The 44,298-nt window shown below is 39.7% G+C and carries 41 protein-coding genes, 2 tRNA genes, 2 rRNA genes, 1 pseudogene and 2 riboswitches; of the genes and pseudogenes, 42 read left to right on the top strand and 4 right to left on the bottom strand.

The genetic code is table 11. From position 1 onward, the window contains the following. The 10 genes from rrf to tsaD all read left to right on the top strand — a co-directional run. A 5S ribosomal RNA gene (rrf, locus tag KUV80_RS18345) occupies positions 1-82 on the top strand; the annotation flags it as partial. Positions 83-463: 381 nt separating this feature from the next. Then, positions 464-1,612, top strand: a complete 1,149-nt coding sequence (locus KUV80_RS18340; RefSeq protein WP_222464165.1) for a trans-sulfuration enzyme family protein — start codon at positions 464-466, stop codon at positions 1,610-1,612. A gap of 95 nt (positions 1,613-1,707) precedes the next feature. Next, a complete protein-coding gene (locus tag KUV80_RS18335) occupies positions 1,708-3,087 on the top strand; it encodes an amino acid permease (RefSeq protein WP_222464164.1) in 1,380 nt (459 codons plus the stop codon). Positions 3,088-3,377: 290 nt separating this feature from the next. Continuing rightward, positions 3,378-3,454 (top strand) — tRNA-Met (locus KUV80_RS18330). A gap of 42 nt (positions 3,455-3,496) precedes the next feature. Further along, a tRNA-Asp gene (locus tag KUV80_RS18325) sits at positions 3,497-3,572 on the top strand. A 140-nt stretch (positions 3,573-3,712) separates the two neighbouring features. After that, a complete protein-coding gene (thiL, locus tag KUV80_RS18320) occupies positions 3,713-4,714 on the top strand; it encodes a thiamine-phosphate kinase (protein ID WP_246625297.1) in 1,002 nt (333 codons plus the stop codon). A gap of 9 nt (positions 4,715-4,723) precedes the next feature. Further along, positions 4,724-5,179: a tRNA (adenosine(37)-N6)-threonylcarbamoyltransferase complex ATPase subunit type 1 TsaE gene (gene tsaE / locus KUV80_RS18315; protein ID WP_222464163.1), complete on the top strand. Its 456-nt coding sequence runs from the start codon at positions 4,724-4,726 to the stop codon at positions 5,177-5,179. Continuing rightward, complete coding sequence (gene tsaB, locus KUV80_RS18310) at positions 5,176-5,871, top strand: tRNA (adenosine(37)-N6)-threonylcarbamoyltransferase complex dimerization subunit type 1 TsaB (RefSeq protein WP_222464162.1); 696 nt, start codon at positions 5,176-5,178, stop codon at positions 5,869-5,871. Before tsaE ends, tsaB begins: the two co-directional genes overlap by 4 nt. 9 nt (positions 5,872-5,880) lie before the next feature. Continuing rightward, the gene (gene rimI / locus KUV80_RS18305; protein WP_222464161.1) at positions 5,881-6,330 is read left to right on the top strand and encodes a ribosomal protein S18-alanine N-acetyltransferase; all 450 of its coding nucleotides are present in this window, start codon (positions 5,881-5,883) and stop codon (positions 6,328-6,330) included. After that, entirely contained in the window at positions 6,327-7,343 is a 1,017-nt protein-coding gene (gene tsaD, locus KUV80_RS18300; protein WP_222464160.1) for a tRNA (adenosine(37)-N6)-threonylcarbamoyltransferase complex transferase subunit TsaD, read from the top strand. The genes rimI and tsaD overlap by 4 nt, the downstream gene beginning before the upstream one ends. A gap of 303 nt (positions 7,344-7,646) precedes the next feature. On the opposite strand, the gene KUV80_RS18295 is transcribed toward tsaD, so the two are convergent. Then, positions 7,647-9,587, bottom strand: a complete 1,941-nt coding sequence (locus KUV80_RS18295; RefSeq protein ID WP_222464159.1) for an ABC-F family ATP-binding cassette domain-containing protein — start codon at positions 9,585-9,587, stop codon at positions 7,647-7,649. 188 nt (positions 9,588-9,775) lie between these two features. On the opposite strand from KUV80_RS18295, the gene moaC reads away from it, so the two are divergent. Genes moaC through tatC form a run of 4 tightly spaced genes read left to right on the top strand, consistent with a single transcriptional unit; the run spans position 9,776 to position 11,972 of the window. Then, positions 9,776-10,279, top strand: a complete 504-nt coding sequence (gene moaC, locus KUV80_RS18290) for a cyclic pyranopterin monophosphate synthase MoaC (protein ID WP_222464158.1) — start codon at positions 9,776-9,778, stop codon at positions 10,277-10,279. 45 nt (positions 10,280-10,324) lie between these two features. Then, positions 10,325-10,960, top strand: a complete 636-nt coding sequence (locus tag KUV80_RS18285; RefSeq protein ID WP_222464157.1) for a redox-sensing transcriptional repressor Rex — start codon at positions 10,325-10,327, stop codon at positions 10,958-10,960. Between the two features lie 34 nt (positions 10,961-10,994). Continuing rightward, positions 10,995-11,177 carry a twin-arginine translocase TatA/TatE family subunit gene (locus KUV80_RS18280; protein ID WP_222464156.1) on the top strand — a complete coding sequence of 61 codons (183 nt, stop codon included), beginning with the start codon at positions 10,995-10,997 and terminating at the stop codon, positions 11,175-11,177. 12 nt (positions 11,178-11,189) lie between these two features. Next, positions 11,190-11,972: a twin-arginine translocase subunit TatC gene (tatC, locus tag KUV80_RS18275; protein WP_222464155.1), complete on the top strand. Its 783-nt coding sequence runs from the start codon at positions 11,190-11,192 to the stop codon at positions 11,970-11,972. Positions 11,973-12,062: 90 nt separating this feature from the next. Here the strand turns inward: tatC and KUV80_RS18270 are convergent, their stop codons facing one another. After that, complete coding sequence (locus tag KUV80_RS18270; protein WP_222464154.1) at positions 12,063-12,266, bottom strand: YdiK family protein; 204 nt, start codon at positions 12,264-12,266, stop codon at positions 12,063-12,065. Next, positions 12,263-12,976 (bottom strand): CPBP family intramembrane glutamic endopeptidase, encoded by a 714-nt coding sequence (locus tag KUV80_RS18265; protein ID WP_222464153.1) that lies wholly within the window; start codon positions 12,974-12,976, stop codon positions 12,263-12,265. Before KUV80_RS18265 ends, KUV80_RS18270 begins: the two co-directional genes overlap by 4 nt. Before the next feature lie 240 nt (positions 12,977-13,216). On the opposite strand from KUV80_RS18265, the gene groES reads away from it, so the two are divergent. Beyond that, on the top strand, positions 13,217-13,501 hold the full coding sequence (gene groES, locus KUV80_RS18260) for a co-chaperone GroES (RefSeq protein WP_222464152.1): 285 nt from the start codon (positions 13,217-13,219) through the stop codon (positions 13,499-13,501). Positions 13,502-13,597: 96 nt separating this feature from the next. Then, entirely contained in the window at positions 13,598-15,235 is a 1,638-nt protein-coding gene (gene groL / locus KUV80_RS18255; RefSeq protein ID WP_222464151.1) for a chaperonin GroEL, read from the top strand. 89 nt (positions 15,236-15,324) lie between these two features. On the opposite strand, the gene KUV80_RS18250 is transcribed toward groL, so the two are convergent. Continuing rightward, a complete protein-coding gene (locus KUV80_RS18250; RefSeq protein WP_222464150.1) occupies positions 15,325-16,506 on the bottom strand; it encodes a DUF4317 domain-containing protein in 1,182 nt (393 codons plus the stop codon). Between the two features lie 268 nt (positions 16,507-16,774). Between KUV80_RS18250 and KUV80_RS18245 the strand changes: the two genes are divergently transcribed. The 26 genes and pseudogenes from KUV80_RS18245 to KUV80_RS18120 form a co-directional block, all read left to right on the top strand. Then, positions 16,775-17,419 (top strand): hypothetical protein, encoded by a 645-nt coding sequence (locus KUV80_RS18245; RefSeq protein WP_246625296.1) that lies wholly within the window; start codon positions 16,775-16,777, stop codon positions 17,417-17,419. A 573-nt stretch (positions 17,420-17,992) separates the two neighbouring features. Then, positions 17,993-18,967: an AAA family ATPase gene (locus tag KUV80_RS18240; RefSeq protein WP_222464149.1), complete on the top strand. Its 975-nt coding sequence runs from the start codon at positions 17,993-17,995 to the stop codon at positions 18,965-18,967. Further along, positions 18,967-20,238: a DUF58 domain-containing protein gene (locus tag KUV80_RS18235; protein ID WP_222464148.1), complete on the top strand. Its 1,272-nt coding sequence runs from the start codon at positions 18,967-18,969 to the stop codon at positions 20,236-20,238. The genes KUV80_RS18240 and KUV80_RS18235 overlap by 1 nt, the downstream gene beginning before the upstream one ends. Further along, positions 20,225-22,420, top strand: coding sequence for a DUF4129 domain-containing transglutaminase family protein (locus KUV80_RS18230; protein WP_222464147.1), 2,196 nt, complete (start codon positions 20,225-20,227; stop codon positions 22,418-22,420). The genes KUV80_RS18235 and KUV80_RS18230 overlap by 14 nt, the downstream gene beginning before the upstream one ends. 39 nt (positions 22,421-22,459) lie before the next feature. Beyond that, positions 22,460-22,561, top strand: a riboswitch (purine riboswitch). A gap of 122 nt (positions 22,562-22,683) precedes the next feature. Continuing rightward, positions 22,684-24,240 carry a glutamine-hydrolyzing GMP synthase gene (guaA, locus tag KUV80_RS18225; RefSeq protein ID WP_222464146.1) on the top strand — a complete coding sequence of 519 codons (1,557 nt, stop codon included), beginning with the start codon at positions 22,684-22,686 and terminating at the stop codon, positions 24,238-24,240. Between the two features lie 99 nt (positions 24,241-24,339). Beyond that, positions 24,340-24,441: riboswitch (purine riboswitch) on the top strand. Between the two features lie 124 nt (positions 24,442-24,565). Then, on the top strand, positions 24,566-25,864 hold the full coding sequence (locus tag KUV80_RS18220; RefSeq protein WP_222464145.1) for an NCS2 family permease: 1,299 nt from the start codon (positions 24,566-24,568) through the stop codon (positions 25,862-25,864). Positions 25,865-26,024: 160 nt separating this feature from the next. Beyond that, entirely contained in the window at positions 26,025-26,771 is a 747-nt protein-coding gene (locus KUV80_RS18215) for a prepilin peptidase (protein ID WP_222464144.1), read from the top strand. A 209-nt stretch (positions 26,772-26,980) separates the two neighbouring features. Next, positions 26,981-27,520 (top strand): hypothetical protein, encoded by a 540-nt coding sequence (locus KUV80_RS18210; RefSeq protein ID WP_222464143.1) that lies wholly within the window; start codon positions 26,981-26,983, stop codon positions 27,518-27,520. Between the two features lie 412 nt (positions 27,521-27,932). Continuing rightward, positions 27,933-28,694 carry a Flp pilus assembly protein CpaB gene (gene cpaB, locus KUV80_RS18205; protein ID WP_222464142.1) on the top strand — a complete coding sequence of 254 codons (762 nt, stop codon included), beginning with the start codon at positions 27,933-27,935 and terminating at the stop codon, positions 28,692-28,694. A gap of 49 nt (positions 28,695-28,743) precedes the next feature. Further along, complete coding sequence (locus tag KUV80_RS18200; RefSeq protein WP_222464141.1) at positions 28,744-29,892, top strand: AAA family ATPase; 1,149 nt, start codon at positions 28,744-28,746, stop codon at positions 29,890-29,892. A gap of 16 nt (positions 29,893-29,908) precedes the next feature. After that, complete coding sequence (locus KUV80_RS18195; RefSeq protein ID WP_222464140.1) at positions 29,909-31,282, top strand: CpaF family protein; 1,374 nt, start codon at positions 29,909-29,911, stop codon at positions 31,280-31,282. Continuing rightward, on the top strand, positions 31,260-32,186 hold the full coding sequence (locus KUV80_RS18190) for a type II secretion system F family protein (RefSeq protein WP_222464139.1): 927 nt from the start codon (positions 31,260-31,262) through the stop codon (positions 32,184-32,186). Before KUV80_RS18195 ends, KUV80_RS18190 begins: the two co-directional genes overlap by 23 nt. A gap of 4 nt (positions 32,187-32,190) precedes the next feature. Continuing rightward, positions 32,191-33,123 carry a type II secretion system F family protein gene (locus tag KUV80_RS18185; protein ID WP_222464138.1) on the top strand — a complete coding sequence of 311 codons (933 nt, stop codon included), beginning with the start codon at positions 32,191-32,193 and terminating at the stop codon, positions 33,121-33,123. A 97-nt stretch (positions 33,124-33,220) separates the two neighbouring features. Then, the gene (locus KUV80_RS18180) at positions 33,221-33,409 is read left to right on the top strand and encodes a hypothetical protein (RefSeq protein ID WP_222464137.1); all 189 of its coding nucleotides are present in this window, start codon (positions 33,221-33,223) and stop codon (positions 33,407-33,409) included. An 89-nt stretch (positions 33,410-33,498) separates the two neighbouring features. Further along, positions 33,499-34,896: a vWA domain-containing protein gene (locus KUV80_RS18175; protein ID WP_222464136.1), complete on the top strand. Its 1,398-nt coding sequence runs from the start codon at positions 33,499-33,501 to the stop codon at positions 34,894-34,896. A gap of 26 nt (positions 34,897-34,922) precedes the next feature. Continuing rightward, positions 34,923-36,125, top strand: coding sequence for a hypothetical protein (locus tag KUV80_RS18805; RefSeq protein ID WP_222464135.1), 1,203 nt, complete (start codon positions 34,923-34,925; stop codon positions 36,123-36,125). 11 nt (positions 36,126-36,136) lie between these two features. After that, positions 36,137-36,955: a hypothetical protein gene (locus tag KUV80_RS18165; RefSeq protein ID WP_222464134.1), complete on the top strand. Its 819-nt coding sequence runs from the start codon at positions 36,137-36,139 to the stop codon at positions 36,953-36,955. Positions 36,956-37,013: 58 nt separating this feature from the next. Continuing rightward, a complete protein-coding gene (locus KUV80_RS18160) occupies positions 37,014-37,724 on the top strand; it encodes a hypothetical protein (RefSeq protein WP_222464133.1) in 711 nt (236 codons plus the stop codon). 31 nt (positions 37,725-37,755) lie between these two features. Continuing rightward, positions 37,756-38,160, top strand: a complete 405-nt coding sequence (locus KUV80_RS18155) for a TadE/TadG family type IV pilus assembly protein (protein ID WP_222464132.1) — start codon at positions 37,756-37,758, stop codon at positions 38,158-38,160. Further along, a complete protein-coding gene (locus KUV80_RS18150) occupies positions 38,157-38,867 on the top strand; it encodes a Tad domain-containing protein (protein ID WP_222464131.1) in 711 nt (236 codons plus the stop codon). The genes KUV80_RS18155 and KUV80_RS18150 overlap by 4 nt, the downstream gene beginning before the upstream one ends. Positions 38,868-38,881: 14 nt before the next feature. After that, positions 38,882-39,085 (top strand): hypothetical protein, encoded by a 204-nt coding sequence (locus tag KUV80_RS18145; protein ID WP_222464130.1) that lies wholly within the window; start codon positions 38,882-38,884, stop codon positions 39,083-39,085. 167 nt (positions 39,086-39,252) lie between these two features. Beyond that, a complete protein-coding gene (locus KUV80_RS18140) occupies positions 39,253-39,483 on the top strand; it encodes a hypothetical protein (protein WP_222464129.1) in 231 nt (76 codons plus the stop codon). A 171-nt stretch (positions 39,484-39,654) separates the two neighbouring features. Then, positions 39,655-40,554: pseudogene (locus KUV80_RS18135) on the top strand (vWA domain-containing protein); the annotation flags it as partial. Positions 40,555-40,620: 66 nt separating this feature from the next. After that, positions 40,621-42,294: a transglutaminase domain-containing protein gene (locus KUV80_RS18130; protein WP_222464127.1), complete on the top strand. Its 1,674-nt coding sequence runs from the start codon at positions 40,621-40,623 to the stop codon at positions 42,292-42,294. A gap of 169 nt (positions 42,295-42,463) precedes the next feature. After that, complete coding sequence (locus KUV80_RS18125) at positions 42,464-43,897, top strand: nicotinate phosphoribosyltransferase (RefSeq protein ID WP_222464126.1); 1,434 nt, start codon at positions 42,464-42,466, stop codon at positions 43,895-43,897. A 304-nt stretch (positions 43,898-44,201) separates the two neighbouring features. Then, positions 44,202-44,298 (top strand): 16S ribosomal RNA (locus KUV80_RS18120); the annotation flags it as partial.

The following is a 44,298-nucleotide window of genomic DNA, read 5'->3' as shown; positions in this document are numbered from 1 at the left end:
CCATACCGAACACGGAAGTTAAGCTCTTCAGCGCCGATGGTAGTTGGGGGTCTCCCCCTGTTAGAGTAGGACGTCGCTGAGCAATGAGGAAGATGGATGAATATCCATCTTCTTTTTTTGTGTTTAAAAAGGAGTCCACTGGGGTGAAGACTCATAAATGAAAAATGAGGAAGAAGATGGCCAAACCCATCTTCTTCTTTTCATTTAAAAGGTGTAAGTACGGATTTTAGGTTTTATAAGCTTTTCGACAAATCGGCATCTAAAACCAGCCCCAATAATAAGATATTCTGCAAACCAATCACTTAAATCACCTCCCCACAGCTTTCTCAAAAAAGTCACCCTTAAAGTGGAAGATGGGCAAATCGATCTTCCTTTTTTTTATAAATGACAAGCCGCGATGTCATATGCTCCTCGTTTTTTTATGCTACACTAGGAGATAAAAACCAATGGGGAGGATATAGAAATGAAAAATGTTCACTTTGATACTTCCGCTGTTCATGCTGGTGGTCATGCAAGCGTAAAATCAGTTAGTAAAGTAAAGCCGCTCTATCAGACATCTGCCTTTTCTTTTTCAGATTTAGATGACTTAGAGGATTATTTTCGTGGTAAGAATGACTTTTTATACACGAGGATGAACAATCCTAATCAAGACGACTTCGCTAAAGGGGTTGCCGAACTGGAACAAGCTCCTGCTGGTGTAGTTACTTCATCAGGCATGTCGGCTATTTTAGTTGGAATTCTGGCTGTTGTTCAAAGTGGCGACCACATCATAGCATGCGAGGATTTGTACGGAGGTACATATAAGCTTCTATCAGATGAATTAAAAAGCTTTGGCGTTGAAACTTCATTTGTATCGTTTAGTGACGCACATGATATCGAAAAAAATATCAAACCCAACACGAAACTTATCTATTCCGAGTCTGTAACAAACCCTCTTCTTAGAGTTGAGGATCTTTCAGGGCTCGTTACTTTAGCAAAAAAGCATGGAATAACCACAATGATCGACAATACATTCGCAACTCCATATGTTTTGCAGCCATACACTCAAGGGATTGACCTTATCGTTCATAGTGCTACGAAATACTTGAATGGCCATAGTGATGTAACTGCGGGAGTCGTTGTTGGGAGAGAAGATCTCATTGCAAATGCTAAATCTAAAATGATTCATCTTGGATGTAATCTAGGACCGTTTGATGCATGGCTTGCGTCTAGAGGATTAAAGACGTTAAGTGTTCGAATGGAGCGTCATTTAACAAATGCTCGTGAATTAGCCAGACAGCTTAAAGACACAAAAGGCATTAAAACGGTTTATTATCCCGAGTTTGTAAGTGAAAAAGGCAATGGCGCGATCGTAACCATTGAGTTAGATGATAAAAGTGATGTTCACACGTTTTTCAAATCACTAGACTGGGTGCATATTGTTCCTACACTTGCTGGCGTTGAAACGACTGTATCTTATCCATTAGGTACATCTCACCGTGCATTACCGATAGAAGTGAGTGAGAAATTAGGAATCCATAAAAATGTTATTCGAATCTCTGTAGGCATCGAGGATAAAGAAGACATTTGTTCAGTCTTTAAAACAGCTGCAGGAAAAGCTTTAGGACTTTAAACTGTAACAAAAAAACAAATTGTTATCCCTTGTCGAATCGTGTTAAGATACCTTAGCGAAAGCGCTTCATCAAACACAACGAGGGAGGCATAAAAATGAAGCCGAAAGAAGAATTACACCGCGGGCTAGAGGAAAGACATATCACACTTATGTCACTTGGGGCCGCCATTGGAGTGGGCTTATTTTTAGGTTCAGCTTCAGCCATTAAAATGGCAGGACCAGCGATTTTATTCGCATATGCTCTAGGCGGAGCCGTTATGTTTATGATTATGAGAGCACTTGGAGAAATGGCGGTACATCAGCCGGTTGCTGGATCCTTTAGCCGATATGCTCGAAATTATCTTGGACCATTGGCCGGTTATTTAACAGGGTGGAATTATTGGTTCTTATGGATTGTGACGTGTATGGCGGAAATCACAGCTGTCGGGATTTATATGAAGATGTGGTATCCAGATGTAGCAACATGGATATGGGCATTAGCGGCACTTGTCATTATGGCTAGTGTGAACCTGATCGCCATTAAAGCTTACGGAGAATTTGAATTTTGGTTTGCATTGATCAAGATTGTTGCGATTGTTTTAATGATCATCGTTGGATTCGGAATGATCATATTTGGTTTTGGAAATGGCGGAGTAGCTACTGGTATTAGCAACCTGTGGGAAAATGGCGGGTTTGCTCCAAACGGCATTAAAGGTGTTTTAATGTCGATGCAGATGGTCATGTTCGCATATTTAGGTATAGAGATGATCGGTGTAACAGCAGGGGAAGTGAAGAACCCTGGAAAAGCGATATCGAAAGCCGTGAATACAGTGTTCTGGCGTATACTGTTGTTTTATGTAGGGGCATTGTTCGTCATCATGTCCATTTATCCGTGGGATCAGATTGGAACACAAGGAAGTCCTTTCGTTCTTACATTTGAGAAAATTGGGGTCGGACAAGCTGCAGGTATTATCAACTTTGTTGTGCTCACAGCTGCCCTTTCAAGCTGTAACAGCGGGATTTTCAGCACAGGACGTATGCTATTTAACCTAGCTGAGCAAAAACAGGCACCTTCTAAGCTAAAAAAGATCGGAAGAACAGGAGTTCCATCTGTAGCGATCTTAGTATCAGCAGCAGCATTGCTTATAGGGGTTGTCCTAAATTACCTTGTACCAGAAAAAGTATTTATTTGGGTAACGAGTATCTCAACTTTTGGGGCGATATGGACGTGGGGCATCATTCTATTGTCACAGTTGAAATTCCGTCGAAACTTAAGTGAAGAAGAAAAGAAGGACTTGAAGTTTAAAGCGCCGTTTTGGCCGTATGGATCCTATATAGCATTAGCTATTCTTATCTTTGTTATTGGGTTAATGGCGTACTTCCCAGATACAAGGATTGCGCTGATCGTTGGCCCGTGCTGGCTTGTCTTATTAACGGTCATTTACTATGCAAAAGGCTTTCATAAGACTTCTGAAGATCATAAAAAGGCAGCATAAACAGGAAAAAAAGAAGGCACTGGAAAAAAAAAAGTTTCCGGTGCCTAATAATTAATTAACACTTGCATCATACTAACAAACGTGTTATATTAATAAATGTCCGAAACAAGTTGTTATCTAAAACAGACTTTTAGAGAAAAAAACAACCTTTTATAACGTCGCGGGGTGGAGCATGGAGCAAGTGCTTCAGAGAAATTACGACGACATGTCTCGACGGATACACATCATGAGATGCTTGTAGAGGAAGAGACGACAAACTTGGACACATCGTCCATATACTTTTATAACGTCGCGGGGTGGAGCAGTCTGGTAGCTCGTCGGGCTCATAACCCGAAGGTCGCAGGTTCAAATCCTGTCCCCGCAACCAATTTTTATTCTTAAATCATTACCACTAAATTACATACTAGCTGGACCCGTGGTGTAGTGGTTAACATGCCTGCCTGTCACGCAGGAGATCGCCGGTTCGACCCCGGTCGGGTCCGCCACTAAAATAACGAAACAAAGGTTTCGTGTTTTTTTATGTCTACAGATAAGTTACACTTAAATAGATTACCGTTACCTTAGGAGCTCGATATGACCCTAAGGCTTTTTTATAATGATTTCGCTTAAAATGAGGTGAGTCCGGATGATTCATGATGAATTTGAATGGATTAAAAGCATTACCCCTTCTTCTTCCTTTCAAAAAGAGTTGATTGTCGGTATAGGTGATGATGCAGCTCTTTGGTCTGTGGACGAAAAGATGGAGCAAGTGGTTTGTGTCGATACGATGGTTGAAGGTGTTCATTTTACAAAGGATACGTTAAGTCCTTATCAAATTGGCCATAAAGCACTTGCTGTTAACTTAAGTGATTTAGGAGCTATGGGTGCGATTCCTCAATTTTTCTTAGTATCGATCGCGATACCAAATGAGTGGAGTGAACAAGACCTTCAAGAGGTTTATGAGGGGATGAAGGACCTCGCAAAGAAATACAGGACCGATTTAATCGGCGGTGATACAGTAAGCACGAAAGGGCCGCTTGTATTAACTGTCACGATTATTGGAAAAGTAGAGAAAGGGACTCATTTGCTTCGAAGTCATGCGAAACCAGATGACATTGTCTTTTTAACAGGGGTAACAGGAGAATCCGCAGCAGGACTCCATCTTTTATTAGAAAAAACGCGTCATCATTCATTTAGTGAATCAGAAAAAAGGCTCGTTGCACAGCACCAAATGCCTTTACCGCATATTGAACAAGGGCGCATTCTTTCAAAAAGCGGTTTTCGTATCAGTTTAAATGATGTGAGTGATGGGATTGCTAGTGAACTAAACGAGATTGCGGAGTCAAGTCATGTTACGATACATATTGATGAAGATAAGATACCTGTAAGTCCATTTCTAGAAGCTTTTTCAATAGAAGAACGGCGAAACTGCCAATTGTATGGCGGAGAAGATTATGTGCTGACGGGAACAGTCTCCCAACAGGATTATCAGGCACTTGCAAGCCTGTTTAAACAGCAATCACTTTCACTTTTTGTAATTGGGAAAGTGGGAGAAAAGGAAAATGCATCCGTCTATTTGTATCATACTAACGGACGAGCATCTAATCCGCTCACAAAAAAAGGATTTAATCATTTTAGGGAAAGGTAAGGGGAAGTCATGAGTCTATATCATATTCAATCAAAGTCAGCCGAAGAAACGATGACTTTTGCCGAAAAAATGGGGTTAACCTTAAAAAAAGGAGATGTTCTTACCCTGGCTGGCGATCTTGGTGCCGGTAAGACGACCTTTACGAAAGGGTTGGCAAAAGGATTGGGCATCACCCGGACTGTAAACTCCCCTACGTTTACCATTATTAAAGAGTACAAGGGCCGTTTGCCTCTTTACCATATGGATGTGTATCGCTTGGAAGACTCTTATGAGGATTTAGGCTTTGAAGAGTATTTTTCAGGAGACGGAGTATGTGTGGTGGAATGGGCGACATTTATAGAAGAGTATCTCCCTGATGAAAGACTGGAACTCGTGATCTCACATAAGGGAGAGGACGAGCGTGAAATTCAGTTAAAACCATTAGGCGAGCGATATGAAGAACGTGTTAAGGAGATTATGAAATGAAAGTACTGGCAATAGACACATCCAACCTCGTTATGGGGATTGCCGTATTGGATGAAGGAAAAGTGCTCGGCGAGTATATTACAAATTTAAAGAAAAATCATTCGATCCGCGTGATGCCAGCAATTGAACAACTATTGAAAGAAACGGGTGTTAAACCTGCTGAGCTGAATCGGATTGTAGTAGCGAGAGGTCCAGGATCCTACACAGGGGTCCGTATTGGCGTAACGATTGCGAAGACACTCGCGTGGACGTTAAAAATAGACTTAGTAGGGGTATCTAGCTTAGAAGTCCTTGCTCAATGCGGAAAATACTTCAATGGCTTTACCGTTCCTTTGTTTGATGCAAGACGCACACAGTTGTTTACGGGCCTTTACGGACAGCATGAGAATGGTGTATTTCAGAACCTTTGGGAAGACCAGATTATTTTATTAGATAGTTGGCTCACAAAGCTTCAAGAAACGAATGAAAAGCTATTATTTATAGGTAATGATCTTCCTATCCACCAAGAAACCATATCAGAAGTTCTTGGAAGTCAGGCCGTGTTTGGACAAGTATCTGATCATAACCCGAGACCGAGCGAATTGGGCCGTATTGGGATGGATAGAGATCCTGAGGACATCCATACGTTTACACCAAGCTATCTTCAGTTGGCAGAAGCAGAAGTGAACTGGCTGAAGTCGCAGGGGAAGTAGGTGTATCGAATGGGAGAGGCCTATACGTTTAGACTCGCTACCGTAAGTGATATTGAAGATATTCTGGGGATTGAACAATCTTCTTTTGCCGTTCCTTGGTCAAAAGAAGCGTTTTACAGAGAAATTGAACAAAATCAATTTGCGTACTATTTGATTGTGGAAGATTCCTTTCAACCCATTGGCTATTGCGGCATTTGGCTTGTTATGGATGAGGCTCATGTAACGAATATTGCGATACTTCCTTCTTACAGGGGAAGAAAATTAGGAGAACAGCTTATGAGAGAGGCCATTAAGCTCGCAAAAAGACAAGGTGCTTTGACGATGACCTTAGAAGCTCGAGTAAGCAATCATGTTGCGCAGAATTTATATAAAAAACTTGGCTTCCAAGCCGGTGGAATCAGAAAAAACTATTACAGTGATAACGGTGAAGATGCTTTAGTAATGTGGGTGGAACTATGATAAAAGATGAGATCATATTAGCAATCGAAACAAGCTGCGACGAAACGGCAGTAGCGATCGTTAAGAACGGTACTGAACTGTTAGCGAACGTTGTGGCATCACAGATCGAGAGTCATAAACGTTTTGGCGGTGTAGTTCCAGAAGTGGCGTCTCGTCATCATGTCGAACAAATCACGATCGTGATAGAAGAGGCCCTTAACAAAGCCGAGCTTGAACCAGCTGACTTAACGGCAGTAGCTGTAACAGAAGGACCAGGATTGGTCGGTGCGCTCTTAATCGGTGTAAATGCCGCAAAAGCCTTTGCGTTTGCACACGGTCTTCCGCTCGTTCCCGTGCACCATATTGCGGGTCATATATACGCAAACCGACTTGTAAAAGAAATGACGTTTCCGTTGTTGTCACTGATCGTTTCAGGTGGACATACGGAGCTTGTTTTGATGGAGGAGCACGGTTCGTTTAAAGTGATCGGCGAAACAAGAGATGATGCAGCGGGTGAAGCGTATGATAAAGTGGCTAGAACGCTGAATATGCCGTACCCAGGTGGCCCGCATATCGACAAGCTCGCACAAGAGGGTGAAGCGACTATTGACCTTCCGAGAGCCTGGCTGGAACCGGAATCTCTTGATTTTAGCTTTAGCGGGTTAAAATCAGCGGTTATCAATACGGTGCATAATGCGACACAGCGCGGAGAAGTGATTAAACCAGAAGACTTAGCAGCAAGCTTTCAAGCAAGTGTTGTGGATGTCCTTGTGGAAAAAACCTATCGCGCTGCAAACCGATTTGACGTTAAACAAGTGCTTTTAGCTGGTGGGGTGGCTGCAAACAAAGGTCTGCGAGAGAAGCTTGTGGTACGCTTTAAAGAAACGGATTTCGATTTGGTAATTCCGCCTCTGCATTTATGTACAGACAATGCTGCAATGATTGCTGCAGCAGGCAGTGTTGCTTACCAAAAGGGAACACGTGCAGATATGGCCTTAAACGGTGTGCCAGGTTTAGATTTAGAAGCGCAATAAGTGAGTGAAGTCCTTTTCCCCATTTGGAAAAGGGCTTTTTTGTAATCGACTTATGACGACTTAATCCGACAAATGGGTTAAATAAGACTGTGGAAAAGTTATACACAGTTTTGTGGATAATGTGGAAAAGCTTTTCAATACTTCTCTATTAAAGGTTTCATGTTATGCACAATTAACAAGATGTATACACAGAGAATTGTGGATAAGGTGGATAAGTTAACAAAAACCATATAAAACCTTAACAAATCCTGTGGATAAATAAAAAGCTGACAATCCTTCTCTTTTAAGGATGTCAGCTTAGTTTTAAGCGTTCTGGAGTTCTTCCCATTCTTCCATTAACGTTTCCATTTCTGCATTCAATGCATCTAACTGTGATTGAAACTCTTGGGTCTTTTCATAATTCTGAAAAACTTCTGGTTTGCACAGTTCGCCTTCTGCATAAACGATCTTACTCTCAAGTCCTTCGAGCAGTTCTTCGATTTCCTCAATGCGTCGCTGGCGTTTACGATCCTGCTTTTTCGCTTCTTTATCAATCGAGATCTTTGAACCGTTTGACGTAGTGCTTGACGGGCTGGCAGCTAGACTTTCTGCCTTCTGACGTTCCGCAATTTCTTCACGAGCTTTCATCTCGTTCTTTTTTTCTGTGTAATAATCGTAATCTCCCAGATACTCGGTTATGCCGGACGGAGCGAGTTCAACTACTTTTGTTGCGATTCGATTAATGAAATACCGGTCATGGGAAACGAAAAGAATCGTACCCGGATAATGAATCAAAGCCTGCTCCAGCACCTCTTTGCTATCCAGATCAAGGTGGTTCGTTGGCTCATCCAGCAATAAGAGATTGCCTTTTTCCATCATGAGTTTAGCAAGGGCAAGACGGGCTTTCTGACCGCCGCTCAATTCAGTTACGAGCTTCAGTACATCATCACCGCTAAACAGAAATTGGCCAAGAATGGATCGAATCTCTTTTTCGGTTTTTTCCGGATAATCATCCCAAAGCTCATTGAGTAACGTTTTTCGGGAGTGAAGATCGGCTTGTTCCTGATCATAATGCGATATCTTTAATTGGCTTCCATAGCGAATATCACCTGTTAACAAAGGCAGATCTTTTCGAATTACTTTTAAAAGAGTTGATTTTCCGATGCCGTTCGGTCCAACGATTGCCACGCTGTCTTGACGATTTACGGCTAATTGAACGTTCCGAAACAGCGGGGAGTCACTTTCGTAGCCTGTACTGACGTGTTCAAGTTTCAATACATCGTTGCCGCTCTGCTTTTCAATTTCAAAGGAAAAGGAAGCCGCCTTTTCAGAACCGGCAGGTCTTTCTTTCAATTCCATTTTTTCAAGCTGTTTACGCCTGCTTTGTGCGCGTTTTGTAGTGGATGCCCGTACGATATTTCGCTGAATAAAGTCTTCGAGCTTTGCCACTTGATCCTGCTGCTTCTCAAACTCTTTCATTTCTTGGGCATAACGCTCTGCTTTTTGCTCCAGGTAGTTGGAGTAGTTCCCGGTAAATCGGTAGCATCGCTTTCTGGACACTTCATAAACAGTCGTTACGATTTTATCAAGGAAGTAGCGGTCGTGAGAGACGATCAAAATACCCCCTGGATAACTCTGCAAGTATTGCTCTAACCACGTTAACGTTTTGATATCTAAGTGGTTTGTAGGTTCATCAAGGATAAGCAGATCAGGCTTCGTTAATAGGAGCTTGGCAAGAGCAAGTCTCGTTTTTTGCCCCCCGCTTAGCGTGTTGATCCGCGTATCTCGATCAAAATCGGCAAATTGAAAGCCATGAAGCACGGTACGAATTTCGGCTTCATATTGATAACCGCCTTCATCTTTAAACTGAATCTGCAATTCATCGTAGTCTTTTAACAGACGCTCGTATTCTGTGGCATTTTCCAGTACAGAAGGATCTCCCATTCGTGTCTCCATCTCACGCAGCTTTTTCTCTTTTTTTCGAAGGTGTTCAAAGACAGAGAGCATCTCATTCCAAATCGTCTCTTCTGAATCAAGACCGGCATCTTGTGCAAGGTATCCTGTCTTTACGTCCTTAGGAATCATGACATGACCGGAATCATACGAATACTCGCCTGTTATTACGCGAAGAAGTGTGGACTTGCCTGCGCCGTTCCTTCCCACTAATGCGATTCGTTCTCCTGTTTGAACTTCTAATTTTATATTTGATAAAATAACGTCAGCACCAAAGGACTTAGTGACGTCTTGAACTTGTAAGATAATCATTTGCCTTCACCTCTATAAAAAAGGGGGTGATAGTATTGAGCGATCTACCCCATGTCTACTAGTAGTTTAGCGCAGTTTGACGTTTATCGCCAACTAATGGGAAAGTTCAACATTTTGCAATAAATACAAGTAAAATCATAACGACAATAAAAGCGGTTTCGTGTATATTCATCATGAGGAGGGGTTGTATGAACGGGTTAACCCATTTTAACGGAGAAGGCCGTGCCAAGATGGTAGATATTTCGGAAAAAGAAACGTCTCACCGGACAGCGGTTGCGGTCAGCGGGATAACAGTATGTGAAGAAGTCTTCCTTAAGATCAAAGACAATGGATTCAAAAAAGGGGACGTTCTGGCGGTTGCTCAGGTAGCGGGTATTATGGCTGCGAAGAAAACCGCTGATTGGATACCGATGTGTCATCCACTAGCACTAACAGGTGTTGATCTATCTTTTCACTGGGAAAAACAGAGTGAGGATGGATACAAACTTAATATACAGGCAGAGGTAAAGACAAAAGGAAGCACCGGGGTAGAAATGGAAGCACTCACTGCTGCATCTGCTGCAGCACTGACTGTTTATGACATGTGTAAAGCTGCCGATAAAGGAATGATTATCGGACAAACGTATCTTCTATCAAAAACGGGAGGTAAGAATGGGGATTTTGTACGTTCTTCAAGCCCTGATAAAGTATGATACAATAGGGAAGAATCCGCTTTCTACACATGGAGGGCTCTATCTATGAACCAAGATCAGTTAAAGATACCACATGCTACAGCGAAACGGCTGCCATTGTATTACCGGTTTTTAAAAAATCTATCCTCTTCCGGAAAGCAAAGGGTGTCCTCTGCTGAATTAAGTGAAGCGGTAAAAGTAGATTCTGCCACGATACGCAGAGATTTTTCGTATTTTGGCGCATTAGGAAAAAAGGGTTATGGCTACAATGTTAACTACCTGTTATCTTTTTTCCGAAAAACACTTAATCAGGATGAAACGACCACAGTTGCTTTAATCGGAGTAGGAAATTTAGGCACTGCCTTTTTGCATTACAACTTCACAAAAAATAATAACACGAAGATAGAAGTGGCATTCGATGTCGATCCTTCTAAGATTGGCACAGAGATCGCAGGAGTATCTGTTTTTCACACGAATGACATTGAGAGCGAGCTGAAGAAACGAGGCATAGACGTAGCGATCCTTACTGTACCAGTGGGTGCTGCACAGCCGATCGCAGATCAGCTGGAAAGAGCGGGCGTAAAAGGGATTCTAAACTTTACACCGGCACGTCTAACCTTAGCTCCTGATATCCGCGTCCATCATATTGATCTCGCGGTAGAGCTGCAATCACTTGTTTATTTTATGAAGAATTACTCTTAAAAAAATCAAATTAAAAACCAAAGGAGGCAAACCCATGTTAGGTGCAGGAAGTATCGCATTAATCGCAGGAGCAGCATTGATTTTATTCGGACCAAAAAAGCTGCCTGAGCTAGGAAAAGCAGCAGGAAAGACATTGCGTGAGTTCAAAAATGCAACAAAAGGAATTATGGATGACGATGATGATGTAAAGAAGGAAAAAGACGAACCGAAGAAGTAAGGATGTTTTTCAATGAGCTATGAAAAAAAGATGACGATGTATGATCATTTAGGTGAATTACGAAAACGAATCATTTTGACGGCACTAGCTTTCTTCGCGTTTCTAATCGCGGGTTTTTTCTTTGCTAGGCCGGTGATCGTATATTTGCAAAGTGATCCGATAGCAAAAGATATTCAAATGAACGCCTTTCACTTAACAGATCCGCTGAATGTATATATGTCATTTGCCTTTATTATCGGGCTTGTGTTGACAGCGCCGTTCGCGTTGTATCAGCTATGGGCATTTATCAGTCCAGGACTGTTTGAAAATGAACGCAGAGTTACACTGATGTACATCCCGGTCTCTTTTCTCTTATTTTTAACGGGACTTGCCTTTTCCTATTTTATTCTGTTTCCGTTTGTCGTTGGATTTATGGGGAATGTCGCTACCGCTTTAAGTGTTGAAGGGGAGTACGGAATTCAGGAATACTTTTCATTTTTATTTAACATTACGCTTCCGTTCGGATTGCTGTTTCAATTCCCAGTCCTTGTTATGTTCTTAACACGGCTTGGAATTGTTTCACCTCAATTCTTAAAAAGCATTAGAAAAGTAGCGTATTTTGTTATATTGGTGATTGCCGGATTGATCACGCCGCCAGAACTCATTTCTCACTTGATGGTCACCTTCCCTCTCATTATTCTTTATGAGGTGAGTATCGTTATTTCAAAAACCGCCTATAAAAAAAGAATGAAAGCGGAAATGGAAGCTCTTGTGAAGGAAAGAGAAGAAGCAGCTGAATCGGCTTATAACGAATAAAGGTGAAGAGGGTGCCATAGCTTTGGGCATTCTCTTTTTTAAGTGCAAAAAAACTGCCTCCTTCTGGGGGCAGTTTCGTTTTGCATGTATCTATTTTTTTTGTTTTCTTTTCAAGTGGTTGTTCAAAGCGAAATAGCGGATGCTGTTTGCGAAATCAAATGTGGCAACGACCATCGTAATGATTGTCCAGATGCTCGTCATTCCGTATTCATTCGCATAATGGACAGCCAGATACGTAAAAACAAAGCCGATCGCTAAATACAAAAAGGCCATAAACAAAGGTGATGTCTTCATAGTAGTCCTCCAATAATCAATTGCGCTGTTTCTAGCTGTTTCTCCATTTCCTTAATTTTATCAGCAAGGAAAATCTGGACGATTAAAACGAGTGTATTCATCGCAACGTGTGCCGCAATCGGAACAAGCAGACGTTTTGTTCGAACATAAAGATACGCAAAGGTAAAGCCCATTGCCGTGTAGATTAATAGATGTGTAAAGTCCGCATGAACAGCAGCAAAAATAAGAGAACTGATCAAAGCAGATACAAAGAAATTGAATCGTTTATGAAGGGATCCGAAAATAATTTTACGGAAGATGATCTCTTCAAGTATCGGTCCAACAATTGCCGTGACAATCATAAAGTATTTAACATCTTTTACAATCTCGACTAACATTTCCGTGTTTTCTGAACCTGGCTGGATACCGAATACATTCATTTCGATAAGGCTTGCTATAATCTGTGCAGCATAAGCCATGAAAATACCGATAATGGACCAAAGAACAGCAGAACCTTTTGAAACACGTTCAGAATCGCGATGACGGCTTCTCATTTCAGGGATGAGCATGTATAGGATGATAACAAGAGCAGCGATAAAGCTGATCGTTCCCCACATACCAAACAACTGCTTTTCCGGAACACCTAGTTCGTTTAAAAGAGGTATTCCAAGGAAACCTGAGAATTGCATAGCGATGTATATAAAAATGATCCACCAGTATTTTTTCTTCAAATTAAGTTCTCCTTTAATTCCTTACCCATAATACAATCTTCTTGTTATTACTCTCTATATGCTAACCCATTTTAACATAGAATAGGCATGGCTCGCGAGGATATCGTTTTTGAGAATTTTTTTCTCATTTCCCGCTTGCAAAGTTTTAAAGTTTTATTTATTATTAGAAATGGAGTTAGCACTCACTAACAAAGAGTGCTAATAAGAAAACTTTTTAACTATTTAAGGAGGGTGTTTCACTTGTTAAAGCCATTAGGTGACCGTATTATTATTGAGCTTGTAGAAGGTGAAGAAAAAACTGCAAGCGGCATTGTATTGCCAGATTCAGCAAAAGAAAAGCCTCAAGAAGGAAAAGTTGTTGCTGTAGGTACAGGTCGTGTGACGGATAACGGCGAGCGTATCTCTTTAGAAGTTTCTGAAGGAAGCACGATTATTTTCTCAAAATACGCAGGTACAGAAGTGAAGTACCAAGGCAAAGAATATTTGATTCTTCGTGAATCTGACGTTTTAGCGATCGTAGGCTAACGTTCTAGAGAATGGGAGCTTCAATGATTTGAAGCTACATAAATTAAGAGCATATGTAAGTCACTAACTTTTAACAATTAATGGGAGGGTTTTTACATGGCTAAAGATATTAAATTTAGTGAAGACGCACGCCGCTCAATGCTTCGTGGTGTTGATGCATTAGCGAACGCTGTAAAAGTAACGCTTGGACCAAAAGGACGTAACGTCGTTCTTGAAAAGAAATTCGGTTCTCCGCTAATTACGAATGACGGTGTAACGATTGCAAAAGAGATCGAACTTGAAGATGCATTTGAAAACATGGGTGCTAAACTTGTTGCAGAAGTAGCTAGCAAAACAAACGACGTTGCAGGGGACGGAACAACAACAGCAACGGTTCTTGCACAAGCGATGATCCGTGAAGGATTAAAGAACGTAACAAGCGGTGCAAACCCAATGGTACTTCGTAAAGGGATCGAAAAAGCAACAGCTGCTGCAGTTAAAGAGCTTAAAGCGATCTCTAAGCCAATCGAAGGAAAAGAATCTATCGCACAAGTTGCAGCGATCTCTGCTGCTGACGATGAAGTAGGTCAATTGATTGCTGAAGCGATGGAGCGCGTTGGAAACGACGGCGTTATCACGATTGAAGAATCAAAAGGATTCACAACTGAGCTTGAAGTGGTTGAAGGTATGCAGTTTGACCGCGGATATGCATCTCCATACATGGTTACAAACTCTGACAAGATGGAAGCAGAGCTTGAGAACCCGTACATCCTTATCACAGATAAGAAGATTACAAACATTCAAGAAATCCTTCCAGTTCTTGAGCAAGTGGTACAACAAGGGAAATCTCTATTGTTGATTGCTGAAGACGTTGAAGGGGAAGCACTTGCTACATTAGTAGTTAACAAGCTTCGTGGAACATTCAATGCAGTAGCTGTTAAAGCTCCTGGATTCGGTGACCGTCGTAAAGCAATGCTTGAAGACATCGCAGTACTAACTGGCGGTGAAGTGATTACTGAAGAGCTAGGTCTTGATCTTAAGACGGCGAACATCACGCAGCTAGGTACAGCTTCTAAAGTTGTGGTAACGAAAGAAAACACAACAATCGTTGAAGGTGCTGGCGAATCTTCTAAAATTGCAGCTCGTGTTAACCAAATCAAAGCTCAATTAGAAGAAACGACTTCTGAATTTGATAAAGAAAAATTACAAGAGCGCCTTGCTAAATTAGCAGGTGGTGTAGCGGTAATCAAAGTTGGTGCAGCTACTGAAACTGAGCTAAAAGAGCGTAAACTTCGTATCGAAGACGCTTTGAACTCTACGCGTGCTGCGGTTGAAGAGGGTATTGTATCCGGTGGGGGTACAGCTCTAGTTAACGTATTAAGCGCGATCTCTAAAGTAGAAGCGACTGGCGATGAGCTAACAGGTATCAAACTTGTTCTTCGTGCATTAGAAGAGCCAGTTCGTCAAATCGCACACAACGCAGGTCTTGAAGGATCTGTAGTGGTTGAGCGTCTGAAGAACGAAGAAATCGGAATCGGCTTCAACGCAGCAACGGGCGAATGGGTAAACATGTTCGAATCCGGAATCGTTGACCCAACTAAAGTTACACGTTCAGCTCTTCAAAACGCAGCATCCGTATCAGCAATGTTCCTAACAACAGAAGCAGTAATCGCGGATAAGCCAGAAGAAAACGCTGGCGGCGGAATGCCTGACATGGGCGGAATGGGCATGGGCGGAATGGGCGGCATGATGTAATATCTGCCTCTCTTCCCCCTTAATAGATAAGGGTTTTTGAGAGTGAACTAAAAAGCTCCTCACGAGTCAATTTCGTGAGGAGCTTTTTTCTATTTTTCCACCTTCTCCCCAAAAGCCTCCGGAATCATCGTAAACCCTTCAATAACTGTATCTTCTTCTACTTCTATCATAAGGTAGCGTTTACCGCTAAGTTGAACTTGTTTCACGTACCTTAAATCTTGCGGGCTAATTGCAATTTTAGCTACCTTTGTATCGATTTTAATCGACTTCGAGTTGTATTTCGGTACAACACTGCTCGCTTTTATCTCATATTTATCATCATCAATCACTTTTTGGAAAGCTGATTCTACTTTTTCCACGCTGATATCTTCAACACCGCTTGCTTTCAAAACTCGCTCAACGTCTTTGGAATCTAATCGTGGATGTTCCTCTTCTTCGTTCTCTTCAATCATACGGTTAATCTCTTCATACACGTTGGAGAGGGTAGACGTGTTCAACTGATCCTGTGTTACGTCTTTAATAATCTCTTCAAACACGATCTTATCGTCTTTGGCCGTCATGATTTCTTCGCCATTTAAGACGTCTACAATGAATTCATAATCAGGCTCATGGACTTTTCCGGCTGAGTACAGAATATGGTTAACGTCTGCTGCATTATCGCTGAAACAAGGGAAGAGAAATCCTCCAATCGGTGCGTTCAGATTGATGATAGGATCGACCACGAAATTGTACTTGAACTCTTTTTCCACATAATCAAAAAGCAGTTCTTTTTTCGGTTCTTGTGTATTGTTTATGCTGCACAAAATAAAGGGGAAAGAGTAGACGGCATCTCGTTCACTAATTTCAGCCTCATCATTTTTGCGCTTTGTGGGCTTATAGTATTCTCCCTTAATGAAGGTAATCACGATATCCTTTTCGTACTGACGGTTTAAGAGCATTTTTCCTACCATTTGAAGCATTCGCTCTTTCCAATCTTCTGTATCACTTGCAAGTAGCCCTTGATGCAAAATAAGCTGACTGTTGTTTTCAGCATTTCTATTAAACTTTAATTCAAAAAGCTTTTCGTCGAGATTTCCACCAAGCAATTTTTTGAAGTTATTAAAAAAGAGTTCTTGTTGCTCGGTATCAAGCATTTCGAAAGGCTGGCTCACGTGATGATAGATGTCACTTGATTCTTTCGTTATATACACATTAAAGATGCTGGAGATTTTCAGTAGATCATTCTCTTTTTTGAACTGTTTTCGTATTTGAGCGATATCTTTTTTGTTCATGCTTATCTAACACTCCTATATGGACTGATATGTTTGAAACACCATTCATTTTAACATACATGGTATTGTATACTTAGAGGTGTAAAAGAGAATTTTTGGAACAAAGCTCATAAACGAACATTTTGTCATCGAATCTTTTAGGGATCGTATCGCTGGGCGATACAACTTATGTAGATACGTTACAATCAAAAATATAAGGAGGTCCGATATGTGACGCGATATACAACCGAATGAACAAGCATTCTCCACAAAGGAAGTGGCAGAAGAAGTGGGGATTGCCACACCAACGGTTCGAAAGTACGGTCAAATCCTGGAGCGAAACGGATATGAGTTTTTAAAAGACGGCGACCGACGTATATTTGTTCAATCTGATATCAGTGCGCTTATAGCGCTCCGCGATACGGACAAGCCATTAGACAATACAGCAAAAAATCTTGTGGAAGAGCAGAAAGAAAGACTTGAAACCCCTCCATATACAGATGTAGCGCTACCCGATACATATGAAAACCTGCCACAAGACCCTAATCAACTTAAAGAGGTCTTAATGGTGTTGGCTAATGAGCTTGCTGCGGCACGTGAGATGAACGTCCAACTAACAAACGATATGTCACACCTTAAACTGACGGTATCTCGTCTCCAGCAGGATCATCATGCCATCGGAGCTGCGGTAGGGAACGCAGCGCAGAAAACCAACGCCAAAATTGAAAAATTAACAGAACAACAAAGAAAGCATTATGAAAACTTGTTGGAGCAAGAAAAACAAAAAAGCGATATTCTGCAAAAAGAGATACAAGATTTAAAGGATGAACAGAAAAAAGAATGGCGATTGCAGAGTGATTTTAATCAACGTTTGGAAAAAGTGATACAACGGACAGAAAAAAGAAGCTGGCTTTCCTCATTATTCCGAAAATAAACGGGCATATCGCTGGGCGATATGCTCTAATAAAGACAGGGTGTATTTTAGAGTCATATATCGCCACCCGATATGATGCAACATCCGCATACCAAAACCACCATATCGCTACCCAATACATATTAAGCTAAAAGTATACCTACACATTTCTTAATTTCCCGAGAAATATCTACATAATCCGAGTTTTGCTCTGGACTACTTCTAACACTCAATCATCAGACAGACGAAATTTAAACTGCGTTTGTCGAAAATCGGATAAATGGAAAATAACGTGGAATTATTTCATCTAACGTAGGAGAAAACCAATTTAACGTGGAATTATCTGAAATAACGTGGGAATAAGCTGCTCCAGTCCTTGTTTTACCGTCATTACACTCCTCTCACAAACTCTCAATCCCTTTCCTCCCTTTGTTCCTACCAATTTAACCTCTTCCGTACTTGTTTTCATCAAAATATACCGAATTTTCTCTTTTTTTGTAAAAAAACAAGGATTATAGATTCTCCGATGCGAAATTAATAGGAAGAAATAAAATTATAGAATATAGAGACAGAAATGTTAGAGGGGAGTCTATCATGAATGCTAGAAATGAAAGGTCATATGAATATCACCCGCAGCTTAGAGAGGTTATCGCCAATGTTGAAAAAGTAATGGTAGGTAAAAAACAGGTAACAGAATTAACGCTTGTTTCTTTATTAGCGGGAGGGCATGTACTGCTTGAGGATGTACCTGGAGTAGGGAAAACGATGATGGTCCGATCTATCGCGAAATCTCTTGGTCTAACCTTTAACCGTATACAGTTTACACCTGATTTATTGCCGTCTGATATGACGGGAGTTTCGATATATAACCAGAAAGACATGCTTTTTGAATTTAGACCGGGTCCTTTGGTGGGGAACGTCATTTTAGCCGATGAGATCAACCGTACCTCTCCAAAGACACAGTCGGCATTACTGGAATCGATGGAAGAGATGAGCATGACCGTTGATGGCCAAACACACATTTTACCTGATCCGTTTTTAGTTATGGCCACGCAAAATCCGATTGAATATGAGGGGACATATCCGCTTCCTGAAGCTCAGCTTGACCGTTTCTTAATGAAACTGACGATGGGTTACCCGACGCCAGAAGAAGAGTTTAACGTGTTAAACGTAATTGGAAGTGAACACCCGATCCATCAGTTAAGACCTGCGATTTCAGGAGAAGAAATTGCTGAACTGAAAACGGCTGTAAAGCAGATCTTTGTTACGGATTCTGTAAAACGATACATTGTGGATCTCGTCAACCGCACGCGAAACCATAAGTCCATTGCTTTAGGAGTAAGTCCCCGCGGCTCGCTGGCTTTATTAAAAGCAGCACAAGCTTATGCGTTATTAATGAACCGTGATTTTGTAATCCCTGATGATATAAAATATTTAGCCCCGTTTGTACTTGTGCATCGTGTGCTATTAAAACCCGAAGCCCGTTTCGAAGGTGTAACCGCTCAAGAAGTGATTAAAGATCTTCTGGCTCGTGTTCCTGCGCCTATTCATAAGGAACAACATGCGTGATGAAGGCATTGCTCAAGAAATTTTGGGAGCGTTTTAAAACACCAATAGGGTTTTCAGGGATCATTTTTTTATTAGTTGTTACGTTTTCTTTTGCCATGTTTCAAGGCGGATTCGTAAGCTGGTTTTTATTCTACAGTGTTCTTCCGATTGTTCTTTACTCGTTAGCGATGGCTTTCTATCCGATTCACCGGCTTAAGATCGAACGTTTTATCTCAAAGGATAAATTAATGGCTGGAGAAGAAGTGGAGATTACGATCCTCGTTACGCGCCGCAGTCATTTTCCGTTGTTTTACGTTGTATTGGAAGACGTGCTGCCAGAAGCATTGCTTCGGGAAACCCGCTATGACGGGAACACTCATCAAATTCAATCCCGCATCCTGATGTTTCCGCTGTTTCGAAAAAAACTCGAGTATACGTATACGATCAATCCTGCACCGCGCGGTTTGTTTAAGTTTGATCAGATCAGGGTGAAGACCGGTGATATTTTTGGTTTCGTCTTAAAGAGTACGAGTGTATCCGTTCACGATCAGATTTTTGTTTATCCGCAATATCAAGAGATTGAACGGTGGGAAACCGGGAAAATGCTTCAGACTGGTATGAAAAAAGTAGGAAAGCGTTCCTTTACCGATTACACGTCTACGGTTAGCGTTCGGGATTATGTGGCAGGAGACAGAATGAACTGGCTGCACTGGAAAGCAAGTGCTCGATCGAACAAGCTCTTGACGAAAGTGTTTGAACAGCAGAGGAATGACGATTTTGTAATCGTTCTGGACCATTGTGAAAAAAGCTATGAAACGAATGATTGGCTGTTTGAACGCGGCGTTTCCCTTGCAGCATCACTTGTTCACTTCTCGATATTAAAAGGGGGATCCATTGGCTACCATCCTTTTAAAGGAAAAGAAATACCGATGAACATCGGCATTGAACAAGAGTGGCGTATCTTTCATGAACTTGCAAAAGTAAAAGCGGACGTGTCCGACTTTTTTGAAGAGCGGCTTAAGCAGGAATACATGGTAGGTCATATGGAAGGGAAAACGGCGCTCATTGTTTCACCTAATTTAACGGAATATACGATGAAGACGCTCGAGCTTTTGGCTTCCCGTCAGCAAACGAATGTGATCTTCTTCTATCTCGCATTGGATACGAAGCTCAAGAGCCAGGAGCTTAACTATATTAATCGAATCAGGCAGTTTGGTGTTCCGGTAACACCGATCATCGGTTCTGACTTTAATGAATCATTGAAGGCAGGTGGCATGTATGCCTCAATCTAACCAGCAGCAAGCTTCAACGTTGCACACCCTAATCCTTTACGGTCTTGGATTCCTTTTATTATGGGAATGGTTAAGACCGCTGAAAGACATAACAACAACGGATGACATTCAAATCTTTGTGATGTACACCTTGTTTTTGTTCATTGTGACTTATTTTCAGCTTCCATTCTGGATTTCGTTTCCAGTAAAGCTTGGTGCACTGCTTTATGCGCTGCATTCTCTTTATTTTTACGAGGTGTTCCTATCCTTTAAGTGGGTTCCCTTTCTTAAAGAGGATATTACGTATAACGTGAACCTTATTATGGATCGCAATTGGGATGACATGACGTCTTTAAGCCGATCTTTATTGTTCTTTGTTCTATTATGGCTCGTTAGCTATCTGATGCATTATTGGCTGATCCAGACGAGGCGCATCTTCTTGTTTTTCTTGATCACCATCATTTATATATCCATTCTTGATACGTTTACTGTTTATGATGCGAAGTTCGCCATCATAAGAACTGTGTTTATCGGTCTATTGCTGATCGGAATTTTACGAATGATGAAGATCATCGAACAAGAAGGATTTTCTTTGTTAAAAGGGAGGTTCCCGGTATTATGGGTCGCACCGTTATCCGGGGTAATCGCACTATCCTCTGTATTAGGATATGTCGCACCTAAAGCCTCTCCTATTTGGCCTGATCCTGTGCCTTTCATTCAAAATATGTCTGGTAAGGGTGATGGAGAAGCACTTGGAGAGGGTACGGGTGGTATCGCGAAGATCGGATACGGTGAGAACGACAGCCAGTTGGGTGGTCCTTTTCAATTCGACTATACACCCATCTTTACATCCTATGACAGTGGAAGACACTATTGGAGGATTGAAACGAAAGAGTTCTATTCCGGCAAAGGGTGGGAGAACAAAATACCGACTCAGGCTGTAGCTGTTGAACCACAGTTTCCTGATGCAACTACGAATTATACACGTGTTTGGGAAGACGGTCTTCAGATGGAGAACCATCAAGCTCGAATCGAAGCAAAGAATGGAAAAGAGTACTCTTTCCTCATGATTCCTGGAAAGCTTACAAACATTAAGGGTGATCCAGAAACAAGCTTCCAGTTGGATGGTGTGAGTGGAAAGATCTCTGCTTTCCAAGGGGGAAGAGAAGAGAAACTCTTTGCTTACGAGATGGATTATCAGCTGCCGGTCTTAAAGGAAGAACAGCTGAAAGCTTCAACGAATCAGTACCCGCAATATATCACGGATACGTATCTGCAGTTGCCTGAAACCTTGCCAGAGCGTGTGAAAGATCTCGCTCAAAAAGAAACCGCCAGTCAACCGACCATCTACGATAAAGTAAAAACAATTGAAGGGTACTTTGCAAAAAATGCATACGGGTACAACACGATCGAAGTAGCCGTACCAAAAGGCGACGAAGATTATGTGGACCAGTTTCTTTTTGATACGAAAAAAGGCTATTGTGATAATTTTTCAACCTCCATGGTGGTAATGCTCAGGTCAATTGGAATTCCCGCACGCTGGGTAAAAGGATTTACACCAGGAACATTTGAACGGACAGGTGAAGATGGTCTTCGTGAACATACCGTTACAAATGCGAACGCCCACTCCTGGGTGGAAGTTTATTTTTCAGGAATCGGTTGGGTGCCGTTTGAGCCGACACGCGGATTCGACAATCCTTTTCAGCCAGAAGAAGATAAAGAAGACTCCACTTCAGTAGATGCAGTTCCTGAACAGCCTGACAAGCAAGAAAAAAATCTTGAAGAAGGATCATCCTCTTCAGAAAATAAAATCGGCTTCTCTGCACTGAAACTTGCAGGATATACGATTGGGGGACTCTTTATTTTCCTTGCTGCAGCTGCACTTTTAGCGTTTATATTCCGAAAAAAGTGGCTGCGTCAATACACGATCTGGCGTTATAAACGCAAGCAAGGATCTGAAACCTTTGAAGAAGCTTTTGAAAGGCTGCTCTGGCTGTTAAACGTATATGGCATTAGAAGACAGCCCGCTTTAACACTAAGAGAATATGCGTTATATGTGGATCGTGCGCTCGATTCCAAAGATATGAAGATATTAGCAAAAGTGTATGAGGGCGTTCAATTCAGCCCGAAAAAGAAAAGTGATCTATGGAACGATTTCCATCGTGAATTGTGGGAAAATTTAATTAAAAGAATCCGCTCTTGACCGCTATAACAGGCATTGTTAGAATGTCTTTAAGATTATAGCGTCAGAAATATTCTCCTTCGTATATCCTCGATAATAAGGTTCGAGAGTCTCTACCGGGTCGCCGAAAATGACCTGACTATGAAGGCAGGGTTCTTTATAGCTACATTTAAGGAATTCTGCCTTTGTTTTTTTGTGGAAAACAAGGGTAGAATTCTTTTTGTTTTATAAAGTAAGACAAGCTGACGGATACTATAGCTGACATTAATAGATGGGGTGAGTACATGAGCGTAACGAATGATTTGCATGTAATGAGCGAAATGATCGTTGTGTTAGATTTCGGTGGACAATACAATCAGTTGATTGCACGTCGTATCCGTGACTTAGGAGTATATAGTGAGCTGCATCCGCACACAACAACGGCGGAAGATATAAAAAAGATGAATCCAAAAGGAATCATTTTCTCTGGCGGACCAAACTCTGTATATGCAGAAGGGTCACCAGCATGTGATGAAGCCATATTCGATCTAGGCATCCCTGTTCTTGGTATCTGTTATGGTATGCAGCTGATGAGTCATCACTTTGGCGGAAAAGTGGAACGTGCAAGCCATCGTGAATACGGGAAAGCATCAATTAAAGTAACCAACACAAACAAACTTTATGATAACCTGCCAGAAGAACAAGTGGTTTGGATGAGTCATAGTGACCTCGTTGTTGCACCTCCAGAAGGTTTCGTTACAGATGCAACAAGCATCTCCTGCCCCGTAGCTGCAATGAGTGATGTGTCGCGCCAGCTTTATGGAGTTCAATTCCACCCGGAAGTGCGTCACTCTGAGTACGGCATCGAGTTTCTGGATAACTTCGTGAAGTCCGTTTGTGAATGTGAAGGCAACTGGACGATGGAAAACTGGATCGAGGATGAAATACAGAAAATCCGTGACGTTGTTGGAGACAAAAAAGTCATCTGTGCGATGTCCGGCGGAGTGGATTCTTCCGTTGTAGCTGTTCTTGTTCATAAAGCGATTGGTGATCAGCTCACATGTATCTTTGTAGACCATGGCCTACTTCGTAAAGATGAAGCAGATCAAGTGATGAAAACGTTTAGCGAAGGATTTAACATTAACATCATTAAAGTTGATGCCAAGGACCGTTTCCTAAGCAAGCTTGAGGGTGTGTCTGATCCTGAGAAAAAACGTAAGATCATCGGTAATGAATTTATTTATGTATTTGATGAAGAAGCTTCTAACCTTCAAGGAATTGAGTATCTTGCACAAGGAACACTTTATACAGATATCGTAGAAAGTGGAACAGCAACCGCTCAAACGATAAAGTCTCACCACAACGTGGGCGGACTACCTGAAGATATGCAGTTTACGTTAATCGAGCCGCTTAACACTTTATTTAAAGATGAAGTCCGTAAAGTAGGTACAGAGCTTGGCATTCCAGAACATATCGTTTGGCGTCAGCCGTTCCCTGGACCTGGTCTTGGTATCCGAGTATTAGGTGCGATTACAGAAGAAAAGCTCGAAATCGTTCGTGAATCAGACGCGATCCTTCGCGAAGAAATTTTGAATGCCGGATTAGATCGTGACGTTTGGCAGTATTTCACGGTGTTGCCTGATATCCGAAGTGTAGGGGTAATGGGTGATGCTCGTACGTATGATTACACGATTGGAATCCGTGCAGTTACGTCCATTGACGGCATGACATCCGACTGGGCTCGTATTCCGTTTGATGTATTAGAGAAAATCTCTACTCGTATCGTAAACGAAGTGAATCATATTAATCGTGTTGTTTATGATATTACTTCTAAGCCGCCGGCAACCATTGAGTGGGAGTAGGGTAAAAGTTAAAAACCGAACGATTATAGTGAAATAACATAAAATCATTCGTAAAAAAGGTTGACGAACGACAAAATTCGACCTATACTCAAGATATTAATAAATTTAATGAAATTCCTACGTATAATATCGGGGATATGGCCCGAAAGTTTCTACCAGACTGCCGTAAATGGTCTGACTACGGAGGATTATTGAAATAGTAGCATGCGCTATTTTTGTGGCATATGTACGGTTTCTTTAACCTTTTCGTATTCAGACCCAGGGGCAAGTCCCTTGGGTCTTTTTGTTTGTTTCATGCGTAGGCGCGTATAGGGGGAAAAGAGAGATGGAACGTTATTTTGGCTTTAAGGATTTTAATACGAGTTACAAAAAAGAAGCAACAGCAGGTTTAACAACGTTTCTTGCGATGGCTTATATCTTGTTTGTTAACCCGATGGTTCTTGGTGACGCTGGTATGGATAAAGGCGCCGTATTCACAGCAACGGCACTTGCAGCAGCTCTTGGAACATTGTTCATGGGAATCGTTGCAAAATATCCGATTGCCCTTGCACCGGGTATGGGACTCAATGCATTTTTTGCATACTCCGTTGTTCTGGTGATGGGTATTCCTTGGCAGACTGCACTTGCAGGAGTATTGATGTCTGGAATTATCTTTATTTTTATTACATTATTCAAGATTCGCGAAACAATCATTAATGCAATTCCGCAAGATTTAAAATTTGCAGCAGCATCTGGTATTGGACTGTTTATCGCTTTTATCGGTTTAAAAAATGCAGGAATTATCGCTGAAAATAAAGCAACACTCGTCTCTCTTGGCGATTTAACGCAAGGACCAACATTGCTTGCGATCTTTGGTTTCATCATTACTATTCTGATGATGATCCGAAATATCCGGGGCGGAATCTTCTACGGAATGGTCATTACAGCGGTTGTCGGTATCTTTGTTGGCTTAATTGATAAGCCGGATAAAATTGTCGGGGCTATCCCAAGCCTTGCACCAACATTCGGACAAGCGTTCAGCCACTTCGATCAAATTTTTACAGTAGAAATGATGATTGTCGTCCTCACATTCTTTATCGTTGATTTCTTCGATACAGCTGGAACGCTTATGGCCGTTTCATCTCAAGCTGGAATTATGAAAAACAATAAACTGCCTCGTGCAGGTAAAGCATTGCTTGCCGATTCATCAGCGATTGCAGTTGGAGCGGTTCTAGGAACTTCTTCTACAACAGCTTACATCGAGTCAGCTTCAGGTGTAGCAGCAGGTGGGCGTACTGGATTCACATCAGTCGTAACAGGAGCATTTTTCTTATTGGCGTTATTCTTCTCCCCTTTATTAGTTGTTGTAACACCTTCTGTAACAGCGCCTGCTTTAATTATCGTTGGTGTCTTGATGGTTTCAGTATTAAGCAAAATTAAGTGGGATCGTTTAGAAATCGCAGTTCCAGCATTCTTAACACTGATTGCAATGCCACTCACATACAGCATCGCAACAGGAATTGCATTAGGGTTCGTGATGTATCCTTTAACGATGACTGTAAAAGGCCGAGCAAAAGAAATTCACCCGATTATGTGGGTATTGTTTATCATCTTCATAAGTTATTTCGTATTCTTAATAGAATAGAGAGAATCAATAGCAGGAATGTCCGAAAGTGGGCATTCCTTTTTTGTATTTCAGGAAAACGAACGGAAAAATAGCCGATAACTTTAAAGAAGAAAGGTGCTAAATTATAGTTTCTTCATTATAATAGTGTGCAGATTGACCGTTAAGGAGAAGTGGGAAAATGGAAACGATGTGGAGCGTTTGGTTTTTTATAGTAGGAGCGGTACTGGCATCATTTGGCGGAGTGGTTGGTTATCGTCTTCCAAAGGGAATGAAGGTCATTGGCGTAGAACGCTCACAGTGTGACCATTGCAAGAGGCAGCTGAAATGGTTTGAACTGTTTCCGATTGTTTCTTTTTTTGCTGCTGGTGGCAAGTGCGTGATGTGTAAGAAGCGGATTCCTTTCATCTATACAGTTGTGGAGTTGTTAACAGGTGCTCTATACGCGTTTTCCTACATAAAATATGGATTTTCAGTGGAGCTGCTTTTAGCGTGCTCGCTCATTTTGTTATGCGCCATTATTTTTGTATCAGATATATTGTATTTCATCATTTCAGATAAAGTATTGATCGTGTTTTTGGTTTGGTTTTTGATATTGCAAATCGTGTTTGAATATAGAAGCTGGCTGGATGCAGTGGCGGGAGGTTTGCTTGGATTTTGCTTTTTGTTGCTACTTGCGATTTTATCAAAAGGCGGAATTGGCGGCGGGGACATTAAACTGATGGGTGTGCTGGGGCTGGTGCTAGGGTTTCAGGGGGCATATCTTACATTGATGATAGCATCTGTTGTTGGAGTATTAGTCGCAATTGTGGGATTGCTGGCGAAGAAATATAATCGGAAAACAGCGATTCCGTTTGGACCATACCTAGCGATCGGAGCATTAGTGACGTTTTATTATAGTGTGGAGTTGTTAGGGTTGATTTTTTGATTATTTAGAAACTTCAATTGTATTTATTCGTAAGGATGTAAATGAAATATTTAAGTAGTCCAGGTGTAATAGAGATTATATCTGCAAATGATGATCAAACCAGGAGAGAAGATAAAAGTCGAGTTTTTTTGTTGAATACTCTTGGAATTAGATAGAGGTATTAATATCACATAAACGTATTATTATCTATACAGAAGGAAGAGGGGAAAATGGGTATTTATCATCTAACGGGTGTGTTCTGGTTCAATATAGGTGCATTTGCGTTTGGCCTTATTCTGGCGATTACATCATTCAACTATTACAAAAAATTAAATAGAATGAAGACAGGTGTTTATTGGGCAATCGGTTGTATCACAATATGTTTACTTTTTGTAAATGGAATAATAAAAGTTGTGGATTTAATGGATGAAAACATGAAAGAGGGAGCTTTCGAAACACTACAAGAAAGATATGAAGACCGAGGAGATCATAAAAACGAATCTTATGACAACTTAGAGGTGGTCGTTATTCCTCAGAAACTAAAGTGGTCTACTTCTTATAATATCTATATAGGTAATTTCAACAAATTATATACTTATACAGGGAACGTTGAAATTACGATTTGGAATAAGAAAGACAAAAAGGTTTTTACACATGTCACTGAAAAAGTGACTATAAAGCCTGGAGAGAAAAAAGAAATTAAAAATGTGAATTATGATACATGGCACTCCGGATATTCCTGGAAATGGTTAGGAGAACTGAAAAAATGAATCAGATAAACCATCTAAACAAACGTTTAGGTGGTTTTTGATATTTAAATCGTTTTTCCTAGTAAGTACGGATTGGTCCGAAAGTACCAAAACCCTTTGTGTATGGCATTCTAGGTTTTAAATAGTAATTTTAGTGGAATTTAAATTTTAGCATTAATGGGTATTTATGTATTTTAGGTATGAATATATTCCTAGGATAATTATTAGATGATCGCAGAAAAGGTCTGAGATGGAAGGGAGGTAGTAAGAAGGTTGTGGATAAGTCATGTAAACCTTTATAAGACAAGGATTTAGATGCATTGACGCTCTTGGGAAATCTGTGATAGTTTTGGCTTAGAAAATTGGCATATACCCAGAATGAACTTAAAATTTTATCGAAATAGCAATTTGGAGAGAGAGGTCACACATACGCATGCTTGAGTCTAAGAGAAAAGCCATTATATTTATTACCTTATCCGTTTTACTAGCCATACTTGCTGGAGTTATGTTTCTTCAGAAAGTTAAAGCTCTTAATAATCAACTAGGTGATACAACCCCTGTATATGTAGCTAAAACGGATATTCCATCTCGAGAACTGATTAAACCAAGTCAAGTTAAGACAATAGAATTGCCTAATAAATATATAACGGATAAACATATTGTTGATAAAAGCAAGTTAGCAAATATGGTATCAATTGTACCGCTTTCTCAAGATGACATCATAACAACAAGTATGTTAAAAGAAGCTTCAAGCGTAAGAGATCAAAATAACAGACTGGTTACAATAGTACCTTCTGAAAAGGTAAGTTTTGATCAAGAATTAGAAATTTCCGATCGTGTGGATATTATTGTTTCACACAAATTTGAAGAAAAACCCAAAACTGAATTATTCATGAGTGATGTTCTTGTTTCTATGGTAGCAAAGAAGGATGGGAAATTTAAAGGAGTTAGACTAGAAGTATCTGTAGAAGACGCTGCAAAGCTTATTCATATGCAAAATTACGCAGATAGTGTTCGAATATTGAAAGCAAACGTGGGTAAATCTGAAACGGCAGATAAACAAGGAAAACCGGTAGTACCAAAGACTGAGACACCTGCGCCTGCACCAGCATCAAAAGCTCCAGAGAAGACACCACCTGCTGAACCTAAGCCAGCGGCAAAACCAGTTCAGGCACCAGCACCAAAAAAAGAATAAACCAATACATCTACATCTGATAAGTAACACGATCTGGAGGTTCCTATAAATGAATACGCGTCAAAAAATTGTGGTCATTAGTGAAGATACACTATTAAAAGAAAATATTAGTAATTCATTACATGAATACGAAAAAGTAGAATATGTTTTGCCGTTTCAAATGGCTAAAGAAATTGATCGTCTCTCACCCGATATAGCGATTGTAGCTAAGCTTTCACTCGAACAAAGCGTTGAAATGGTTCAGAGCATCCACTCTATCAACCCTTCTGTTCAAATAATATTTGTGTCAGATGTACCTGACTTCGAATTATTAAGAGAAGTTATCAGAGTAGGTGCAGTTGATTTCTTTGTCCTTCCAGAGGAGCAAACGCTTATGCATGATTCTTTGGATAAGGTGTGCAAAGTAATTGAACAAAATAAAAAACAAGAAGGCAATGCACATAGCTTTAAAAAAGGAAAAGGTACGATTATTTCTTTTTATAGTGGAAAAGGTGGCAGCGGGAGAACTCTTCTCTCCACTTCCTTTGCCCAAACGTTAAAACTAGATTCTACTGCGCAAGTGTTATTCATTGATTTAAATCTTCAATATGGAGGGGCAGAAGCCTTTTTAGGGTTGGATGAGAGCAGATCTATCGTAGATTTAAAACCAGTTATTGAAGAGTTGAACGAGGGCCATATAAAAAATGTTACACAAAAAGAAAAATATTCTTCATTAGAAGTTTTGTTAAGTCCTTGTGATGCAGAATCTGCTGAAGTGGTAGACACAGAATTTATATCGAAGCTTTTACGAACATGTAGAAGAGCTTATGACTATGTGATTGTGGATCTGCCGGCTTACATGAATGAAGTGAATGTCACGGCACTTGAAGAATCAGACTTGATCTATTATGTAATGAACCTAGACACACCATCTTTAAGGGTTTACAAAAATACGGAAGAACTTTTTGGGCGTCTAAGTATTAATACAGAAAACCGTTTATTCTTTGTTTTTAATCAAGTTGGTAAAGAGAATGAACTTACGATAAAAGATTTTAAAAGCCTTTTATCCAAACCAGTCGTTGCAGAAATTAATCGGGACCTAAAGGGCATACAAACGGCAATAAATAATAGCACTCCATTAAGAAAAGAGCCGAATGAAAAGAAAATTTCAGTTGCGGCTAAAGGAATAAAAAAATGGGTTGCTTCGACCTTGAAGTAGAGAGGAGAAAAAGTATATGTCGCTCTTCAATAGAAAAATTACAGAGCCACGAAACGACAGTTCTAATCAAGAACAAAGTTTTTCTTCTTATAATAACCCTTTTATTGACGAACTTGTGGAACACTACAAAACCCGGTTATTGAATGAGTCAAATTTAGATCAAATCACAAACTTGTCTAGAGTTGAAATGAGACTCGCCATTGAACGAGTGGTTACACAATTTATGCAAGAAGAAAAAGTTGTTATTCCAAGAAGCGATAAAGAGAAGTTATTAACGAAGCTTATCGATGAATCTGTAGGATTCGGCCCTCTTGAAGCCTTGCTAAATGACGCTGACATTACAGAGATTCTTATTAATGGACATGATGAAGTCTATATCGAAAAAAAAGGTAGACTCGAGCTTACGAATATGAAATTTAGGGATGAAGCCCATGTGCGTCATATTATCGATCGGGTTGTTGCTCCTTTAGGGCGAAGAATTGATGAAAGCTCTCCTATGGTCGATGCCCGATTACATGATGGTAGCCGTGTAAATGCGGTAATACCACCTGTTAGTTTAAAAGGAACTTTAGTTTCCATTCGTAAATTTAGAAAAGATCCTTTAACGATGGATGAGTTAATCAAGCTTGAATCATTAAACGAAGAGATGAGTACATTTTTGCAAGCAATCGTTACAGCAAAGATGAACATTATTATTTCTGGAGGAACAGGTAGTGGTAAGACAACTCTCTTAAACGGGGTTGCTCGTTCCATTCCATTTAATGAACGTGTCATTACAATAGAAGATTCAGCTGAATTAAGACTTAACCGACCGAACGTAGTAGGAATGGAAGCTAGACCAGCAAATGTCGAAGGTTCAGGTGAGATTACAATAAGGCAATTAGTTAAAAACTCACTAAGAATGCGCCCTGACCGTATCATTGTCGGTGAGGTTCGTGGACCTGAAGCGTTTGATATGCTACAGGCCATGAATACTGGTCACGAAGGTTCATTGACTACAGTCCATGCTAACTCACCTCGAGATGCTTTAGGACGTGTTGAGGGGATGGTCATCATGTCTGGTATGGACTTGCCGACTAGCGTCATCCGAGAATATATCGTGGGGGCCATTGATTATATCGTTCAAGGTGAAAGGTTAACAGATGGTAAAAGAAAAATTGTTTCCATTTCTGAAGTGGTGACTGATTCAGAAGGTAAAGTGCAGATTCAAGAAATCTTTAAGTATAAAAAAACAGGCATGGGAAGCTCTGGTGAAGTCAAAGGGTATTTTACCCCTACTGGAATCGTTCCTAAATGTCTTGAAAGGTTAAAGATTTTTGGACTGGATATTGATAAAGAAATGTTTAAGCCAGTAGGAGGTCAGCTCCATGAGTATAGCCGCACTATTTAGTTTAGCCATACTGTTTCTTATCTTTGGAATTTATAGCTACTTAGGTTATAGAGCTCAAAAAAAAGAATGGAAAAGAAAAACACAATCCTGGTATGGAACGACAAATAAAAGAAAAAGTTATTTAGTGGTTCTAGGAGATCGATTTGATCAATCTCCATATGCGGTCAAAATGTATGAAAAACTTCAGCAAGCCAATGTTCCATTAACGCCTTCTGAATTTTACTCGATGCTTATCGTTGGCGGAATGGCCGTAACCGTTCTTTCAAGCACGATGTTTAATATACACATGCCAATTAATCTTCTAATTGCCATTGCGTTAGTCATTGTTGCTTACTTTTCATTGTTCGCCATTCGTAAAAATAAGTATCAACAACGTTTTGATTCACAATTAGCTGAAGTTTGCCGTCTGCTTGGAAATGCTGCAAGAGCGGGTATGACTATAACACAAGGCGTAGAGCTGGTGTCTAGAGAAGTAGCCAATCCTGCAGGAGGAGAGTTTAAAAGACTTGCTAATGAAATTAGACTCGGTGTTGATTTTGATAAAGCTATGGTGAATTTTCAGAAGAGAATTCCGTCGCGTGATTTCAAATTATTTATTGCAACACTTCTTATTCAAAAAAGAGCTGGTGGTAACCTACATTCTATCTTAGATGGAATGGCACACACCCTTGAAGATCGAAAAATATTAAACCAAACTATTCAAACCATGACAGCAGAACAAAGGTATATTTCATATATTTTGCCAATGATACCCATATTTCTCATTTTAATCATGAATACTATTATGGATGATTTCTTGGCACCATTGTCTACCTTACCAGGAATTATTTTACTAGTTCTCTTTATGATCGGAACAATTTTAACCTTCTATCTTGTTAAAAAAGTAACCAATATAAGGGTGTAATCAGATGGATGCCATAATCATTATTTCTGTTTTCTTACTATGGTTTTTATTAATGATTGGTTTATATAATTTGTATGTTTACAAAAAAAAGAAACAAGCCTTGATCTCTCACGTGAGGGAAGTAACAGACACCTATCAATTTAACGTGAGAAAAAGAGAAACAGCTAGTACAAAATTAATAAAAAGAGTTTTAAAGTATGCTGATGATTTCTCTTCTCTTGGCCAACGAATCAACTTCTTTTGTGAACCTCATGATGTAGAAGATTGGCTAAGAAAAGCAGCATATCCTTATGATTTAACCGTAGAAAGGTTCCAAGGGACAAAGATGTTTTTTACCATAGTAGGATTTGGTGCTGGACTGATTGCAATGTTATTAGGCTTACCTTTTTCACAGCTTGGTGTAATTGTTCTCCCTCTAGCAGGATATTTTAGCGCAATCATGTGGCTAAAAAACAAAGCGAAGAGAAGACAAGAAGAACTACGTTACGATTTGCCAGACTTTTTAGATACAGTGAGTGTAAGTTTAGAAGCAGGTATAGGTCTTGATAAGACTCTTAACGAAGTCGTTAAGTATTTTCAAGGACCAATTAATGAGGAATTTTCTAGGTTCAACCAAGAAATTAGCCTTGGGGTCCCAAGAGAAGACGCATATCGTGAACTTCTTCATCGGAACGATAATCCTGAATTCCAAACGCTCATTAAATCTTTAATACAAGGTCAAAAGCTAGGGGTGCCTATAGCTACAACTTTTAAGGCACAGGCTTTAGATATGAGAGTTATCAGGCGAGAATTGGCAAAAGAAAAAGCTGCTAAAGCTTCACCTAAAGTTACGTTGATTACAACTTTCATTGTTGCACCAACCGCAATTATTATGATTGCTGGTTTGATGATATTAAACATGTTTTTTGGTGATGATAGTCTATTTAACTTTCTTTAAGTTTAAACGGAGGTGAGAGGACAACAAGATTTTGTTTACAAAGCAGTTCGTTCTATTTTAATAATTTTTAAAACTACATTCTTAGGAGGAAACAAAAATGAATTTATATGTTAAATTGATTAATCAATTATTCAACGAAAAGGGATCACAATCACTTGAATGGTTAGGAATTGCAGCTGTTATTGTAATTATCGTAGGAATGATCTCGCAAGTATTTGGTGGAGATACTGCTTTTGGTGAGGCTATTAAAACAAAGTTAGTTGAAATGGTTAAAGATATCGGATAATTCCTAGTAAAAAGTTTACTCAATGCTATATAACCTGCAGATTTTTCTGCAGGTTATAAGCATACATACAATTCAGAGGAGTGAGAGCGTTGAGTAATATTATAAAACTATCATTTACTTTTGCATTAGCCTTATCTGTTTTATTTGGATGCTCCAATGACGATACAAAAAGTAATGCCTATTCGGAAAAAACTAATAATCAAAGCAACGAAACTAATAAAAAAGATAGTCAAAATAAAGAAGACAAACAAAATACATCTGCTAATCAAGAAGATATTAAGATGAATCAGGAAGTAAAACCTCTCCCAACCTCAACAAACGAGATCTTTACATACCCGAATGGGAGTCTAGCTGGAACATCTGTTTTTGGTTCAAAAGAAGCAGAAGAACAGCTGTTTAAAACAATGCCAAAACTACCTGAAGATGCAGATGAAGAAACAATTGAATTGTATTTTAATAATGTTGTGGCTATGTATTGGAGCGGCTTCACCAATCCATCAACCCTGGTAGATAAATGGAAATTATATTCTCTAGGCTCACCTGATATGGAAGATCCACGATATCAATTCAAAGAAAATTATAATGTCGAGATCGTACTGGATGCTAGTGGAAGTATGGCTAAAAAAGTTGATGGAAAAACTCAAATGGATTTGGCGAAAGACGCCATTGATAATTTTGTCGGGGCGCTGCCTGATAATGCAAAAGTCGGTTTAAGAGTATACGGTCATAAAGGTACGGGCTCTGATGCAGACAAGCAGCTTTCATGTAACAGCTCAGAGTTGATCTATCAAGTTTCACCCTATGATTCGTCTACGTTTAAACAGGCCTTAGACTCAGTTCAGCCAAAGGGATGGACGCCTATTACATTAGCTTTAGAAACAGCTCAAAAGGATCTTGCTAAATACCCTGCTGATAAAAGCAATAATATCGTGTTTTTAGTTAGTGATGGTATTGAAACATGTGACGGTGATCCTGTAGCAGCTGCAAAAAAATTAGTGGACTCCAATATCTCTCCTATTCTTAATGTCATTGGATTTAATGTAGATGCTGACGGTCAAAAGCAATTAAAAGATGTAGCAAAAGCTGCAAATGGAATCTACACAGATATCAGCGACCAAAAACAACTAACAGAAGAATTTAAACGTGTAGAAGAAATTGCGAAGAGATGGGAAGAGTGGAAAGCAAATTCAATGAGAAAAGCTGATGCCCTAAAAGTTGAAAGAAGTTTTGAAGCACTTGGCTTCACGAATGAATGGTACAGCAAACAAATCAAATTAACCAACAATATTGGTGGATCTATCACAAAACTATACAACAGCGATCGTATCTCCAAAGAACAAAGAGAAGCACTAGAAGCAAAAGAAGATGAATTTGAGTTGTTTTTAGAAGAGTCTGGAAAAGAAGTGGAAGACTATTTAAACTCTATGAATGACAAATCTTTTGAAACAATGAAAAAAGAAATAGATGAAAAATATCAAGTTAAATAAGAGTGTTTTAGAGAGGAGATCATGAGGTGAAAACAAGATTAAAACCCTTTCTAGCCGGTTTTGCTGTTTTTACGCTATTAGTGATTCAGTTTACTCCTGTTGTAGCATTGGCGTCCATCAACCCTTGGGAGGGAAATCCGTGGGAAGGAAAGGAATTTGAGGGTAATCCATGGGAAGGAAACACGTGGGAAGGGAATACCTTTGAAAAGGATTCTTTTGAGAAGGACTCATTTAATAAAGACTCTTTTAATAAAGAGCCTAACAATACAAATCCTAATGATCCTGCAAATCCTAACAATCCAAATAATCCAGGCACAGTAGATCCAAATAACCCTAGTAATCCTAGTACTGTTGATCCGAATAACCCTAATAATCCAGAGGGACCAGGAGATTCGAATAATCCTGACCCAAGTGATCCATCGAATCCTGACCCTAATTCTCAAGATTCAGATTCAGGTGATCAGCCGGCTGGGAAAGAGAGTGGTAATTCAAAAGATCCGTGGGATGGAATAAAGTGGGCAGGTCAGATCTTCACCGATCAGTTTGCATTTGCTAGTAAAATGTTGGAAGACCAAAACACAATGGAATGGAAACTTTCTCGTGGTGAACTAGCAGAAGACATGAGTATAAAAAATTTAAAGTATCTTGGTTTAGATACAGCCTTATTGTTTGCGAAGAATCTATCCAAAGGAACGTTCTTAGAAACACCATTTGATATGGCCTATGATGGCCGAGATATTGCTAAAAATGTGAGTCCTGCTGCTCAAGCAATGAAAGATAGCTGGGCTGCAATTACTAAAACTCAAATCGTTAAAAACCTTACTGGTGGAACGGGTATGTTTACTCCGCCTGCCACTCAAGCGGCAGCTCCCGTACTAGGAATTGTCTCAAAATTAAACGTAGGTGTAGCAGCAGCGGGAACCATTATGGGAGGAATTGATACGTTTAAATCTTTCCAAAAAGGTGACACAGTCGATGGTATTGGAAACTTAGGAAGTACATTGATGAATGCCGGTGTTGTTGCTGCGGCAATTCCCGGGGTGCAAGCCGCAGCTCCGTTCATTATCGCTGGTGGAGCCGTTCTTTACGGCGGAGCAATGGTTGTGAAGCATAGTAAAACAATTGCCAAAGCTGCTCAGAAAACCTATGAATTTGCTAAGAGCGGTGTTAAAGCTATTGGTGATGGAGTAAAGAGTATCGCTAAAGGATTAGGTTCACTCTTTGGCTAAGGAGATGAAATATGTCAATTGAAGCAAATTTTAAAAAACATAAACGTTTTTTAGAAACAATAGATACAGCAAAATATGATGTTATTTCGCATGATAAAGCCTATAAGGTATCGGTTTACAATAAACTTGGGAAACCAAAAGGATATTTAGTCTTACATTCTGATGGAAAAGAGTGTGGTAGGGAGGAAGCGATTGCTCCTTATCGATTATTTATTACGTTCAATTCTTTTTTGTCTGGAATCGTAAATCAAGGGCAATTGGAAATGAATAAGCCAACAGCTGTATTTAAGGATACGATTGACTTACTTGAGCAAGTGAGGCCGAATATTCGCAGTAATTCCGATAACGTGGAAAATGTTACTGCCAAGATTACGGAATTAGAACAAGGCTATAAGAAATATAAGGACCTTCACGATCAGGCACTAAAAATATATGAAGAAGTAGTAGCAGCTGGTCAACTTGATGAGAAATCAGTAGAAAGAGTAGCTTCTCTGATGGATGAGTTTACATTGACCCAATACAAAAATTTACATTTGCAACTTAAATCTAAAGAAGATTTCATGGTAATAACACAAGAATTAAGAGAAATAGATGGTAATGAGAGCGATCCTAAAATCATAGAAAAAGCCATTGATGTTTTTGGTTATCTTACCAGCGAAAAATATATTACTGAAGTTCATGAAAATTTAAAGCAGTTTGAGAGCAACGAGCAAGGTGCTCAAGTAAGTTATTACGACCAACCGGAATGGGAAAAAAAGTTTATAGAAAGTACCAATCAAAGAAGCGAGAATCAGTTCCAAAAAGATGCGCTATCTATGTTAAGAAATTAAAAAGCTGGCAAGGGATTAGGATCTCTTGCCAGTGTAAATAACAGAAAAGGAGGTTCATATGAATTACGTCAAAGAAGGATTCAAAATTTATGTACAAAACATAGGTCCCCTATTACTTCTTTCTTTATCTATAGTTTTACCTGTGTTATTTATGCACACCATTTATGTGAATTACATTTATGCCATTACAGTAGATTTTGCCTCTACCTATATTGGGGACTTTGTTAATGCGTTTCTTATCATCATGTTAGTTGTTGTCATTCAATTACCCTTTATTCAATATGTAAACTCCGATATTGAAGGTGAAGAGAATAAACTTAAAAAAGCCTATGTTGCTTTATTTAAATATGGTTTTTCTATTTATGTATTTGGTCTAATTTATTCCTTTTTGACAATCATGGGACTTGCATTATTCATTATTCCGGGTGTGTTACTTCTCGTTTTCTTTTTTCTAACTCCTTATCTGACGGTTCTACGTCAAGAATCAGCATGGAAAACGTTTAAATTGGCCTTCACATACGGAAAGAAAAATTTCTTATCATTGTTTACGATCATTCTATTAACAAGTATGGGTGAATTTATAATTAGTATTATTTCTCTTTATGGAGTGGCCCTAATTACAGCTAACTACTTTGCTATTTTATTTAGCCAACTTTTGTTGAATATGCTTTTACTCCCGTTGATTGTTTGTATGATTACACTCTATGCTAAAAACCTCGAGCAAGGTGTAGTACCTGCTAGAACATTTAATAAATTTGCTGAAAACTAATAGAGAAAATAAATAAATGGAGTGAATTGTGATGTATCGTATTCCTAAAAAGTTAAAAAGTGAAAAGGGTTCAGCTGCCATTGAATTTTTAGGAATGGTACCACTAGTTTTGCTATTAATGGTTGCACTATGGCAGTTTTTTGCTGGAGCTTATGCGTTCATCGTTACACAGTCAGCAGCAAATGAAGCCGCTAAGGTCTATGCGATGACAGAGAATACAGCTGAGGCTACTAAGGCAGCACAAGAGGTTGTTTCAGTTGCAGGTGATAGCATTCTTTTTAATGCATCAAGAACTTCTATAAGTTCTTCATCCGATAAACAATTTTCAGCAAATGTGGGAGTTGATTTTGAACTCTCATTCTTAAAAAAATTATTTAAAGGAAACACACCTAAAATTCCTTTAGATGCTGAGGTAAGCAGCAGGGTGATAAAATGATAAATAAATCTAAGAACGAAAAGGGAAATATCAGTTTGCTAGTCATGGGGTTATTGGGAGTAACCATAATCATGTTTCTGGTGGTGTTGAGTTTTTCTAAAGTATTTGCAATTAAAGAGAAAGCCTCTACAGCATCAGAACAAGCCAGTTATGCAGCTACATCAGTTATATATGAAGTCGCGATGGAATCTGTTGAAGAATACGATAATTCTTTACCTGGAAAAGTAGACGAAGCGATTGATAAAACATTACAAGAAAAAATTGAAGAAAAGAAAGAAGAACGATTAACGTTCAATCCTTTTCTTTCTGAAAATGAAGCTAAGGTTGAGGCTATTAATGAAGTCATTAGCAATGAATTAAAAAATGGTAGTGGACCAGGTCTAGACCTGGGGTTAGGTTTAGGAGTACAGAAAGAATTACTTAATAGAATCTTGTTAGACAACTTAACTAGTGAGTCTACTAATCAAAGAATAAGGTCTGCAGTAGCTAATGTTGTTATTAACAATGATGGAATTCTAGAAGGAACCATTATTGAATATTTAGATGAATATCAAGTTAAAGTTGAAACTTCTGCTCGTTATGAAGCATTAAAATATGATGAACTTATTCCTGAGGATAAGAGAAAACTTAAACAAAAAGCTAAAGGTCCGGAAATTAGGTTTATCAAAGAGATAAGCGGTTGGTCTGATTATTCGATTGAATTTTAAATGAGGTGCTATTCATGTCTAAGAAAGAAAAACGCTGGAGAGTGTTTTATAAAGTTATGTATGTCTTCTTTTATGGATTCATCATACCTTTATCTTTGTTGCTATTTTTTATGGGTGAAGAAAAATTCCCTTATACACTCCTGCCTGTTGCAGTAGGTTTACCATTAATGAAAAGTAATCATATTCAAAGAATTAGAGAAAAAGAACAAACTTATTGAAAGAAAGGGGAGTATTCTAAATCTCTCTTTTTTATTCTATAAAATTACTTTAACAGCCTTGTAGAATATTTCCTGAAACTCTTATTAGTTCTTATTTTCAATGATTTTTATTGCGTTAGCACTTATGAAAAAACTGCTAGATTAATAACCATATAAGGAGATCAACCATGAAAACGATGCTTAAAAGCAAACTTGCTTTAAAAATAATCCTTCTATGCCTAATCGCTGTGCTTTCTGCTTGTTCTGATTCTGAATCGGCTTCTACAAAAGAAAAACAGGAGAAGAAGGCAGAAGAGAAAAAAGAAAAAATACCAGAAGCTGCAACTAATGTGGAAGATATGATCAATGAAGGACCAGGCTTTGCACTGGAAAAAGAGGACGAAGAGATAAAGGAATAGCTAGAGAAATTTCCTAAAAAGCTAAAAGGCGAAGATGCATACAATCTAGCTGTTTATCTTGGTGCTGCTGAACATCAGAAAGTCTTTAAGCTTTATGATGAATACAATCCTGGTTTTAATGATGTTGAAGGTGCGCCTGGCAGTGATGCTAAACCGAGAAATTTAGTACTCCTTCTAGATTCAAGCGGAAGTATGAATGGAAAAGTAGATGGCGGCGTTAAGATGGATTTGGCTAAACAAGCCATCTCTAATTTTGCTTCAAAAGCGAATAAAGAAGATCGTGTCATGCTAAGAGTGTATGGACACAAAGGAACGAGCAAGGACAGTGATAAAAAAGTTTCATGCGAGAGTCATGAAGTGGTGTATCCATTATCTGAATATGATCAAGCTGGATTCTCTGAATCTCTCAATACATTTAAGCCAGCAGGATGGACACCGATTGCCGGATCTATCCAACAGGTTGAAAAAGATTTAGCTGGGCAGGCGAATCCTGAGACCGAGACGATTGTATACATAATCAGTGATGGGGTTGAAACGTGTGATGGAAATCCTGTTGAAGCGGCACGTGCGCTGTACAATTCTTCATTAAAAGCCCAAGTGAATATCATTGGTTTTGATGTGGATGACAAAGGGCAGCAGCAACTGAAGGCGACTGCAGAAGCTGGCGGCGGTGAGTACAAAACCGTTCGTAATGCGAGCGAGCTTAACAACATCTTCAAAACATTGATGGAACAAGCATGGGAAGGTATAAGGAAAGATCAGTGGGCAGCAAACTCAGGTACACAAGTGAACTATGCTTATGTAGATAAGCTTGAGGTACTGAACGAACTGAAATTCAGAGTATCCGATGTTGTCTCCACAGAAGCAATGGCTCTTAATAATATAATAGGTGTCATGGAACAAGAGAAAATGATTACTTTAGAAGAAGCAGAGAAAGCGAGAGCTAAAGTAAATGAACGAGAAGAAAAGATTAAAAATTACAACGAAGAGAAATATGCAGAACTGAAAAAACAAACAGATGAAGAGAAAGATAGAGTCTTTAAACTGATTAATGAAGCATCACAAAATTAGTACGTACAACTAGAGATGGAAACCCCATCTCTTTCTTTTTGAATACGTTCAGAGGAGATTAAGAAAATGAAAACTAAACTTATGAGTATGGTTCTTTTACTTTTTGTTCTTGCTTTGACCGCCTGCAGCGCCGATCAGAATGCTTCTAATCAACCAGAGAAAGAAGAAAAAAAGGACAAATACACCGCTCTTGCTGAAGATGCCAATAAAGATGAAAAGTTAGAGAAGCTTGAGTTGCTTCCATATGCAAAAGAGGTTGAAGCTTCATTATCAAGCCCGAAACATAAAGAGTTTACGGCAAACTCTAGCGTTTTAGTTAAAGGGAAGACGAAAAAGTATAGCGGCTTCAAGTCTGACTACGTATGGATCAAAGTGAGAAGTGAAGAAGATGGTCCAGGTGGCCGTGAATTTAGCTACTATACACCGATTAAAGCAGGAAAGTTTGAGCAAACAGTACAGCTGTTTAACGGGAAGGGCAACTATTCTGTAAAAGTCAGTGTGCCTAGTGATACAGCAGAAGATTATTTCTATGATATCGCAGAGTTTGATGTTGAAAACGTAAATCCTGAAGTGAAGCGTGACGTCGCATTAACAAAGAATGCGCTTGAGCACGGACTGGTGTTAAAAAATTCCATAAATGGGTATATGGAAAGTGATGGATCTTTTGAACTCGAAGGGGAAGTGGAAGATACCCGTGTAGAACAGCTCATGGTGGAACTGAAAAAAGAGAGCGAATCTACAAAAATCATGATTCCTGTGGAGAACGGAAAGTTCAGCAAGAAAATACCTCTTTATTATGGAAAAGGCATCCATGATGTTCAGATCATGACACCGAAAGACGGCATGACTGACTTTTACTCTGAAGCAGCACATCTGTATGTTACAAATCTTTCAAGTGAGTCCTTTGAACCTATAAGGTATTCATCCGAGTACAAAGAAAAGGGGTTTCATCTGGAGACTCCTGAAGTCAGCGGTGAAAAGACAGACTTAACCTACAGTATAAAAGGAAGTATTGATTCTAGCGGAAAAGATGCCAACAAAACAGATGTCGTATTTGTGCAAACCGAAAAAGATAACCAGAAGGCCATGTACGCCATTCCGGTAAAAAACAATGAATTTGAAGGAGACTTCTTCCTTCGTTTTGGTCCTGGTAAGTACGAAGTCTCATTAATGGCTCCAGATTTCACATTAACAAACGGGTATGTGCAGCATTTTGTTGGAGTAGCAGGTTTTACAGTAGAGAACACAAATGCACAGGATCAACGATTTACACTACCTTCAAGAGGGATTCAGTCGGATGCACCAGCGATTAAAAAGTTAGCCGATGAACTGACAAAGAATAAGAAAACAGAAAAAGAAAAAGCGCTAGCAGTATACGAATATGTAGCAAAAAACGTGAGTTATGACGTGGATAAATTGAACAATCGCACATTCGAATTTGATGATAGTGCATTGAAAACATTGGATGAGAAAAAAGGCGTCTGCCAGGACTTTGCTTATTTAGCCATCGCATTACTGCGAGCAAGCGGAATGGAAACTCAAATGGTGACAGGATACGCAGGCCAAAACCATGCATGGGTGGAGACGAAGGTGGATGGACGATGGTTGACGATGGATCCGACGTGGGGTTCAGGATATCTTCAGAACAACAAGTTCGTACCTAAATTCACGATGGAATACTTCGATCCAAAACCAGCAGAGTTTCAAAAAACACATAAGAAGCAAGAAGTGGAGTTTTAATGGGTATTTGTGATCGCGTAAAGAAGAAAGCGACTCAAAAAGGATAGAAAAGAAAATATCCATTGTGAAATAATCGTTTGCCCGGCTCTTTCAATAGCCGGGTCTTTTTAAAATGTTTAACAATGGAACAATAAGAGAAAAATGTACAAGAGAAAGGCGGGATTCCGAGATGAGCTATGAAGATTTAGCACTCCATACAGACAAATATCAGATAAATATGATGTACGCCCATTGGAAAAACGGAACGCATAACAATATTAGAGTGTTTGAAGCATTTTTCCGTAAGAACCCTTTTAAAAGCGGATATGCTGTATTCGCGGGTCTTGAACGTATTATCCATTACGTAAACCACTTGCGGTTTAATGATGATGATATAAATTATTTAAGAACACAAGAAGAACAATATGATGAAGACTTCTTAAAGGAATTGAAGAACTATCAATTTACGGGGGAGCTTTTTTCCGTAAAAGAAGGGACGGTTGTCTTTCCAAACGAACCACTTATTCGAATTAAGTGTCGTGTGTTCGAAGCTCATTTGCTGGAGACTGCTCTCCTCAACTTCATGAACTATCAGACGCTAATCGCTACAAAGGCGGCACGTATCCGACATGTTGCGCAAGATGATCAGTTGATGGAATTCGGTACACGGCGTGCTCAAGAAGCGGATGCAGCGATATGGGGCGCACGTGCCGCTTACATTGCAGGGTTCGATGCTACTTCCAACATGCGTGCAGGAAAGCTCTTTGGCATTCCAACAAAAGGAACGCACGCACATGCATGGGTTCAAGATCATGAATCTGAAGAGATGGCATTTGAACGCTTCGCAAAAGCATTGCCTGATCAAAGCATTCTTTTAGTTGATACCTATAATACGCTAAAAAGTGGAGTCCCTAATGCCATAAAAGTAGGTTTGAAGATGAAGGAAGAAGGAAAGTCACTAAAAGGCATCAGGTTAGACAGTGGCGATTTAGCGTACTTCTCAATCCAAGCTCGTAAAATGCTGGATGAAGCAGGCCTTCGAGACACCATAATTGTAGCAAGTAACGATTTAGATGATGATGTTATTACAGACCTGAAATCCCAGGGTGCCCAAATCACATCTTGGGGAGTAGGGACACAGCTCATAACAGCTGCAGATCAGCCCGCACTTGGCGGCGTATATAAGATTGTAGCGAAATATGAAAATGGACAGTATGTACCTACGATTAAAATTTCTTCTAATGTAGAAAAGATAACCACACCTGGATACAAGAAGGTCTTTAGAATCATTAATTCAAAAGGGAAGGCTGAAGCAGATTATATCGCCATGGAAGATGAAATCATTCCTGAAAAAGACATCAAGCTTTTTGATCCGGTTCACACCTATAAAAATAAGGTTGTATCTTCCTTTACTGCAGAAGAGCTGCTACAACCTATATATATAGAAGGTAAGCTTGTTTATGAGCTCCCAAAACTTGAAGAAATCCGTCATTATCATAAGGAGCAGCTTCAGTTGTTCTGGCCGCAGCACTTGAGGCGGCTTAATCCTCAAGAATACTTTGTAGACCTTTCTGAAGAAGTGTGGAAGACGAAGAACGCCCTTTTAGAAAAGTACTCTTTATAGACTTCACAGCCTCTTTTCCATAGCGAAAAGAGGTTTTTTAATAAAAACGTTAAAAAACCGTTGACGGTCCTCATAAACGCTGATATAGTAATAAACGTTGTTGCTTTTCTTACATACATTCGACAAAATTAAACAAAACTTTTTCAAAAAAGTTGTTGCATCACATACACGATATGTGGTAAGATAGTTTTTGTCGCTGCTTTAAGAATGTAACGCGATAAAGTTCTTTGAAAACTGAACAAAAGAAATAGGTAAGGAATTAAATTTAATTCCGTCAGTATTAAACAAGAGCAAGTCAAACACTTTTATGGAGAGTTTGATCCTGGCTCAGGATGAACGCTGGCGGCGTGCCTAATACATGCAAGTCGAGCGAATGATGAGGAGCTTGCTCCTCTGATTTA

The organism is Fictibacillus nanhaiensis, from assembly GCF_019801215.1.
GTDB classification, from domain to species: Bacteria; Bacillota; Bacilli; order Bacillales; family Fictibacillaceae; genus Fictibacillus; species Fictibacillus nanhaiensis_C.
Note: the sequence above shows the minus strand (reverse complement) of the source record. Positions and strands in the feature narration are given on the sequence as shown.

What these genes read in the sequence shown, in the direction of transcription:
- tatC (WP_222464155.1), top strand. Translation starts at nt 11,190, where the DNA reads ATGAGCTATGAAAAAAAGATGACGATGTATGATCATTTAGGTGAATTA.
- KUV80_RS18335 (WP_222464164.1), top strand. Translation starts at nt 1,708, where the DNA reads ATGAAGCCGAAAGAAGAATTACACCGCGGGCTAGAGGAAAGACATATC.
- KUV80_RS18270 (WP_222464154.1), bottom strand. Translation starts at nt 12,266, where the DNA reads ATGAAGACATCACCTTTGTTTATGGCCTTTTTGTATTTAGCGATCGGC.
- KUV80_RS18295 (WP_222464159.1), bottom strand. Translation starts at nt 9,587, where the DNA reads ATGATTATCTTACAAGTTCAAGACGTCACTAAGTCCTTTGGTGCTGAC.
- KUV80_RS18180 (WP_222464137.1), top strand. Translation starts at nt 33,221, where the DNA reads ATGAATTTATATGTTAAATTGATTAATCAATTATTCAACGAAAAGGGA.
- cpaB (WP_222464142.1), top strand. Translation starts at nt 27,933, where the DNA reads ATGCTTGAGTCTAAGAGAAAAGCCATTATATTTATTACCTTATCCGTT.
- guaA (WP_222464146.1), top strand. Translation starts at nt 22,684, where the DNA reads ATGAGCGTAACGAATGATTTGCATGTAATGAGCGAAATGATCGTTGTG.
- KUV80_RS18190 (WP_222464139.1), top strand. Translation starts at nt 31,260, where the DNA reads ATGAGTATAGCCGCACTATTTAGTTTAGCCATACTGTTTCTTATCTTT.
- KUV80_RS18140 (WP_222464129.1), top strand. Translation starts at nt 39,253, where the DNA reads ATGAAAACGATGCTTAAAAGCAAACTTGCTTTAAAAATAATCCTTCTA.
- KUV80_RS18145 (WP_222464130.1), top strand. Translation starts at nt 38,882, where the DNA reads ATGTCTAAGAAAGAAAAACGCTGGAGAGTGTTTTATAAAGTTATGTAT.
- KUV80_RS18280 (WP_222464156.1), top strand. Translation starts at nt 10,995, where the DNA reads ATGTTAGGTGCAGGAAGTATCGCATTAATCGCAGGAGCAGCATTGATT.
- tsaD (WP_222464160.1), top strand. Translation starts at nt 6,327, where the DNA reads ATGATAAAAGATGAGATCATATTAGCAATCGAAACAAGCTGCGACGAA.
- KUV80_RS18230 (WP_222464147.1), top strand. Translation starts at nt 20,225, where the DNA reads ATGCCTCAATCTAACCAGCAGCAAGCTTCAACGTTGCACACCCTAATC.
- KUV80_RS18160 (WP_222464133.1), top strand. Translation starts at nt 37,014, where the DNA reads ATGAATTACGTCAAAGAAGGATTCAAAATTTATGTACAAAACATAGGT.
- tsaE (WP_222464163.1), top strand. Translation starts at nt 4,724, where the DNA reads ATGAGTCTATATCATATTCAATCAAAGTCAGCCGAAGAAACGATGACT.
- KUV80_RS18220 (WP_222464145.1), top strand. Translation starts at nt 24,566, where the DNA reads ATGGAACGTTATTTTGGCTTTAAGGATTTTAATACGAGTTACAAAAAA.
- KUV80_RS18250 (WP_222464150.1), bottom strand. Translation starts at nt 16,506, where the DNA reads ATGAACAAAAAAGATATCGCTCAAATACGAAAACAGTTCAAAAAAGAG.
- KUV80_RS18215 (WP_222464144.1), top strand. Translation starts at nt 26,025, where the DNA reads ATGGAAACGATGTGGAGCGTTTGGTTTTTTATAGTAGGAGCGGTACTG.
- KUV80_RS18195 (WP_222464140.1), top strand. Translation starts at nt 29,909, where the DNA reads ATGTCGCTCTTCAATAGAAAAATTACAGAGCCACGAAACGACAGTTCT.
- KUV80_RS18155 (WP_222464132.1), top strand. Translation starts at nt 37,756, where the DNA reads ATGTATCGTATTCCTAAAAAGTTAAAAAGTGAAAAGGGTTCAGCTGCC.
- KUV80_RS18165 (WP_222464134.1), top strand. Translation starts at nt 36,137, where the DNA reads ATGTCAATTGAAGCAAATTTTAAAAAACATAAACGTTTTTTAGAAACA.
- tsaB (WP_222464162.1), top strand. Translation starts at nt 5,176, where the DNA reads ATGAAAGTACTGGCAATAGACACATCCAACCTCGTTATGGGGATTGCC.
- KUV80_RS18185 (WP_222464138.1), top strand. Translation starts at nt 32,191, where the DNA reads ATGGATGCCATAATCATTATTTCTGTTTTCTTACTATGGTTTTTATTA.
- KUV80_RS18210 (WP_222464143.1), top strand. Translation starts at nt 26,981, where the DNA reads ATGGGTATTTATCATCTAACGGGTGTGTTCTGGTTCAATATAGGTGCA.
- thiL (WP_246625297.1), top strand. Translation starts at nt 3,713, where the DNA reads ATGATTCATGATGAATTTGAATGGATTAAAAGCATTACCCCTTCTTCT.
- KUV80_RS18125 (WP_222464126.1), top strand. Translation starts at nt 42,464, where the DNA reads ATGAGCTATGAAGATTTAGCACTCCATACAGACAAATATCAGATAAAT.
- KUV80_RS18340 (WP_222464165.1), top strand. Translation starts at nt 464, where the DNA reads ATGAAAAATGTTCACTTTGATACTTCCGCTGTTCATGCTGGTGGTCAT.
- KUV80_RS18200 (WP_222464141.1), top strand. Translation starts at nt 28,744, where the DNA reads ATGAATACGCGTCAAAAAATTGTGGTCATTAGTGAAGATACACTATTA.
- groL (WP_222464151.1), top strand. Translation starts at nt 13,598, where the DNA reads ATGGCTAAAGATATTAAATTTAGTGAAGACGCACGCCGCTCAATGCTT.
- KUV80_RS18150 (WP_222464131.1), top strand. Translation starts at nt 38,157, where the DNA reads ATGATAAATAAATCTAAGAACGAAAAGGGAAATATCAGTTTGCTAGTC.
- KUV80_RS18130 (WP_222464127.1), top strand. Translation starts at nt 40,621, where the DNA reads ATGAAAACTAAACTTATGAGTATGGTTCTTTTACTTTTTGTTCTTGCT.
- moaC (WP_222464158.1), top strand. Translation starts at nt 9,776, where the DNA reads ATGAACGGGTTAACCCATTTTAACGGAGAAGGCCGTGCCAAGATGGTA.
- rimI (WP_222464161.1), top strand. Translation starts at nt 5,881, where the DNA reads ATGGGAGAGGCCTATACGTTTAGACTCGCTACCGTAAGTGATATTGAA.
- KUV80_RS18240 (WP_222464149.1), top strand. Translation starts at nt 17,993, where the DNA reads ATGAATGCTAGAAATGAAAGGTCATATGAATATCACCCGCAGCTTAGA.
- KUV80_RS18235 (WP_222464148.1), top strand. Translation starts at nt 18,967, where the DNA reads ATGAAGGCATTGCTCAAGAAATTTTGGGAGCGTTTTAAAACACCAATA.
- KUV80_RS18285 (WP_222464157.1), top strand. Translation starts at nt 10,325, where the DNA reads ATGAACCAAGATCAGTTAAAGATACCACATGCTACAGCGAAACGGCTG.